Origin of the sequence: Psychromonas sp., from assembly GCF_041586535.1 — a bacterium.
Taxonomy (GTDB): Bacteria; Pseudomonadota; Gammaproteobacteria; order Enterobacterales; family Psychromonadaceae; genus Psychromonas.
Map to the genome: position 1 here is coordinate 1 of NZ_JBFGZY010000005.1, position 47,892 is coordinate 47,892.

General features: G+C 44.5%; 42 protein-coding genes and 2 pseudogenes. 28 read left to right on the forward strand and 16 right to left on the reverse strand.

The genetic code is table 11. The annotated features are described in order from the left end of the window. Window positions 1-609: 609 nt before the first annotated feature. Complete coding sequence (locus tag ABZA00_RS01250) at window positions 610-2,040, reverse strand: hypothetical protein (RefSeq protein WP_372880326.1); 1,431 nt, start codon at window positions 2,038-2,040, stop codon at window positions 610-612. 1,058 nt (window positions 2,041-3,098) lie between these two features. On the opposite strand from ABZA00_RS01250, the gene ABZA00_RS01255 reads away from it, so the two are divergent. Beyond that, the gene (locus ABZA00_RS01255) at window positions 3,099-5,156 is read left to right on the forward strand and encodes a hypothetical protein (protein WP_372880327.1); all 2,058 of its coding nucleotides are present in this window, start codon (window positions 3,099-3,101) and stop codon (window positions 5,154-5,156) included. A gap of 122 nt (window positions 5,157-5,278) precedes the next feature. Further along, window positions 5,279-5,746, forward strand: a complete 468-nt coding sequence (locus ABZA00_RS01260) for a DapH/DapD/GlmU-related protein (RefSeq protein WP_372880328.1) — start codon at window positions 5,279-5,281, stop codon at window positions 5,744-5,746. Window positions 5,747-5,998: 252 nt separating this feature from the next. On the opposite strand, the gene eat is transcribed toward ABZA00_RS01260, so the two are convergent. Genes eat through ABZA00_RS01275 form a run of 3 tightly spaced genes read right to left on the reverse strand, consistent with a single transcriptional unit; the run spans window position 5,999 to window position 9,647 of the window. Further along, on the reverse strand, window positions 5,999-7,390 hold the full coding sequence (gene eat / locus ABZA00_RS01265) for an ethanolamine permease (RefSeq protein WP_372880329.1): 1,392 nt from the start codon (window positions 7,388-7,390) through the stop codon (window positions 5,999-6,001). A gap of 23 nt (window positions 7,391-7,413) precedes the next feature. Beyond that, window positions 7,414-8,250, reverse strand: a complete 837-nt coding sequence (gene eutC, locus ABZA00_RS01270; RefSeq protein WP_372880330.1) for an ethanolamine ammonia-lyase subunit EutC — start codon at window positions 8,248-8,250, stop codon at window positions 7,414-7,416. Further along, window positions 8,247-9,647 carry an ethanolamine ammonia-lyase subunit EutB gene (locus tag ABZA00_RS01275; RefSeq protein WP_372880331.1) on the reverse strand — a complete coding sequence of 467 codons (1,401 nt, stop codon included), beginning with the start codon at window positions 9,645-9,647 and terminating at the stop codon, window positions 8,247-8,249. Before ABZA00_RS01275 ends, eutC begins: the two co-directional genes overlap by 4 nt. Before the next feature lie 189 nt (window positions 9,648-9,836). Here ABZA00_RS01275 and ABZA00_RS01280 point away from each other — a divergent pair, with 189 nt between their 5' ends. Further along, complete coding sequence (locus ABZA00_RS01280; RefSeq protein ID WP_372880332.1) at window positions 9,837-10,880, forward strand: helix-turn-helix domain-containing protein; 1,044 nt, start codon at window positions 9,837-9,839, stop codon at window positions 10,878-10,880. A gap of 487 nt (window positions 10,881-11,367) precedes the next feature. Here the strand turns inward: ABZA00_RS01280 and ABZA00_RS01285 are convergent, their stop codons facing one another. Continuing rightward, window positions 11,368-13,125, reverse strand: coding sequence for a bifunctional UDP-sugar hydrolase/5'-nucleotidase (locus tag ABZA00_RS01285; protein WP_372880333.1), 1,758 nt, complete (start codon window positions 13,123-13,125; stop codon window positions 11,368-11,370). A 263-nt stretch (window positions 13,126-13,388) separates the two neighbouring features. After that, window positions 13,389-14,444, reverse strand: coding sequence for a bifunctional transcriptional activator/DNA repair enzyme AdaA (locus ABZA00_RS01290; RefSeq protein ID WP_372880334.1), 1,056 nt, complete (start codon window positions 14,442-14,444; stop codon window positions 13,389-13,391). A 192-nt stretch (window positions 14,445-14,636) separates the two neighbouring features. Between ABZA00_RS01290 and ABZA00_RS01295 the strand changes: the two genes are divergently transcribed. From ABZA00_RS01295 to ABZA00_RS01310, 4 genes are all read left to right on the forward strand, one after another. Next, window positions 14,637-15,560 carry a DMT family transporter gene (locus ABZA00_RS01295; RefSeq protein WP_372880335.1) on the forward strand — a complete coding sequence of 308 codons (924 nt, stop codon included), beginning with the start codon at window positions 14,637-14,639 and terminating at the stop codon, window positions 15,558-15,560. A 29-nt stretch (window positions 15,561-15,589) separates the two neighbouring features. Continuing rightward, window positions 15,590-15,799 (forward strand): hypothetical protein, encoded by a 210-nt coding sequence (locus tag ABZA00_RS01300; RefSeq protein ID WP_372880336.1) that lies wholly within the window; start codon window positions 15,590-15,592, stop codon window positions 15,797-15,799. 158 nt (window positions 15,800-15,957) lie between these two features. Continuing rightward, window positions 15,958-16,362 carry a DNA-3-methyladenine glycosylase gene (locus ABZA00_RS01305; protein WP_372880366.1) on the forward strand — a complete coding sequence of 135 codons (405 nt, stop codon included), beginning with the start codon at window positions 15,958-15,960 and terminating at the stop codon, window positions 16,360-16,362. Window positions 16,363-16,543: 181 nt separating this feature from the next. Further along, the gene (locus tag ABZA00_RS01310; RefSeq protein ID WP_372880337.1) at window positions 16,544-16,645 is read left to right on the forward strand and encodes a diguanylate cyclase domain-containing protein; all 102 of its coding nucleotides are present in this window, start codon (window positions 16,544-16,546) and stop codon (window positions 16,643-16,645) included. Window positions 16,646-16,668: 23 nt separating this feature from the next. Here ABZA00_RS01310 and ABZA00_RS01315 read toward each other — a convergent pair whose 3' ends face one another. The 6 genes from ABZA00_RS01315 to ABZA00_RS01340 form a co-directional block, all read right to left on the reverse strand. Next, window positions 16,669-17,535, reverse strand: coding sequence for an NAD(+)--dinitrogen-reductase ADP-D-ribosyltransferase (locus tag ABZA00_RS01315; RefSeq protein ID WP_372880338.1), 867 nt, complete (start codon window positions 17,533-17,535; stop codon window positions 16,669-16,671). Next, on the reverse strand, window positions 17,528-18,466 hold the full coding sequence (locus ABZA00_RS01320; protein ID WP_372880339.1) for an ADP-ribosylglycohydrolase family protein: 939 nt from the start codon (window positions 18,464-18,466) through the stop codon (window positions 17,528-17,530). The genes ABZA00_RS01315 and ABZA00_RS01320 overlap by 8 nt, the downstream gene beginning before the upstream one ends. Window positions 18,467-18,676: 210 nt before the next feature. Continuing rightward, a complete protein-coding gene (locus ABZA00_RS01325) occupies window positions 18,677-19,570 on the reverse strand; it encodes a hypothetical protein (protein ID WP_372880340.1) in 894 nt (297 codons plus the stop codon). Beyond that, entirely contained in the window at window positions 19,563-20,591 is a 1,029-nt protein-coding gene (locus tag ABZA00_RS01330; RefSeq protein WP_372880341.1) for a 4Fe-4S dicluster domain-containing protein, read from the reverse strand. The genes ABZA00_RS01325 and ABZA00_RS01330 overlap by 8 nt, the downstream gene beginning before the upstream one ends. A gap of 6 nt (window positions 20,592-20,597) precedes the next feature. Beyond that, window positions 20,598-22,721, reverse strand: coding sequence for a formate dehydrogenase subunit alpha (gene fdhF / locus ABZA00_RS01335; RefSeq protein ID WP_372880342.1), 2,124 nt, complete (start codon window positions 22,719-22,721; stop codon window positions 20,598-20,600). Window positions 22,722-23,360: 639 nt separating this feature from the next. Next, window positions 23,361-24,308 carry a LysR family transcriptional regulator gene (locus tag ABZA00_RS01340; RefSeq protein WP_372880343.1) on the reverse strand — a complete coding sequence of 316 codons (948 nt, stop codon included), beginning with the start codon at window positions 24,306-24,308 and terminating at the stop codon, window positions 23,361-23,363. A 116-nt stretch (window positions 24,309-24,424) separates the two neighbouring features. On the opposite strand from ABZA00_RS01340, the gene ABZA00_RS01345 reads away from it, so the two are divergent. From ABZA00_RS01345 to ABZA00_RS01390, 10 genes and pseudogenes are all read left to right on the forward strand, one after another. Further along, window positions 24,425-25,594 (forward strand): efflux RND transporter periplasmic adaptor subunit, encoded by a 1,170-nt coding sequence (locus ABZA00_RS01345; RefSeq protein ID WP_372880344.1) that lies wholly within the window; start codon window positions 24,425-24,427, stop codon window positions 25,592-25,594. Window positions 25,595-25,603: 9 nt separating this feature from the next. Beyond that, window positions 25,604-28,759: an efflux RND transporter permease subunit gene (locus tag ABZA00_RS01350; protein WP_372880345.1), complete on the forward strand. Its 3,156-nt coding sequence runs from the start codon at window positions 25,604-25,606 to the stop codon at window positions 28,757-28,759. Further along, window positions 28,752-30,158 (forward strand): TolC family protein, encoded by a 1,407-nt coding sequence (locus ABZA00_RS01355; protein ID WP_372880346.1) that lies wholly within the window; start codon window positions 28,752-28,754, stop codon window positions 30,156-30,158. The genes ABZA00_RS01350 and ABZA00_RS01355 overlap by 8 nt, the downstream gene beginning before the upstream one ends. Window positions 30,159-30,172: 14 nt before the next feature. Then, on the forward strand, window positions 30,173-31,201 hold the full coding sequence (locus ABZA00_RS01360) for a zinc-binding dehydrogenase (RefSeq protein WP_372880347.1): 1,029 nt from the start codon (window positions 30,173-30,175) through the stop codon (window positions 31,199-31,201). A 106-nt stretch (window positions 31,202-31,307) separates the two neighbouring features. Next, window positions 31,308-31,511 carry a hypothetical protein gene (locus ABZA00_RS01365; RefSeq protein ID WP_372880348.1) on the forward strand — a complete coding sequence of 68 codons (204 nt, stop codon included), beginning with the start codon at window positions 31,308-31,310 and terminating at the stop codon, window positions 31,509-31,511. Window positions 31,512-32,052: 541 nt separating this feature from the next. Next, the gene (gene gloA, locus ABZA00_RS01370) at window positions 32,053-32,436 is read left to right on the forward strand and encodes a lactoylglutathione lyase (protein ID WP_372880349.1); all 384 of its coding nucleotides are present in this window, start codon (window positions 32,053-32,055) and stop codon (window positions 32,434-32,436) included. Window positions 32,437-32,455: 19 nt separating this feature from the next. Continuing rightward, entirely contained in the window at window positions 32,456-33,553 is a 1,098-nt protein-coding gene (locus tag ABZA00_RS01375) for an alkene reductase (protein ID WP_372880350.1), read from the forward strand. Between the two features lie 132 nt (window positions 33,554-33,685). Further along, window positions 33,686-34,000, forward strand: a pseudogene (locus tag ABZA00_RS01380) (EamA family transporter); the annotation flags it as partial. A gap of 108 nt (window positions 34,001-34,108) precedes the next feature. Then, window positions 34,109-34,507: pseudogene (locus ABZA00_RS01385) on the forward strand (EamA family transporter); the annotation flags it as partial. A 202-nt stretch (window positions 34,508-34,709) separates the two neighbouring features. Next, entirely contained in the window at window positions 34,710-35,078 is a 369-nt protein-coding gene (locus ABZA00_RS01390) for a DUF3316 domain-containing protein (RefSeq protein ID WP_372880351.1), read from the forward strand. A gap of 137 nt (window positions 35,079-35,215) precedes the next feature. Here ABZA00_RS01390 and ABZA00_RS01395 read toward each other — a convergent pair whose 3' ends face one another. After that, window positions 35,216-36,520, reverse strand: coding sequence for an inosine/guanosine kinase (locus tag ABZA00_RS01395; RefSeq protein ID WP_372880352.1), 1,305 nt, complete (start codon window positions 36,518-36,520; stop codon window positions 35,216-35,218). A gap of 471 nt (window positions 36,521-36,991) precedes the next feature. On the opposite strand from ABZA00_RS01395, the gene ABZA00_RS01400 reads away from it, so the two are divergent. The 6 genes from ABZA00_RS01400 to ABZA00_RS01425 are packed head-to-tail and all read left to right on the forward strand — an operon-like array spanning window position 36,992 to window position 42,767. After that, the gene (locus tag ABZA00_RS01400) at window positions 36,992-39,787 is read left to right on the forward strand and encodes a monovalent cation/H+ antiporter subunit A (protein WP_372880353.1); all 2,796 of its coding nucleotides are present in this window, start codon (window positions 36,992-36,994) and stop codon (window positions 39,785-39,787) included. A 2-nt stretch (window positions 39,788-39,789) separates the two neighbouring features. After that, complete coding sequence (locus ABZA00_RS01405) at window positions 39,790-40,143, forward strand: Na+/H+ antiporter subunit C (protein ID WP_372880354.1); 354 nt, start codon at window positions 39,790-39,792, stop codon at window positions 40,141-40,143. 3 nt (window positions 40,144-40,146) lie between these two features. Then, window positions 40,147-41,658 carry a monovalent cation/H+ antiporter subunit D gene (locus ABZA00_RS01410; protein WP_372880355.1) on the forward strand — a complete coding sequence of 504 codons (1,512 nt, stop codon included), beginning with the start codon at window positions 40,147-40,149 and terminating at the stop codon, window positions 41,656-41,658. Beyond that, window positions 41,659-42,144, forward strand: a complete 486-nt coding sequence (locus tag ABZA00_RS01415; RefSeq protein ID WP_372880356.1) for a Na+/H+ antiporter subunit E — start codon at window positions 41,659-41,661, stop codon at window positions 42,142-42,144. Beyond that, on the forward strand, window positions 42,138-42,407 hold the full coding sequence (locus ABZA00_RS01420) for a K+/H+ antiporter subunit F (RefSeq protein WP_372880357.1): 270 nt from the start codon (window positions 42,138-42,140) through the stop codon (window positions 42,405-42,407). The genes ABZA00_RS01415 and ABZA00_RS01420 overlap by 7 nt, the downstream gene beginning before the upstream one ends. Window positions 42,408-42,416: 9 nt before the next feature. Further along, window positions 42,417-42,767: a Na+/H+ antiporter subunit G gene (locus tag ABZA00_RS01425; protein ID WP_372880358.1), complete on the forward strand. Its 351-nt coding sequence runs from the start codon at window positions 42,417-42,419 to the stop codon at window positions 42,765-42,767. Window positions 42,768-43,089: 322 nt separating this feature from the next. Here the strand turns inward: ABZA00_RS01425 and ABZA00_RS01430 are convergent, their stop codons facing one another. Next, entirely contained in the window at window positions 43,090-43,401 is a 312-nt protein-coding gene (locus ABZA00_RS01430) for a cupin domain-containing protein (RefSeq protein WP_372880359.1), read from the reverse strand. A 12-nt stretch (window positions 43,402-43,413) separates the two neighbouring features. Further along, entirely contained in the window at window positions 43,414-44,886 is a 1,473-nt protein-coding gene (locus ABZA00_RS01435; RefSeq protein WP_372880360.1) for an ATP-binding cassette domain-containing protein, read from the reverse strand. Window positions 44,887-45,060: 174 nt separating this feature from the next. Here ABZA00_RS01435 and ABZA00_RS01440 point away from each other — a divergent pair, with 174 nt between their 5' ends. Together ABZA00_RS01440 and ABZA00_RS01445 are read left to right on the forward strand one after the other, a co-directional pair. Further along, window positions 45,061-45,726: an alpha/beta hydrolase gene (locus ABZA00_RS01440; protein ID WP_372880361.1), complete on the forward strand. Its 666-nt coding sequence runs from the start codon at window positions 45,061-45,063 to the stop codon at window positions 45,724-45,726. Window positions 45,727-45,761: 35 nt separating this feature from the next. Next, window positions 45,762-46,016, forward strand: coding sequence for a DUF2960 domain-containing protein (locus ABZA00_RS01445; protein WP_372880362.1), 255 nt, complete (start codon window positions 45,762-45,764; stop codon window positions 46,014-46,016). A gap of 98 nt (window positions 46,017-46,114) precedes the next feature. On the opposite strand, the gene ABZA00_RS01450 is transcribed toward ABZA00_RS01445, so the two are convergent. Continuing rightward, complete coding sequence (locus tag ABZA00_RS01450; RefSeq protein ID WP_372880363.1) at window positions 46,115-46,705, reverse strand: HD family hydrolase; 591 nt, start codon at window positions 46,703-46,705, stop codon at window positions 46,115-46,117. A 378-nt stretch (window positions 46,706-47,083) separates the two neighbouring features. Here ABZA00_RS01450 and rpmJ point away from each other — a divergent pair, with 378 nt between their 5' ends. The 3 genes from rpmJ to rpsK all read left to right on the forward strand — a co-directional run. Then, a complete protein-coding gene (gene rpmJ, locus ABZA00_RS01455; protein WP_005417265.1) occupies window positions 47,084-47,197 on the forward strand; it encodes a 50S ribosomal protein L36 in 114 nt (37 codons plus the stop codon). 124 nt (window positions 47,198-47,321) lie between these two features. Then, on the forward strand, window positions 47,322-47,678 hold the full coding sequence (gene rpsM / locus ABZA00_RS01460) for a 30S ribosomal protein S13 (protein ID WP_372880364.1): 357 nt from the start codon (window positions 47,322-47,324) through the stop codon (window positions 47,676-47,678). Between the two features lie 11 nt (window positions 47,679-47,689). Then, window positions 47,690-47,892: 30S ribosomal protein S11 (rpsK, locus tag ABZA00_RS01465; protein ID WP_372880365.1), on the forward strand; the 203-nt coding region annotated here is incomplete at its 3' end.

Consider the following 47,892-nt stretch of genomic DNA (forward strand, 5'->3'; position numbering starts at 1 on the left):
ATTGATTGCAGTAACTAGTTGTTCTAATTGCACAAAATCCTATGGAACGATTTTGAACAGCTTTAGCTGGCCACAAAGTGGTGAAGAACAGGACGTTCTGAATCAAATCAATAACAAAGACTAAAACGTAGTTTTATGTCTAACTAGCATTCATTTTAACAAGCATGAATGAGTAGATAATTATCGGATTTGGTATTACATATGTAAGCAGAATATTTTACAGATGGGTCCGCCGAACATCTTATCGGAGGAGATGAGGTAAATTTAGATTCTACCTTTATTGATTTAGATAAGCGTTATGACCATCATCATTAATAATGATTTTAACCGAAAAACTATTACCACTATTCTGGTTGGGCGCTGTTCCAGCGAGGTGATGTCTATACCTATAAATAAGCAGTTACACCATTTTCATCACGGTCTATTTTTTGGAAAAGCTTGTACTTTTCCTATTTCTAGCTTAATAAATGCGTATTTTTTCACTTCCACCCTATCTAACTTTCCATATTACTTCACAACGCGGAATCACCGAAGAGTGCTATTCATCAGTGCCGCAGATACAGATTCTTTTTTCTCGTAAATTTTTATCTTTAACTACGGATAGTTCGGTTATTCAATTGCATCGGTGTATGACTGCAGCCACTCAACTAAATTTGAAATATTATCGCCGTCATCATCATTCTGAGGATTTTCGGGCAGTGTCAAAACTCTCTTATTTTCTTCGACATAAACGTAACCGCCATTATCCATTTGAGAATCCAAATACTTTCCGGTATGCGTTCTCACCCCCTCAATGATTCGAGCATCAACAGCATCACGATGCAGTGGAAATGCGCCAACCCAGTCACTGATTGAGTTTTCAACTTCTGCTGTCGTTAGCGTCATTACATGATTTTCCCATACTCTGGGCACAGGTTGTAAAACGATCGGTAATCCATATGCACGAACTTCATGCAGCGGGCGATCTTCAAAGGATTTGTTATCAAGGAAATAAACCTTCGCTTCAGGGCTTCGGCTCGAAAAGAGTGCGCCCGCGCCCCCCTCGTAGCGATTTGCGGGATCTACTGGAAAATCCATTACATTGCCCACCATTGTTACATCTATTGGTAAATTCTGCACATGAACCGCGTATTCACCGGGATTGTAGATAAAGTTATTCACGTATTGCAACGTTCCGCCATCCATTCTCGGCGAACGCCTTTGGCAATGCCCGAATAAATTCCCGATAAGGGAAACCCTTTCACTATCTCGAATAAAGAGACAATACGCATGATCTCGTCCGTGAGCATTCAGACGTAGAGGCTCCGCAATAATAGAATCTCGAATTGTCAAATTTGACACTCCTCCAAAAACTGAGATAGCCTCATCGATAGACCAACTGACAGACATATTATCGAGTATAACGTTATACGTCCCCTCTGAATTGCGCCCACCGCGTACCACCATGGCATCCCCTTCTCGGGCGTCCTTCTTACTCATGATATTTAACTTATGATCGCGGTCGCCTAGACGAACGCGCATATGCTGTAAACAAACGTCGTGCGAATTAACTCTCAGTGCTTTGTGATAAAGTGAAATGCCTGGAGGCGGAGCCGTTTGTCCAGCAATCGTGACAAATGGCGAATTAATATCAAGCTTCGATTCTAATTTTATGGCACCGGAAACCTCAAAAACAATTGTTCTTGGCTCTTTCTGGTTTATTGCATCTCTTAATGATCCCACCCCACTATCATTGAGGTTAGTCACCTTAATGATTTTCCCTCTCAAACCACATACTGAATCAGTACCGAATCCTCCCTGATGAATAGGGCGTTTCGACTGCGTTCCAAAATTAGGTAAATATAAGCTGTTTGATGAAGTATAGGTTCCCTCGATAAGATCCTTATTGTTCCCAGTTACTTTCAATAAATCGAATTCCGATGCAGGCTCAATAACCGGCACTGTTACCCCCGACTTAGCAATTACCGGCAACTCTGCGCGGACTGTCAATGCAGCAAAGGAAATACAAGCAAAGATCGTTAACCATAACTGTTGTCTCAAAATAATTACTCTCTGTACAATTTCTGATAATTAAAGTTCGAGTTGCTTTCTCGCAACCAAGCCAGATAATGCGGAAAACACCTTATTTCAACTTCGCGTATTTTCTCGTCAATCCAACCTCAAAATGCTTAATTGACCAAGAATCTGCCGAACATGGTCAATTTTATCTATCAATTGATATTACCACTTATCAATCGGTTATGATTGAAGTTTATCATTTTAGCAATGTAAACATATGTCACTCCCAATAACTAAATAACACTGAATTAAATCTGATATGAGCCTCTAATTATAATTGCATTCAGGTACCTCATCCTCTAACAATGCAGCGGCGATATTATGAATACTCCAATCTATTAGATATCTACCCCCATGATACTTCAAGATGCAAAGTCAGCAAGGCAATTTGCACCGAGCTCCTGAAGCACCATATAGTTTAAAAAACGAACGCCAGAGCTGACTAAAAATCGCTCAGGCAAGGCGTGTTAGCGAAGGAATAGAGATCTCTGTCGAGCTGACACAACGCAGAATGAACGATTTTTAGGCGCTCCCGAATGGCGAGGCCCAAAGGGTTCGGCTAAAAGGGTTTTACGCTTTTTTGCGAGGTATTTTCTTAAATCAACAGGCGTCACACCTCTCACCACGGTAACAACGAGCCATATCGAACAAAAATCAACCTAAAGATATAAACAGCCTCCGAAACAAGAGACGCTACTTTAATTGTTGTAGTTTCAATAATTGGGTCTAAGCTAATAACAGAGTAGCTAATTAATATAAAAACATTTGTAGTTAAATTTATGTTTGCAAGTAATTATTCGCCCCCCTAGCACATAGCATTCAGCCAGTTCGGGAAATAATTACTTATGTTCTCTGGTTTATTTTGTCAGCTTTATTTGCAGGTAGCGAGGAAGGTACTGATCTCGATAATCGAGTTGAAATGGTAATGAATATTTCAGCGGGAGGCCTTCAATATTTAAGTGATGATAAGTTATTTATTTCCAGATAAAAAACAACGGCCGTTTATTGATACATTAATGGAATAATGGAGTGAAATGATTGTGAGTCAACTAATTAGCGATTTCCTCATTCAAGTAAATGAGCAAAAAGTACCTTATGTCCATTGCAAAAACAATGCGAATATAGAGCGCGCGCTATCAGGCGACAGTGATCTTCATTTACTGTTTGAACATGGTCGAAAAGAAGAAGTTAAGTCAATTTTTGCTCTGTTAAATATCGTTGCAGTCGACTCATATAAAGATAATTGCCAGTCTGAAATAAAAAATTATATAGGATTTGATACCGCATTAAATAAACTTATTCATTTCCATGTATATTTTAAATTATCAGTTGGGTACGACTTCGATAACAATTATCTGTTACCCATTGAAAATAGCTATTTAAAGTCCAGATATAAATATAAAAATATTTACCTCCCTCGTATTGAGAATGAATATATATTATCAGTGGTTAGATTAATTTTAAGAAATGGTCTTTTACCCTTCTCTCTATATACTCTTAGCAATAAAATAAAAATGTGGAAACACTCAAAAAAAACAGGGGTTATAATTGGCCCTGATTATAAAGAATTCCAATTTCTTGAAAAGAAAATCAATAGAGATCAAGTTAAAAAATTACTTGAATGCGATTTTTGTTTTATAAATCAGGAGTTATTTGCAGACTGTGAGCGAGTCGTCAAAAATAATAATAGCCTTAAGTCATATTTTAAAGCTAGCTTAGCATTGAAAGCAGCGTTCAAATCAATGCGGGACAATGGCATAACTAAATCCTATCTTTTGTCACTAATAAGAATAAGCCAATCCCGTTATAAGAACCTTCTAAGGAAAATTTTCAAATATAACTCTTTTACTTACGTCCCCAGGAATGGAGGACGAGCTTTTGCCTTTGTTGGTGCAGATGAAGCTGAAAAAAGTACTACTATAGATCTCTTAAAAGATACGCTATCAAAGTATTTTAAGGTTCAAGTTATTCATATAGAAAGACCAAATAGGAGCTTTTTAGGGACGATACTAAAAATACCAATCAAAATATCCAACAGAGTTATGCCAAATGATATGAACCTTGCTTTGAGCTACCTTGCACTTGCTGTTGATAGGCTCAGCGAATTTAGAAGAGCCTGCAAGTTAAGAGAAAATGGATATATTGTTTTACTCGATAGGATTCCGTTAAAAGGAATTACAGGGGTGGATTCTCCAGGAATAAGAGTCAATATCGGCACTAAATTTGAATTTTTATCTCACCTTGAAGAGGCTATTTATCAAAAAATAAATGGAGTAGATGAGCTGTTTATTCTGAAGTCAGCTCATGATATTGCACTTTTTCGCCAGCCTGAAAGTGAAGCAAATGAACTGCGTTTTAGTTCAGAACAAATATCGAATAATGATTGGCAACCTCCTTATGCAAAAGTAATTGACACAGGAATTACAAATGTAAAAGAGCTTCAGGGAGAAATACTTAACTTTATTAACAAAAGCTTATGCAAAAAATATGATTTTATTGAAATTATTGGTTTAAATGGCACTGGTAAATCAACATTAACAAATGAAATAAAAAATAAACATGCCAATGTAACTTCTGCAATTCCTCTTAAGAAATATAAATTATTTTTATTTTTATCTGCTTTAATCTCAATACCCTGGTTTTTTAAGGCTTATCTGAAAACAAAAAGCCTTGAAGTGTCTAAGAATGTTATGCGCTTATTTACATCCATAATGATCATTGAGTACTGGAAGTTTACTAGCTATAACCCGGCATCTAATTTTATTTTGGATCAAGGTCCATTTTTTCAGATTGCAGTGTTGAGAAAAGAAAATATTTTAAAAAGCGATTTGTGCGAGAAGTTAGTCAATTCTTATATCAAGAATATTATCTATTTAAGTGCTGAACATGAGATTCTCTGGCAACGGGTGAAAAATAGAAAGAATCAACCTTGCAGATCCCAAAAGATGAATAAAATAGAATTTATAGATTTTTGCTCTCGTTATAGCCGAGCATTTAATTCGTTATCTAGCCACAATATAAAAAGAGTAGATACTACAAATATTTCCACTTTAGAGTTGTTGAATGTACTGAAAGGAGAAGGAATTATATGCAAGTAATACGGAAATTATACGAATTTTATTATCGGAAACAGTATCCGATCGAATATGCGAAAAAAATTGGGGTAAATATCGGAAACAATTGTCGTTTAATCGACGTTTCCTTTAGTAGTGAGCCCTACTTGATAACGCTAGGCGATCATGTTTCTGCAACAGCAGTTCGTTTTGAAACACATGATGGAGGAGTATGGGTTTTCAGGGAGGAAGATCCTAAAATCGATAAAGTAAATACAATTACAGTAGGTAATAATGTTTTTCTGGGCTACAAATCAATCATTTTACCTGGGGTTACCATCGGTGATAATGTTGTTATTGGTGCTTACTCGGTGGTCAGTAAATCGATTCCTTCAAATTGCGTTGCTGTCGGCGCCCCTGCAAGGCCAATTAAAGATATTAATACTTATAAGAAAAATATATTACTGGATTGTGATAGCACAAAAGAATTATCCAAGGAAGATAAGAAACAATATTATTTGAAAAAATATATGAATAAAAATAATATATCAATGAATTATGATAATTCAGAAGAATTATCCAATGAAGATGAGAAACTATATTATTTGGAAAAATATATGGGTAAAAATGATTAAAGCTGTGATAAAAAAGCTACAACTGCTTATTTATAATTTTATTATTTGAAAAGATAAGCAGTTATGGTTTAGAAACCGTTTACTCAATGCTTACGCTCTCAAGGGGCTAAGGTAAGCGCCCAAGGAGCGCTACATTTGAAGCTTTAATTGATCGCGGTGTTCATAGTCTTTCGGTTACGCATATAACCTTTTTTATATTAGTCCGCCTCATTCAAGGCGGATTAATCTTTAAGACGACATTAATATCCCGCATTAAGCAGATGCAAGCTCATCTTCTGCCTGAGATAATAATGCAAACTCTTCTTCAGCTGTTGTTGCAACCAGGTTGTTACGACCAATTAAGAAGTAATAGGCCATACCGACCACAAATAGCGCCAATGTGAACAGGAATGCACGAACGTCATAGGCATATACCCCGGTAAGTGCAACCAGAGACAGTACAAATGAGATCCCTGAAGTCACAATACCACCCGGTGTTTTATATGGACGTTGCAATTCAGGCTGTTTGATGCGCAGCAGAATGTGGCTACCGGACATCATAGCATATGATACTGTCGCGCCGACAACCGCCATTGACAAGATCAGGTCACCTTCACCCGTTAGCGAAATCACGAATCCTAAAATAGCAGGATAGACTAGTGCACGTACTGGTACTTTACGCTTGCTGGTTAATGACAGGTTTTGCGGTAAATAACCTGCGCGTGACAATGCAAATACCAAACGGCTATAACCGTAAATGATAGAGAAAAATGATGCGATTAATCCCGCCAGACCCAATATGTTAACCATAGTTGCAACATTATTGTGTCCCGTCATTTTCAGTGCATCCACAAGTGGGACCGCACTATTTCCGATAACTTCAGCACCGGAAGCACCTGTTACCAGTACAACAACCAGAACCGCAGTAAACAGAAGAAAAATCATTGCAGCAATAATCCCTTTCGGCACATCTTTGGCCGGATTTTTTGCTTCTTCAGCCGCTAAAGGCACCCCTTCCACAGCAAGGAACAACCACATCGCAAATGGCAGCGCTGCCCATACACCGTAATAACCCATTGGCAGGAACTCTGTTCCGCTGGCTACAGGTGCGATATCAAATAGACGTGTCGCATCAAATTCCGGCAATAATACAACGCCGGTTGCAATAATAGCTAACACAGCAAGCCCACTGATCACCATCATCACTTTCAGAGCTTCACCGGCGCCAAAGATATGAATACCCACAAAAGCGAGGTAGAACAATGCGTAGACCATAGGCCCATCAATTCCGAGCAATTCATTAACGGCTGATCCGATGAAAATAACAATCGCAGCGGGAGCAAGTGAATATTCGATTAAAACGGCAAGCCCGGTAAGGTAGCCACCAACAGGTCCCATCGCCTGACGGGCAAAACTGTAACCACCGCCAGCAGCTGGAATCGCCGCCGACATTTCAGCAAGCGACAAGACCAAGGTTAAGTACATGATGCCCATCAGTACTGCAGCAACTGCAAAGCCACCCCAACCAGCCTGCGCAATACCAAAATTCCATCCCGCAAAATCACCCGAGATAACATAGGAAACCCCAAGACCGGCAAGTAAAATCCACCCTGCGGCCCCTTTTTTCAACTGCCTTTGAGCTAGATACTCTTGATTATTTGACATAATATTTTCCTCTTAAGTAACGATTAATTTGTTAAACAAAATTGTTGTGTAGTGGTGCTTTCAAGCGGTAAATCTTCACTGCGATCTTTCAATTTGACGCCTGATAATTTAATCCGCTGCGACTCATTGAGTAAGTAACTACACTTATGTGCCGCTGCCGGGTATGGCAATCCCTCCGGCCTGATATTAGAAATACAGTTGCGCAGCGAATCTTCAGTACCACGTTTAGCACTCCATGTAAGGTACAGCCCCATACTATCCGGGGAACTTAGCCCCGGACGTTCACCAATCAGTAGTATCACTTGCTTCGCATTAAGCCCTTCACAGACATCATCGCCGACCGCCACCCGGCCTTGTTCGACAACGTAAATAGGTGCAATTTTCCACTTCTTATTTGCCTCCTTATGCAGACTAGTAATTAATATTTCTAAGAATGGTTTGGCATGATTAGCAATCGCGTAGGAAGACAGACCGTCAGCAATCACAAAAACCAGATCATAGGGCTCACCTACGCACTGTTGCTGCACTTTATAGATAGATGCTTCGTCGAGCCGCCGGCCAAGATCCGGGCGCTGCAGATACTCCATTCGATCCCGCGCTTTACTGTGCAGTTTTTGTACCGGTAAATAAGGTTGTAAAACATCAGCCTGTGCAAATTTCGCGCACAACTGCTCAACATCCAGCGGCACATGAACAGCATCGATTGCTTGAGCATGCGAAAGTTGAAAACGCAGCAGCTCCTCGGTAGGGATACTGGTCCCTACCCTGCCGAGTCCTATTCGGGCTTTGGTAAACTGGCGTAACTTTTCCCAGGGATCTTTATGGACAATCTCCTGATTGATTGACACTACATTATTCATGATGCCTCCTTAATCATTTTTAATGGCCGAGAAAAGCAATCAGGTAAATCATTGTTTAACTGAGAACTGCTATCTTGTGGTGATATATCCATCTTTTTCAACCAGTTATCAAACTCTGGTGCCGGGCGAAGGCCCAATGCCTGGCGGGCATAAAGCGCATCATGGAAAGAGGTCGTCTGGTAATTAAGCATGATGTCATCGGATCCCGGAATCCCCATAATAAAAGAGCATTCCGCCACCCCTAACAGGGTCAGCAGGTTATCCATATCATTCTGATCGGCATAGGCATGATTGGTGTAGCAGATATCACATCCCATCGGCAGACCGAGCAGTTTGCCGCAAAAATGATCTTCTAATCCGGCACGGATGATCTGTTTACCATCAAAGAGATATTCAGGCCCAATAAAGCCGACCACGGTATTAACCAGTAGTGGATTGAACTTACGTGCCAGCGCATAAGCACGCGTTTCGCAAGTCTGCTGGTCAACGCCATGATGACCATTGGCTGACAGCGCACTGCCCTGCCCGGTCTCAAAATACATGACGTTATTGCCCACGCTGCCGCGTTTTAATTCCAATGCTGCCTGATACGCTTCATCAAGCACATTGAGATTGACGCCAAAGCCTGTATTTGTCGCTTCAGTACCACCAATAGACTGGAAAACCAGGTCGACCGGCGCACCTAACTCAATTGCTTCGATGGTATTGGTGACGTGGGTGAGCACGCAGGATTGGGTCGGGATTTGATAATGCTGAATCACATCATCCATCAGCTTCATCAGCTTAACCGCCTGCGATACGCTATCCGTTGCCGGGTTAATACCGATCACCGCATCACCACTGCCGTACATCAAGCCGTCGAAAATAGAAGCTGCGATGCCATTAACATCGTCTGTCGGATGATTAGGCTGCAGGCGTGTAGATAAATGCCCGGATAAACCAATCGTATTACGGAATTGGGTGATAATGCGGCACTTCTTGGCAACCAGAATCAAATCCTGATTACGCATGATTTTGCTCACCGCGGCGACCATTTCCGGGGTGATCCCCGCGCGGATTTTTGCCAGCTCCAGTTCAGTGGTGGTTTCTTGTAACAGCCAGTTACGGAAATCACCTACAGTGAAATGGGCAATCTCGGCAAAGGCAGCAGGATCATGCTCATCAATAATCAATCGGGTAATTTCATCACTTTCATAGGGAATAAGGGTTTCCTGCAGAAAAACCGTCAGGGGTAAATCTGCGAGCAGCATTTGCGCCACCGCGCGCTGCTCCGCGGAGAGTGCGGCAACCCCGGCAAGCTGGTCTCCGGATCTTAAAGGAGAGGCCTTTGCCATCAGATCGGCAAGACTGTCAAATTGATAGACATGGCCGCCGAGTTGATAACGATATTTGGACATAGTAAATACCTCGAGTCTTAATTAGGCGCAAACTTTGCACGTAAACTTTGTAATAGAATCTAAGTAAGTCGAAGCGAATATTGTTCCAAACTAATAACGCAATTGTGCAAAATTGGAAAACACCTTCAAAACAAACGCTTAGTTAAAGCAAGCATCAAAGCGGTGCATCAACCCGGGAGGGCGCAAATAATGGCTATTTCACAACCGCTTCATAACAGGTCATCAATTGCACTACAAAGGTGCAAATCATTCACTTTTGATGTCAACCAGCAGGCTGAAAGTCTGGTGCAATGGCAGCAGCACTATAACCAGCACAGTAGCGGCACATTTAATGGTTACCTGGATGAATTGAAGTTAGGGGGAATACATCTATTTGAAGAGTTTACTAACCAGACGCTGCTGCAACAGTGTTGCGTAAATGAAAACAGTGTATGGCTGGGCTTCTCACTGCAGAGCCAAAGACCGAAAATAAACAACAATGAGATTGGTGACGGGCAATTAATGATTCGCCCGTCCGGGGTAGAGTTTGAGCTGATCACCCCGCAGAACTTCCATATTTTTGGTCTGGTGTTGGACCGAGAAGCCATATTGCATGAAATGAGCGGACTCGATGCAGAGCTGTGGCTGAACCATTCCAATAAGATGTTAGTCTCTGAGGCGAATAACCACGTCAGTTACGAACTGGCCAAATTGATTCAGCTATTGCTCAATGACAATATTAATAGCGCGGGACAAAACGCTCTGTTAGATGCCAACAACCCATCCAGATTAAAGAGATTAAAACCACTGATTGCATCAAAGCTTGCCGATCTGCTGGCACAAACAGAATCGGGTTTAAAAGAGGTACAGGTACAACGGCCAACAAAACAGAGAGTCATAACGGCAATAAGTCGTTATATTGAGCAAACCGGCGACTATCCGCTGACCATTACAGAGCTGTGTAAAATTGCGCATGTCAGCAGGAGAACGCTGCATTATTGTTTCGAACAGGAACTCGGTGTTTCACCAGTGCAGTATATTAGAGACTGCCGGCTCAACGAGATAAGACGCATTTTATTAAAAAATGAAACTGAGGTGCGGATCTCTGATCTGGCTGTTGATTTTGGATTTTTCCATATCAGTACCTTCAATGCGCATTACAAGCAGTTATTCGGCGAAACACCTGGACAGACTATACAGCGGGCGGCAAACTACCAAAACATCACAACGCAAAGCCTGATTATCAGTGCATAACCATTGTGTCAGCAACACAAGATCACCGCAGCCAATATTCACAGGGCAAGGTATCATACCAAATCCGATAACTATCTACTCATTTATACTTGCTAAAATGAATAGATAATTATCGGATTTGGTATAAGTCATCTTAGAATATATTAATTAGCTCTAACCGAATTGATTTAAATCTCACTTTTGATTTAATCTGCGCTTTATATACTGAAATTTCAGCGATAGGATTTCAACTGATTAAATATCTATCTTTGAGGGCTGGGAAAACAGGAAAAGACAAAGAGAAATAACTATTATTCAATGGGATAAAACTGTTTACAAAAAATCCGCAGTAACGTTTTGGTTAGACTGCTAATGGTAAAGGTGAGATTGATATACGCGTTACACAAGCACCCAATTACAAGTTGCAGATGTTGTCCAATATAAAAAAGAAATAGTTCTGCTCACCCTTTTGAAATCCTATTTTGCTGCACTGAAAATAGAACAGCAATCAGAACATTATATTGATTGTTTTTGAATCGGCAGCGCTATCTGTTTGTTCATTACCGGATAATCTTTCAGGATATCTTTGGATAAAATCAATAAAACAGTCAGCCATTGATGCCACGGTTACCGTTCCTAATCCTCTCATCTTGGTTAGCGCGTCATACCCCTCTTTCCCTTTCATGGTATACGCTGAAGAGGTGCCAAGGTAATATTTCTCAGGCTCTACAGCAACCCAGTCACCTGCACCGGTAAAGAGTTTCAGATTAATAACTCTGCTGCCCATCAGGTTTTCCGGCTTATATATATAGTCGAGATTATGTGCGTAAGGATAACTTCCCGAACCCGTTCCTATCACGCCATTGCTAGTCGCATTGTTGATTGCCCCCTCAAGTGCCAGCGCAATATTTTTTCCTTTCAGCTCATAGACTCCTATCGGAACGGCAAAAGGAAGCAGTTTACCTGCAATATCTGCAATAGTAATATCTCCTGCATTCAAAGAGGTGCGGATCCCACCGGCGTTATGAATAGCGAAATCAACGGCGAAACCTTTTTCTTTCATCATATGCGCAAAGGATTCGGCAACCAGCGGAGCGATTTCGCTTGCCCCCTGATCGTCTGGTATGCGCACATGGCGTAACGCCTGAGAGGCAGTGCCGATTTTGGTGTTCTGTAATTCACGGACTCTGGGAATATATTTGTCCTGCAGAAGACTATGCAGTTTTGGATCTTTTTTACAGAACACCACATTTTCATGTTCCCGAAGATACTTATCTGCCTTCTGGTGTAAGTCATCCTGAAAAGTTTCCTGCAAACTTGGGTCGTTCCATAAACGGCTGCCAAACAGCAACTCATTTTTACCCGAAAAATGGGTAACCTTTCCCCCGGCATCAAAATCAATATGGCAATGCCCTATGCTCTGAGCATGCCAGCCAGCGTGTACAATATGTGTCCCATTTACCTTAGTGCCATACTCCTCTTCCTTAGCAAAGCCAAGTGAAGAGAAGTCCCCCTGCAGAGTATGCGTGTGCCCGCCGATGATAAGTCCAATTCCCTGCGTTGCGGCGGCCAGCTCTTTATCGGCCTGGTAACCGAGATGGCTGATAAGAATAATCTTATTGATTCCCTGCGCGTGAATGGCAGCGATGGTGTTCTCCGCTGTTTCCAGAGCATTAACAAAAGGGGTATCGGGATCCACATTGGCGATTTCAGACATTTTATCCAGAGATAAGCCAAAGATTGCCACCGGCTCACCCTCTGCCCTATTTAAGATCCAGTTAGCCGTTTTATTTTCGGCATTGTAAGATTTTAGCTTTGCCTTGCCGGTTAACTTTTTAGCTTTGTTTGACAGTTCATTACTGATATCCCAGTTTCCCGCCAGTAAAGGAAAATTAATACGATCGAGAAACTCAGCGACCGGTTCGTTACCCATATCGAGCTCGTGATTTCCTATCGCCATTGCATCTATTGCCAGTGCGTTGAGCATATCAGCATTGGCCTCCCCCTTAAAAAGAGAGAAATAAAGGGTGCCCTGAAAACAATCTCCGGCATGGAAAAACATAAACTCGCGGCTATTGATTCTGGCTTCTTCTTTAATCTGACCCGCGCGGGTTGCTATGCGTGCAAAACCCCCATTGCTGACGTAGGGCGACACCTTACGTCCGTCAAACTCTAAATCAATCTGCAGAGACTGAGGTTCAAAATAGGAGTGGGTATCATTAATATGCGCCAGTGTCATTCTGACTGGCTGATGTGTTTTTTTCATATTTCTTCTTTTGTTTTTTATTCCCTCATATACTAAGCCATTCATTATTACAATGTAATGAAAATATTGATTTTACTGAATCTATTGTTGATCTGCTATTTGACACGGGAACAAACCATAACCGGCAGCTAACTCTTCTGAGTGAAAATTGATCAGGCAAATCCCTCTCTCCCAAAACCGGGCAGAAAAACTATTTTTTCAACGTTAAAGTGATTTAAACAGGACGTTGCCGCAAATTGACCTTCGTTTTATCCTGCGCCTAATCACTTGCTTCTTTCTTTATCTAACAAGGTTCGTTTGCGCTCAAGCCCCCATCGATACCCCCCCAGTGCACCATCACTCCTCAGGACGCGATGACAAGGGATAAGCACGCCAATTGGATTTTTGCCGCAAGCCGTTCCTACCGCACGTACAGCCTTTGGATTGTCAATTTGCTCAGCAACTTCAGCATAGCTCACCACATCTCCCTCTTTGATGCTCAGTAAGAACTGCCACACCTTAACCTGGAATGCTGTCCCCCTCATGTCCAGGGGAACATCGGGTCTGGGAGCTCCTTGGCTGAGGTGTTTGTCTAAGGCCTCCATCCAGTTATCCAGTTCAGATGCATTCTGTGCTGCAGAAAGGACAAGTTCGGCTTTGGGAAACTCTTTAGACAACAGGGAGAATAAAGAGCTTTCATTGTCACCGAACTGCACCGAGCAGATCCCTTTACCGGTAGCGGCCATTATCATCAGTCCGAGCGCGGTCATGCGGCAGGCATAATGAATGACCTCACCATCGCCCCCGGCACGGTAAGCCTTAGGCGTCATCCCTATATTTCGCGAAGCTTCCCCGTACACTCTACTGATAGAGCCAAATCCTGACGAGTAAATGGCATCTGTAACACTATCACCTCCTTTTAATAAACGCTTGAAATGACGCATTCGAATTGCATCTTGGTAATGTTTGGGGGAGATACCAAATATCTCTTTGAATACTCTTTGTAATCTGGAGGGAGAAAGCCCGGCAATCCCCGCTAGTTGCAACAGCGTTATTTTCTCTTCGATGTGCTCTTCAATATAATCAGCCACTTCAATAATTTTTTCTATTCGTGCATTTTTTCCCGCAGGGCAGCAGCGTTTGCAGGGGCGAAATCCAGCTTGCAGAGCAGATTCAACAGCAGAAAAAAATCTGATATTTTCCGGCTTAGCGGCTTTAGTGGGGCAAGAAGGCTGGCAGAAAACACCCGTCGTAATAACGCCGTAGTAAAACAGCCCATCAAAGGACGCATCTCTGCTCTCTACCGCCTTTCTCATTGCCTTTTCAGATGGCATTGGCATCAATTGCATTCTCCTTTTAGTCGCTGTTGCTGATACAGTGATCTCACCATAAATCTACCTGCCCTGCTATCCGATTCTTGCTGAATAATTCTAAATAGCCCAAAGTGGAATAGCACGCAATATTCAGATGTTTTGGAAAGCGGATTAACGCTAATATGAACTCATATCAAAATAGAGAAAACGGAACTTATTATGAAATCTCCTATCAGCAACGCTATCAACTCAAAAGTATGGTTCATGCTTATTCTACTTTCTATATTATGGGGAGGCTCATTTTTCTTTGTCGGTATCGCGGTTAATGACCTTCCTCCGTTAACTATTGTCGCGCTGAGAGTAAGCATTGCTGCCCTGGTATTATGGGCTATCGCATTTATGATTGGTCTTCGTCCGCCAAAAAGCCTGAAAATATGGGGTGCTTTTGTTGCTATGGGATTACTCAATAATGTTATCCCGTTTGTCCTTATTGTATGGGGGCAAACACAAATCGCATCTGGATTGGCAGCGATTCTTAACGCAGCTACGCCTATATTTACAGTCGTCGTAGCAGGTCTTTTACTGCCTGACGAACGGCCGACACCACTCAAATTAATGGGAGTGGTGATCGGCTTTGTCGGCGTGGTCGTGATGATAGGTATGCCAGCTTTAGGTGGTGATAGCAAACTCTTTGCTCAACTTGCCATCGTTGCCGCTACAATAGCCTATGCCTTTGCAGGGGTCTATGGCCGCCGCTTTAAGGCTCTTGATATCAACCCGGTGGTCACAGCAGCAGGACAAGTAACGGCTTCAACCCTTGTCTTATTACCCATTGCCTTTATGGTGGATGGTACAATTGATATAAGTGCAACAAGTAAAAATACCTGGATGGCCATTACGGGACTCGCTGTTATGTCGACGGCAGTTGCCTACGTGCTCTATTTCAAAATACTTGAACTGGCGGGCGCAACTAATGTATTACTGGTAACACTCCTGGTTCCTGTTTCGGCGGTTTTTCTTGGTTCGCTGTTTCTAAACGAATCATTGCAGCTTATTCACTTTCTGGGAATGTTATTGATTGCACTGGGCTTATCAGCTATTGATGGGCGACTATGGCTGCGTTTGATAACTGCTTTAGCTTAACCGCTAATCAACACCTTAAGGGTACGAACATGGATAAAGAAACGATACGCCGTGGAATGCAAGCGCTTAGCCTTGTAGATCAAGATGTTAAGCATGCCCTTATAGAATTTGGGCTGCCAGCAGTACGGATGAGAGCAAGCGGCTTTGAAGCTTTTCTTGTCATTATTGTTAGCCAACAGTTGTCGACTAAAGTGGCAACGATAATTATGCAGCACCTGATTGCCTTAATGCAGGAGTAATACCAAATCCGATAATTATCTATTCATTTTTGTTTGTTAAAATGAATGCTAGCTTCGTTATTTATTTTGTAATTAGAACAACTAGTTACTGCAATCAATGCCTTGCTTTCATCCATTTTTCCTGCGCCTAAATAGATCATCTAATTAACGGAATTGGTATAACACCTGAGCGGCTTATGGAAATCAGCGAGCAAAGTCTTCGCGAGGCAGGTTTGTCTTTTCGAAAAATTGAGTATGCCAAGGGTCTGGCTGAGGCAGTGCTCAATGGCAGTTTGGATATTGACGGCTTGGCTACATTAAGCAACGAAGAGGCTATCCAAGCCATCACCAACCTCAGAGGGTTTGGCCGTTGGAGCGCCGAAATCTATCTGCTGTTTTCCATGGGCAGGAAAGATGTTTTTCCGGCAGATGATCTGGGGGTATTAGTTGGTTTAAAGCAATTAAAGGGGCTTGCAGAAAAACCGACGGCAAAGCAGGCGCGTGAAATAGTAAACCACTGGGCGCCATGGAGAAGTATCGGAGCATTGTTTCTGTGGCACTATTATCATCAGCATACTGAATAGTCACGGAATCAACAGCAGCACAAATGTGCGGTAGTTAAAGTTTTTTGGCAAATAGATGCTCAGACGCAGTGGCTCAGAAACTCCCGGCTGCTGCCTCGGGTTTGGCAAAACCTATTATCCACGCCCTTTACCAGCCTGTACCGATAGAAGGGCTACAACTGGTGTTGCCCCCTTGTTTTGAGTGACGCCCTACCCAAAGGGTGGTCACGAATTTACCACGCTGTTGGGTAATGCCGATGCGGCACTCTACCAGGCCAAAGAGAAAGGCAGGAACAAGTTATAATTTATGTGCAAACTTATCTTTACCTAAAACTTTACCTGCTCAACTTTATAAAGCCCACCCAGCACCATAAACTCCTGCTCCCCTTCCAGACTGCGCGGCAGTAGCGACTCGAAACAGGCGATTTTGCACAGCGGTACCCGGACGGAAAAAACCTTAGAGCCGAAACGCAGTGCCGACTCCGGATCCGAGGTAAAGGAACTGAGGTTATTGAACAGCTTAACCGGATAACCGTCAATCAGATACTCTGAGGGCTCGGTGCAGCCCCTGTAGAGTGTGAGATGTTCAGTATCCGGGTAACGCAGACGCAGCTCCTGCTGGCAAAAGCAATAAAGTAGATCCAGCTGTTCAAAAAGTTCATTGGTATTATAAGTTGCTCTGCTGCACTTTTGCCGAAAGCGCAGGTATTGCGGGCTGTCCGGCCCCGGCAGCAGCTCCTGATGAAAACAGGTGAGCAGACCGAAACGCGATTCCACCCAGCTACGCCAAGCAGCACCCTGATCGTTATCCGAGTCAAATAACCAGCCCAGCAGCAGACGACGATAGTTTATCTTAGGTCGGGGGGGAGGATCGGCTGCCTCTTGTGCTCCGGAACTGCCCTTTAACAAATGAAAACGCGATGTCATAAACCCTCGAAAATGGTTAGCGCGGATCTCAGCAGTGTCTGCGCTCTTCAGCATATTGAATAAATTTGGATAGAGGATGGCAATACCGTCGATCTCCACCGGAATCGGCTGCTCCTGGTAGGCCAGGCTGGCCAGAAGCCTGGAGGGAACATTACAATGGTTAAGCGGCAGTGAGATCTGTTTCAACAGACTGACTTCGCTTTCGCTGAGGGAATAGATAGGCGCGTCCATAGAGGCAACCTTAGATACCGGCTGCAGATCAGACATTGCGCAGCGCTTGTACATAGAGGCGATCTGACAGTGCGACAATTTGCTCATGCTGATGCAGCGCCGCCAGCCAGTCCTGACGGATCTGCATATGGCCGTAGTATGCCCCGGCCATTTGACCGGCAATCGCAGCCGTGGTATCGGCATCATTGCCTAAATTAGCAGCCGCCAGCACACAGGACTCGAAAGAATCTGTCTTGAGGAAGCACCACAGAGCAGACTCTAAACTCTCAATAACAAAGCCGCTACCGGTAAGCCCCTGATAGGGTTTATCGAGAAAAGCACCGGACTTTATGGAGCGGATCTCATCAGTTTGCGGAGTATATTCGATACAACTAAAGGCTTGTTTCTCGCTGCCATTTATCAGGCTCACCAGAAACAGCGATAAATAACGGCAGGCATCGACACAAAGTGGCGATCCATGGGTTGTCCGGGAGCTTTCTCCGGCATAATGGACGGCCTGCAGCGGTTGCTGCTGATAGAAAATAGGCACGGGTGCCAGGCGCATAATCGAGCCGTTGCCGGAACTCCAGCGTCCCTTGGCTCCGGCAAAGGGATCGCCGGTTTTCTGAAAACGGCGCAGCGCAGAAGACACACTGACACCGACATCGAAACAGGTCCCGATGCTGCTCATATAACCGTGATCCAGCCAGTTACAATAACGCTGCATCTGATCCAGGGCGTTAAAACCAATGGATTCAACCAGACTATGACCAAGGCATAAGGCCATTGAGGTATCATCTGTCCAGTAGCCCTTTTTCAGGCAAAAATGTCCGCCCCCGACCATATCGGTAAGAGGTTTAAAGGTGCCCGGAGGTCGAAACTCCAGTGTTGTACCGACAGCATCCCCCACGGCCAGTCCAACCAGGCAGCCCCTGGATTTATCCTGAAGATACATACTGTGATCTGCTAACTCAGAGAAAACCGTCATAACCACTCTTAATTCAAAATAATTGCAATATGACTAACAGTAGCAAATATCATTCCATATTTAACTTATTGGTTTTTAATATAAAAAGGTAAAAATCATCATTAATGAATGCAGCAGTCGAACTGGATTGTTGCAACTCTGACAAATTAAATACAACAGAGCCGCAATAATGCGGCCCTTTTTAAACTTGCAGTTAATCGCAAAAATAACTCAACCTTTGCAGCATGTTCTGGTCTTAACTACCATATCTAAAGGCTCTGCCGGCGGCTTGATCGCTTTTTCTTTTACCACCAGCTCTCCGAGCTGATCCCAGCGGTAAGTGGGACCGTCCATACACACCAGATCATCGGCAACATAGCAGTGGCCACAAAGGCCGACGCCACAATGCATTCGGCGCTCCAGTGAAAGCCACAGCCGGTCGGCAGGGTGACCATGGTCTATGACAATTTTACAAACAGCTTCCATCATCCCCTCCGGACCACAAGTCATCACATGCTCAAAAGGTCCGTGCTCTGATTCGATGTAATGCAGGTTATCCACCAGTTTGCGTCCATGCATATACTCGCCGTCGGCATTTTCAAGATCGTCAACAGCCTGATAAAGCGTACACTGATCCTGCCAGCGGGAACGCTCCTCCTTCATTACCAGCATGGCTATATTTCGGGCACTGAAATAAACAACAGGATCTGAGCCGGCAGCAATCAAAGCATCAATTTTGGCGGCAACCGGTGCCAGCCCACATCCCCCGGCAATCACCAGAACCTTTGTGCCGCTCAGATCCGGCCAGCCTTTACCAAAAGGACCACGCGCGCCAAACAGAGCACCTTCCTGATGTTCAAACAGTGCCTTTGTCAAAGAGCCGATGCAGCGAATGAGCGCCACAAACCGCCCATCCTCGTCCGGCATCCCCGCATAGGTAAAAGCCGCCTCTCCATATCCGGGAATAGACAACATAAAAAACTGACCGGGTTGTACCTTTTTAGGGTCCGCAAACTCAGGCAGCCCTTTGCTTTTATCTGCCGGTTCAAAGGTAAAATGAACAATATCCTGCCCGTCCGCATAACGCCTGACCAGACGGATCGATTGAGGGGTTAAATTAAGCATTAGAAATCTTCTCCATAATAGAATGAACGCCTACCGAGCCCGGACAGACGGTTTCACAGCGACCGCAGCCCGTGCAGCCAAAACGCCCCATCTTTAAGGCGATATCTTCAGAAAATTTGTGGTACCAAAAACGATACATACGACGACCCGCTTCCGCTGATGGATTCGCTCCGCTGGCCTCTTTCTGAAAGCCTTCCAGCTGGCAGGAGTCCCATACGCGCTGGCGTCGATACTTGTCATCTTCTTGAAGATCCCGGGTTGTGTAACAGCTGCAGGTCGGACAGATCTGACTGCACCCTGAGCAGCTGATACACTGATGCGCAAACTGCTGCCAGTGCTCGTCGGGAACGGCGCGGGCATTGATTCTTTGAATACCGTTGATAATGTGGGTATCACTTTTAAACCCCGCTTCGCTATGGCGGCGGTTCATTTCACGCCAGGATTTCCAGCTGCTGTCGGCGGGGCGCAAATCCATTCCGGATACCGCGGCGCGACCATTATTACTGCTGCAGATCAGCCACCAGCCCTGCATATCACCGCCGATCGTCGGCATTGGCGTAAGAATCAAATCCGCGATATTTTCATTCACTTGCGGACCGGCATTAACACTGCGGCAAAAACCGTTCTCACAGGGGGCGGAACAGTCGATACCCACCAGCAGGGTTTTCTGCCTGCGCGCCTGATAATAGGGATCCTGCTGAAAATGTTTGTCCTGATAAGAAATCGCCACTAAATCACAGGCTTTTACACCGAACAGCACTTGTGAACCATGCTTGGGTTTTGTCGTTGCAAAGGTCTCACTATCAAAAACAAACAGTGATTCCTGCTCTGAGAAAAACATGCTTTTAGGCGACACCAGCGGGCGCAGTTGTGGATCAAAATGCGCCACTTCACCATGGGCAATAGCTTCCCAACTACCGTTACCCAGGCCGTTATCCACCGGCTGAAATACATCATTCCGCAAAGCCAGCCAGTCTCTCAAATGCTCTACCCTATCCAATTCGTATACATACATAGTCATCTATTCCTACACTACAGTTCTGAATATTTCAGCGGTGGCCCTGGCTTCACCGGCTTCCCGAAGAAGATGGATGGACCGAGGCTCGCTATCACGTGCCAGTGGCTCAACCCGTATCGCGCAGGCTTTTAGTTCCGGCATGCGGGTCACGGGATCCTGCGCATCGTTGGTCAACTGGTTGGATGGCACATCGTTAAAATGATAAGGAATACTCACCAGTCCCGGGGGAACCTGATCAGTGACAATAACACGCGTTTCCAGATACCCACGGCGTGAGCGAACGCCAACCGGGGCATGATTAAATAATCCCTGATTAGTTGCATCCCTTGGATTCATAAACAATAACCCTTTCGGTGATTCACGCTCCAGCAATGGTGATTTTCGGGTCATCGATCCGCAACCATAATGAAAGTGCAATCTGATGGTGGTCAGATAATAGGGGTAATCACTATCAGGCTGCTCGGCAGTCGGCAGGTAGTGCACCGGCATAAGTCGGGCCTTGCCATTAGGGAAGCTGCGTTCATGCAGGACAGCAGAGCCATCGGGATGGTGAATGTCACAGGGCCATTGCAGTCCCTGCGCGTTATTCAGTCTCGGATAGCTCATCTGAGAGTATATTGGTGTCAGTGATACTATCTCTTCAAAGATCTGTTCGGCGTTTTCCCAGGCAAAGCCGTCAGCGCCAAAATACGCAGCCAGTTTGCTCATCATCTGCCAGTCACTAAGGCACTCTCCCGGCGGGTTGACTGCTTTACGCACCCGCTGAACGCGGCGCTCACAGTTGCTAAAAGTACCGTCTTTTTCAGCAAAACTCGCCGCTGGCAGCACCACATCGGCCAACTGGGCAGTCTCGGTCATCACCATCTCGACAACAACCAGGCAGTCTAATTTTTTCAGTGATTTAGTAACCTGATTCTGATCCGGGTCGGTAACCACAGGATCTTCGCCAAAGATCATCATCGCGTGAAACTGCTCCTGCAGCGCAGCTTCATTCATCCCCAAAGAGGTCATTCCCGGCCCTTTTGCCACCGACGTTCCCCAGGCGGTGCTGAACTTATGCCGTACCGCTTCATCATCAGTGGACTGGTAACCGGGAAATACCCCTGGAAGGCAGCCCATATCACAAGCCCCCTGAACATTATTTTGACCGCGCAACGGGTTAATACCGGCACCCGGTTTGCCTACCTGACCACACACCAAGGCCAGGTTTGACACGGCAATCACGTTATTGGTACCGCTGACATACTGGGTTACTCCCATACCATAAGCGAGGAAAGCCGCCCTTGCATGGCTATAGAGACGGGCGAACTGGATCTGCTGATCAACCGGAACACCGGTGATTTCAAGCACTTTCTCAGGGGTGTACTCGGCAACGGATTTACGCAGCAGATCCAGATGGTCACAACGTTTACTCAGAAACGCCTGATTTTCCCAGCCTTTTTCAAGAATAATGTTGACCAGACCGTTGAGCAGAGCAACATTAGTGCCCAGCCTTAACTGCAGATGAACATCAGCCATCTCTGCCAGGCGCGTACGGCGAGGATCTACGACCATCAGCAATGCACCGGCTTCTTTGGCTTTGATAATATCACTGCCGATGATGGAATGACTTTCAGTGGGGTCGCAGCCGAAAACCACGATCACATCCGCCTTGCCGACATCGCCAATACTGTTGGTCATGGCGCCGGAGCCCAGAGTCTGCTGCAGGCCGGCAACGGACGGACTGTGGCATATTCGCGCGCAATGATCGATATTGTTGGTTTTCAGTACCGCACGGGCAAATTTCTGGATCGCATAATTATCTTCATTGGTGGCGCGGGCACAACTGATCATCCCCACAGACTGCGGGCCGTGGTGATCGCGGAAATAACTGAACTGCTCATGGATTAATGTCAGCGCTTCATCCCAGCTCGCTTTGCGAAAGCCCTTGCCATCCCTTATCATCGGGCTGGTAATACGGTTTTCGTGGCCAGTCGCAAAGGCTGAACTCCACCCCTTTGAGCAGAGTCGCCCCTTGCTGATGGGATGATTAATAATAGGCTCAACGCCTATCACCTTGTCACCGTCACTCCTCAAGCCAATACCGCAACCTGTGCCGCAATATGGGCAAACAGAAGGTGTGGTCTTTATCATAAAGTTATCCTTAATTACTAAATCTCTAAACGAAGTGATCCCTCGTAAGCAGTTAATTCGCAGGCGTGAATGAAAGAAACTCATTTAACCCTTTTTAAAATACGCTAAAAAAACCGGATAAAAAGTGAAGTAAATCACAACACTCTTATTTGTATTATAAAATAACATTAAATAGTATTTTTAATTTAACTGGATGGATAGATAAAGTTGTTTACAGTGTATATTTTAACACCCTTTAGCTTTTAAATTGTTTAAAAACCAATGAAAACCGGTGTTCATAGAAATTTGCGATACTCAAAAAGTACCTTTACAAATAAGTACCCCAATAAAAACAACGCCTTTAAATACTACAAATACATCAGGATAATTGCTCGTTCTGGCAACAATAAACAGTAAAACTCCCTACTGTTCGTCTTGATGAATAAAAGGAAAAAAGGAAGGATAAACAACCCGGATTTTTACTGAGGAGCAGATAAACCATGCTGATGGGCAAAACGAGAAAAAATTAACCGAACGGGAGAGGCAGTAATCCTTGCACGTCAACAAGCTTCAGTAAAAGCGCCTGATTCATACTTAAAATAAATATCTGGCAAGGTTGCCGGTTAAATGAAAAATAACAGGGCTTGACCTCTGCTGCGGTCAAGCCCCCTGATACAATCGCTCGAAGTCGGGAATAGCCTCCTCCCAAAGCGGCTTTTCTTTACCCAGGTACTCTCGCACAGCATCAAAAAACAACCTGGTTCTGACCGGCAGATCCCGGTGCGGGTAGATTGCATACATGGGATTCAAGTCGATTAATTTTACATGCGTCAGTAAAGGGATTAAACGCCCCTCTTTGACCTCGTCTGCAACAAGAAAAGCAGGAGCGGCAAAATAAGTAGTGCCCGAAAGGGTTTTGGATATCAAACTTTCCGGATCATTCGTTCTAAATACGCTCTTGGTTTTTTGCTCTTTAAGCTCCCCCTGATCATTCAAATAAGGGATGCTCTCCACTTTCAACTGTGAACTTGAGTAACTGACCGCGGGTAAATCAGCCAGTTCCTCAATCCTTTCGGGCATACCGTAGGTCTTGATAAAATCAGGAGAGGCTATAATGATACGGCGATTACGCGCTATCTTTCGCGCAATCAGGGTGGAATCTTTCGGCTCACCGATGCGAAATGCCAAATCTATCCCTTCAGATACAATATCAACATAAATATCACTGCTTAACAGTTCAATTTCAACTTGCGGAAAGCGTTTTTGAAAATTATTGATAACGGGTAGTAAGTAGCGTCTGGCAATAAAACCTGATGCCGTAATTTTTAATACACCGCGTGGCTCCTGATGATAATTTTCAGCCAGCCTGACAGTTTCTCCCAGTAATTCCCGTAATTCACCCGCTTTTTTTATCATCTCCGCGCCAGCGGCTGTCAGAGAAAAAGAGCGGGTGGTTCTATTTAACAGCCTGACCCCCAGTTCATCCTCCAGCCGGGTGATCTGCTTGGAAATAACAGAACGATCGATATTGCGGTTGGCCGCGGCCTTGGCAAAAGAGCCGCGCTCGATCACTTCCAGAAACATTAAAAGTCGACTTGTTGTATCCATTATCTGCCCTAAATTTTTGATTGGTGCAATTTTGGCACTAATGTTGTTAAAAATATATCCTTTTTGTCGTCATGTTTGTTCCGTATCATCCGCAAATATTAAAAAGGAGTCATACCATGAAAAAACATTTGATTGCTGCAGCTATTACAGCAGCGAGTTTTACCTTGATCGGCTGCGCCGAAGAGCCAAAACAACCAGCCGGCCAGCAACAATTACAAGCAATAGATGTCGCACAAGTGTTAGTGAAACCGGTACAAAACTGGCGTACCTATACCACGCGTTTAGAGTCTCCTGAAGAGGTGGCATTAATGCCGCGTATCTCTGGTGTGATCGAGCAGATTGCTTTTAATGAAGGCGATAAAGTAAAGCAGGGAGATCTGTTATTTAAACTGGACGATCGTCCATTCGCAGCAGTGGTTGCCAGCCTGCAGGCACAAGTTGTCAGCGCCCAGGCAGCGTTAGATCAAGCGAAAAATGAAGCGCAACGTGCTGTACGATTAACTGAGCGTAAAGCAATTTCAACCGAGCAGGCTGAATCGCGTACTTCAACGTTACGCCAGCGTGAAGCAGAGCTTGCTGCATTACAGGCACAATTGAAAGCCGCGCAGCTCGATTTGGAATTTACCGCTGTCCGCTCACCCATTGACGGTGTTATCTCCCGTGCCAATATTACCCGCGGAAATAACGTCCTGGCAGGGCAAAGTATATTGACCTCGATTGTCTCCAATAAAGCGATGTACGCTTATTTTGATGTTGATGAGCGCACCTGGAACAGCTCATTTTCCGATGTCACTGCTGAGAGTGAACAGCAGGTGGTGATGCAGAAACTTGGTCAGAATGATTTTGCCTATCAAGGTCATATCAATTTTATCGATAATCAAATCAACCCTGCTACCGGTACATTACGTGTTCGTGCAGTGTTTAATGAAGCTGATCAGCAACTACGGGCCGGTTCATTTGCGCGTATCAAGTTAGCAGCCAATGCAGTCACAGAGCAGGTCATTATCCCTGAACGCGCTATTGGTACCGACTTAAAAAATCGTTTTGTATTAACCGTCGGTGAAGATAACGTATTGCAGTATAAGCTCGTTGAAATCGGTGAACGCTACGGAAAATTACGTGCTATTACTAACGGGTTACAAGCCGGTGATATTATCGCTGTTAACGGCCCGGCGCGGGTCGGCCCCGGCATGCCAATTGCTCCTAATACGGTCAATATTGATAGTGATGGTGTGGCGTTTACATTGACATCTTCAGATAATGCCAATCTGATGGCTAAGCAGTAAGGGGTTATCGTGAAATTTTCTCATTTTTTTATTGAGCGGCCTATTTTTGCGGCAATGCTGTCACTGGTAATCTTAATTGCCGGCAGTATCTCATTATTTCAATTACCGGTAAGTGAATACCCTGAAGTAGCACCGCCAACGGTAGTAGTCACGGCAAATTACCCGGGCGCAAACCCGACGGTTATCGGCGAGACGGTAGCCACTCCCCTGGAGCAGGAAATTAACGGTACAGAAAACATGCTGTATATGTCCTCTCAGGCAACCAGCGATGGCCGTATGACCTTAACCGTGACCTTTGCCCTGGGCACTGATCTGGACCGTGCTCAAGTGCAGGTACAAAACAGTGTTAATAGTGCTTTGCCGCGTCTGCCTCAGGAAGTACAACGTTTAGGGGTTGTTGCTAAGAAAGCCTCTGCCGATTTAACTCTGGTGGTACATCTCTATTCACCGCAAAAAACCCATGATACAACTTATCTGTCCAACTATGCCGATCTCTATGTTAAAGATGAGATTGCCCGTCTAAGTGGCGCAGGTGAAGTAAGACTGTTCGGCGGTGGTCAATATTCGATGCGTGTATGGTTAAATCCCGACGCTCTGGCGGCAAGAGATCTCACTGCAACGGATGTTGTCAATGCACTGAGTGCGCAAAACCAGCAGGTTGCGGCGGGCAGCTTAGGTGCACAACCGGCATCAAAAAATAGTGAGTTCCAAATCCTGCTCAACGTAAAAGGTCGTCTTGAGAGTATTGAAGAATTTGAACAGGTTATTATTAAAGTAGGTGAGGAAGGACAATTAACACGCTTAAATGATGTCGCCCGCCTGGAGCTCGGTCAAGATAGCTATTCCTTAAGAGCAATGCTGGACAGCCAGCCTGCGTTGGCAATCCCTGTTTTTCAACGCCCCGGCTCTAATGCCATTGAACTCTCTGATCAGGTACGCGCAACAATGGCGCGCTTAGCGTTGGATTTCCCTGCAGGGGTTGAATACGATATTGTTTATGATCCCACTGTTTTTGTGCGTGACTCTATCGATGCGGTTATTGATACCTTACTTGAAGCCATTATTTTAGTTGTGCTGGTTGTTATTATCTTCCTGCAGACATGGCGTGCGTCGATTATTCCATTAATTGCCGTGCCTATTTCACTGATCGGTACCTTTGCGGTAATGCAGTGGCTGGGTGTATCAATTAATACCCTGTCATTATTTGGACTGGTACTGGCGATCGGTATTGTGGTGGATGATGCCATTGTCGTGGTTGAAAACGTTGAGCGTAATATTGAACTGGGCTTATCGCCTTTAGAAGCAACACGTGTTGCTATGAGTGAAGTGACCGGACCGATTATAGCTATTGCACTGGTATTGTGTGCGGTATTTATTCCAACTGCATTCATATCCGGTTTGTCAGGCCAGTTTTACAAGCAGTTTGCCCTGACCATTACCATTTCAACGGTGATCTCTGCCTTTAACTCATTGACCTTATCGCCGGCATTGTCTGCGTTATTGCTGAAATCTCATGACAGTAAACCGGATCTGTTGACCCGTTTATTGAACCGATTATTTGGACGCTGGTTATTTGTGCCATTTAATCGCCTCTTTGATCGTGGTGCGCAAGGTTATCAGAAACTGGTACAAAAATTGATCCGTATGAGTGTGATTGTCTTAGTGGCTTATTTCGCTTTAGTGGGCGGCACGGTTAAACTCTTTGAGACCGTACCGGGTGGTTTTATACCTTCTCAAGATAAACAATACCTTGTTGCGATGGCGCAACTGCCAGATGCTGCAAGCCTGGATCGTACTCAGGCTGTCGTTCAGGAAATGGAAAAAATCGCTCTGCAAATTCCAGGTGTCGCGCATACGGTTGCTTTCCCGGGTCTTTCCGTTAACGGCATGACCAACAGTCCGAACAGCGCCATTGTATTTACACCATTGGAAAGCTTTGCTGATCGTAACGATCCGAGCAAATCGGCAATGGCGATTGCCGCTCAGTTAAATCAGCGGTTTGCCGTAATAGATGAAGCCTTTGTGGCGGTTTTCCCACCACCACCGATTCAAGGTCTAGGGACAACGGGCGGGTTTAAGTTACAGATAGAAGATCGTGCTAATAAAGGCTTCGAAAGCCTGTTTAACAGTCTGCAAAGCGTACTTGCAGCAGCGCGTAAAGATCCGGCATTGATGGGCTTATACTCAAGCTTCCGTATTCAGGTTCCGCAGATGAATATTGATATTGACCGCGAGCAGGCCTTAATTCAGGGAATACCGCTGGATCAAGTGTTCGATGCTCTGCAGATTTATCTTGGCTCAGTCTATGTTAACGACTTTAACCTGTTCGGCCGAACCTATCAGGTAAATGCGCAGGCAGACGCTGATTTCCGTCAGGATCCTGAGCAGATTCTGAACCTGAAAGTACGTAACGCTCAGGGTAATATGGTGCCGTTAGGCTCGGTATTAACCGTTACGCCAACCACCGGGCCGGATCGCGTCATGCATTATAACGGTTACCCGAGTGCAGAATTAAATGGCAGCCCTGCCCCGGGTTACAGCTCGGGTCAAGCGCAGCAGGCAATTGAACTGATTTTAGCTGACACCTTGCCGAGCGGCATCGCTTATGAATGGACTGATGTTACCTTCCAGCAGATACTTGCCGGTAATACCATGGTTTACATCTTTCCATTGGTCGTATTGTTAGTCTTTATGGTACTGGCAGCACAGTATGAAAGCCTGCGTCTACCGCTGGCGATTATTCTTATTGTACCAATGACCATCTTTTCAGCTTTGTTCGGTGTCTGGCTGGTAGGCTCTGATAATAATATTTTTACCCAGATAGCATTGATCGTACTGGTTGCCCTGGCCTCTAAAAATGCCATTTTAATGGTCGAATTTGCCAGAGATAAAAACCGCCAGGGAATGTCACACTTTAATGCCATTATCGAAGCATGCCGATTACGTTTACGTCCAATATTGATGACTTCAATTGCCTTTACGGCAGGTGTCGTACCGTTAATACTGGCTACGGGGGCCGGCTCAGAAATGCGTCATGCCATGGGTAATGCGGTATTCTCCGGCATGATAGGTGTAACGCTATTTGGCCTATTGTTCACCCCGGTATTCTATATTCTGCTGACCAGTGATAAGAAACAAAACAGTGAGGAGCAAGCAAATGGTTAAGTTAGCAACATTGTCTGTAAAGACTAAATTAACCGGCACTGCTATGCTGCTCACAACATTGTTGTCCGGGTGTGCCAGTACAATAGATCAGTCCCAGCATCAACAGGAGCTGCAACGCCTTATAAATGAAGCTCAAATAGCACCGCAGCTGGCCGGTCAGGATGAAGTAAACTGGTGGCAGAAACTTCATTCAAGCCAGTTAAATCAATTGGTTAATGATGCACTTGCAAATAACCATAATCTGCACAGCAGCCAGCTGCAGCTGCAGAGTGCGTTAGCACGCCTCGGTTCACAAAAAGCGCAATTTTTACCACAGGGTGGCACAGAAATTAATGCCTCACGTAATGACATCGTGGATAATAACAGCCGTCAATTAAGTGCAAATCTAGCGCTGGACTGGCAGCTGGATCTGTTTGGCCGTATCAGTGCGCTGGTTGATGCAGCGAATGCTTCGGCCATGAGCCGGGCTGAGCAGCTGCGTTTATTACAGATTGAAGTGGTTTCTTCTGTGGTAAAGGGTTTTGTCAGTTATCAGGGAAATAAACAAAAGCAGCAGATTGTTGAACTGCAGGTCGAGGCTTTGCAGCAAAGCATTGAGGTGTTGCAGGCGCGTGTTGATGAGGGGATAGCCAATGAGCTGGATCTTAACCGTACCCGTGCCCAACTCAGTCAGCAGCAGGCACTACTGCCGGAGATCGCTTATGCGCAATACAGTGACTTGACAGCACTGGCGGTGTTAACGGGGCGTTTAAGCAGCGCTCTGGTCTTACAGGACGAACAAAAGGTATTTGACCTGCCTTTTAATCTAACCTTAGCTCAGCCTGCTAATGCCATTGCCCTGCGTCCTGATATCAGTCAGGCACTGTTTGATTTTAGTGAAGCCAATTCATTGAGTGTGTCTGCGAGTAAAGCACTACTGCCGGAAGTAAGTTTAAGTGCTTTTGCCGGCGTATTAAGTCTGGGCAGTTATGGCCTCGCGGATACTCAGGGGCAATGGGAGGTTGCACCGCAAATTAAGTGGTCACTGTTAAGCTACCCTGCCCTGCTTGCGCAGCGTGATGCGCAGCAATATTTGAGTGAAGCGGCTTATAGCGATTATCAGCAAGTTGTGCTTAATGCGATCAGTGAAAGTGAGCTTGCACTGCAATTATTGGTCAAAGAAAATGAGCAGCAGCAGTATGCACAGCAGCGCTATAAATACGCCAATAATGCCTTCCTGCAGGCCGAAGCAATGTACCAGGAGGGGCAAATCCCCTACCTGGAGCTGTTAAACGCCAGGCAGGATATTTTAATTGCGCAGGAAAACAGTGTTGACTCTACGATTTCAACGTTACTTGCAAAAGTAAATGCTTATCAGGCATTTAACGGTCGCTGGAGTTACGCCTTGGCAAACCTTTAACATAGAGTTTAAAAATGTCTTACACGGAGATAACACAACCCTACGGTGTACCGCAGACCATGCGGGCCATTGTACTCACTCAGCCTAATCCGCAAATCAGCTTGTCTGATGTTGAATTATCTGTGCCGCAATGCGCTGAGAATGAGCTGCTGGTCAAAATTGAATATGTCGGCCTGAACCCGGCCGATGGTCATTTTGCAAAAGCGGGTTTTTGTCAGTGGCAGTATCCTCACGTATTGGGCTTGGATGCGGTCGGCATTGTGGTAAAAGCAGATAAAGGTGTGTTCCCCAATGTGGGTGAACGGGTAATGTGGCATGCCCGTGTAGACGATCAAGGTGTGCTGAGTGAATATGCTAAAGTGCCCAACTATGCAGTTACCGTGGTGCCGCAGGGCATCAGCGCAAGCGAAGCGGCTACTTTGCCTTGCGCCGGCATGGCGGCAATGATTGCAATGGCTAAAGTACATCTGATCGAGGGTGATACTATTTTAATTGACGCGGGCGCAGGTGCTGTCGGACAGTTTGCTACCCAGTTTGCCAAGCAGCGCGGAGCCGTTGTATTTACCACTGCTTGTAAAAAAAATCATAAACTGGTCAAAAAACTTGGCGCCGATATCGTATTTGATTACCAGGATAAAAATCTCACTGAGAAAATTCGTCGAGAGCTCGGTGCGCGCGGTTTCGATGCAGTGCTTGACTCCGTTGGTGGCGAATCGACAATACGCAATATCGAACTGATGCGTTTTTGCGGCCATATCGCCTGTTTAAAACCATTACCTGCTTTGGAGCATAACCTGCTGTATAAGAAAGCTCCTAATATCAGCATTGTTTCTCTGGATGGAGCATGGCTTTCCAATAGCCTGTGCGCACAACAGAAAATGAGCTTTATGGGTAAGTCGCTGCTTGATAGTGTTGCTAGCGGTGAGATTAACGTACCGGAGATCAGCGAGATTGACTTTACTGCAGACAAAGTTTCGGCAGCATTACATAGACAGCTTGATGGCGGTTTTACGGGTAAACAAGTGGTAAAAGTTAGCCCTTAAGCGCCATTGTTATTAAAGAAAATGAAAACAGTTAAAAATGCATTATTAGCATCAGCAATGGTTATCTTAAGCGCAAATGCTTTTGCAGGCTTACGGTGATTACAGTGTGCACCACAGCAACAAAACCATTAAAACAGTGCCGGTGGAAAGCAAACAAGCCGCTTATGAAGTTGGTTTTGCAAAACTGAATGAGCTGAAAGGCGATTCAGCCGCGCAGTTAAGCGCTGAACTAGCATTACCATTAAGCTCTTATCAAAAAAAAACAGTGTTAGCCTGGATGACGGCGCTTACATCACACTGCAGGAGATGATGAATGACCAGGGTCAGATTGCTTACACTGGCCTGGTAAATGTTACCTACAGCTACTCTCAAGTAAACTAAGTAACCTCAATTCTGGATAAGCAAATCGATACAGCACCGTTATTTTTGCATATTTCTGCGTTAAATCATCTCCCAATAGCCAGCTATTGCTTCGATGATTTTCCCTGAACTGCACAAAACTAAAAGCACTGTATAATAGAACAATTCAATGTGTTGATATTAAAGGAAATTACGATTCCATTATTCAGAACTGAGGTTAATTAAGCGCTTTTATTAGCCTAATTTATTGAGTTAATAATCCCCACAACAACCCGGCTTAAGCATAAGCCGGGTTGTGTGTTTTACGGCAAACAACAGAACTCGCAACGCTTTTTCGTAAAATTGAACCTCTCGCTCCCTTAAAAACGCCGCAGTCGGTAATCAAGAGCAAACCCATAACAAAAAATTATCATTTAAATAATAATTGATAATTTTTATTTTCCTATATTCCACGTAACATACACTTCATTATGTTTTTAACAGGATTAACGATGAAATTTTTACACACTATGATCCGGGTGATAGACCTTGAACAATCAATCGAATTTTACACCGGGGTGCTTGGTATGAGCGTATTAAATCGAAGTGAAAATAGTGAATATCGCTATACATTAGTGTTTGTCGGTTACGCAGACCAAGCGGATGGTACAACCATAGAGTTGACCTACAACTGGGATACAAAACAATACGATATGGGCAACGCTTTTGGTCATATCGCACTTGGCGTAGACGATATTTATGCGGCATGCGACAAGATAAAAGCATCAGGCGGTAAAGTTACGCGTGAACCGGGGCCTGTTAAAGGTGGAACCACGCATATTGCTTTTATTACCGATCCGGACGGATACCAAATTGAGCTTATCCAGGCTGACTAACTTTTAAAGGAAAAAGATAATGACAGACTCACTATTTCAAACAATACAATTAGGCAATATCACGCTTAAAAATCGTATCGTAATGCCGCCTATGACCCGCTCTCGAGCGAGTCAACCCGGGAATGTAACTAATCAAATGATGGCTGACTATTATGCACAGCGCGCGACTGCAGGGCTGATTGTGGCTGAAGGTACGCAAATATCTGCTTTGGGCCAGGGATACGCCTGGACACCGGGTATTTATACTGCCGAGCAAATTGATGGCTGGAAGAAAGTCACTAATGCGGTACGCAATAAAGGCGGCGTAATATTCGCTCAACTTTGGCATGTTGGACGTGTTACTCACCCTGATAATATTGGCGGAGAGCAGCCAATATCTTCTTCGGCAATTAAAGCTGAGAATGTAAAAGTGTTTATCGACAATGGCAAACAAGAGCCGGGTTTTGTTGACGTCGTACAACCAAGAGAGATGACCAAAGCAGACATCAAAGCTGTTGTGCAGGAGTACCGACAGGCAGCGCTTAATGCGATCGAAGCCGGATTTAATGGTATCGAACTGCATGCCGCAAACGGCTATTTAATCAATCAGTTTATTGATTCAGAAGCCAATAAGCGCAGCGATGAATACGGCGGCTCTATTGAAAATCGCTTACGCTTCCTGGGAGAAGTTGTTGCGGCTATGGTTGATGCAATCGGCGCCGAGCGTGTTGGTGTACGTCTGGCTCCTTTTACATCTTTAAATGGTACGGTTGATGCGACGCCGGTTGAAACCTACACAGCTGCCGCGGCACTACTGGATAAATACAATATTGTCTACTTACATATTGCTGAAGTTGACTGGGATGATGCACCTGACACTCCGCTATCATTTAAACAGGCGGTACGTGATGCTTATCATGGTGTACTTATTTATGCTGGTCGTTATGATGCACGGAAAGCAGAGCAAACGCTTAATAATGGTTTGGCGGATATGATCGGTTTTGGACGTCCATTTGTGGCTAACCCGGATCTGCCAAATCGTATTAAAAAAGGTTACCCATTAGCGGATCACGATGCAAAGACACTGTTTGGTGGTGCTGAAAAAGGCCTGACGGATTACCCCGAATATACCGAGTAACCTTTAAGCGCAACACACTGACCAAAATCAACAGCAACCCTGCAGAAAATGCGGTGTTGCTGTTTTTCTACTGTCTACAGGATTAAATTGATTGGGAAAGAAAAAATTATGCGCGGTGAGTTTTATCTACTAATGGCAACATTGCTCGCTGCTGTCGGCTGGATTGCATCCAAATTAGTCATTACCGCTGTTCCCGGAGAAGTTTTTATTGCGGCCAGATTTTTGCTTGCCAGTATCATTTTGTTTCCCTTTTGCTATCGCCATGCTTTGTCATTAAACCCCAGACAAGTGATTTCCGCATGCGCTGTGGGTCTTATTTTAGCCCTGTCAATTCAGGTCTGGGTGTACGCCGTTTCCATTACTAACAGCCTTTCTGAAGGGGCTTTTATCATGAGCTTAGCGATGATAATTGCACCATTTACTTCCTGGGTATTTTTTCAAAAAAGACCAAACAAGGCGTTTTGGTTAGCATTGCCGGTTGCCATGATAGGAATGATGCTGCTGACCTTGTCTAATGGCTGGCAGATAGAGAAAAGTCAGTGGTGTTTTTTGCTCTCTTCAGCCCTGCTTTCGATACATTTTGTATTTAATAAAAAAGTGACAGCAAGCGTCAAACCATTGCTATCAATCTTTTTACAGCTATTCACCGTGGGTCTGTGCAGTGCAATTTTTGTCGTTTTGACCGAGCAGGCGCACTACGAATTAAACGGCAGTGTGATATTTTGGTTTATTGTTTCTACCGTTGTCGCAACCAGTATTCGTTATCTGCTCCAAGCCGTTGGACAATTTTCGGTAAACCTCGAAAGTGCTTCATTGATTATGATTTTAGAGCCTATTTGGACATTAATACTCAGTATAACCGTATTGGGTGAGGCACTGGCACTACAAAAACTGATCGGAGCCGGGGTTATTTTCTTATCGTTATTTGTTTATATAAAACTTTCAAGAAGATAGTTCATTTTGCTTGTTTTTAGTGCAACGATAGCCCCTGCAACTGATAACACCTGTAAATATGTGCATTCAAGTAAAACAAACAGGTATTTTGCAATGATGACAAACATGTCATTTTAGCGTTGCTTTCTGGTCATCAACCAGGGTGTATTCTTATCTCATCGAAACAAACATAACAGCTAACTTATTAGAGAAGGATACAAACATGAAAACAGTTAAAAATACATTATTAGCATCAGCAATGGTTATCTTAAGCGCAAGTGCTTTTGCAGGCTCAGCGGTTTACGGTAATTACAGTGTACATCACAGCAACAAAACCATTAAAACAGCGCCGGCGGAAACTAAACAAGCGGCTTATGAACTTGGTTTTGCAAAACTGAATGAGCTGAAAAACGATTCAGCCGCGCAATTAAGCGATGAATTAGCATTACCATTAGGCTCTTATCAAGAAAAAAACAGTGTTAGCCTGGATGATGGCGCTTATATTACCCTGCAGGAGATGATGAATGACCAGGGGCAGGTTGTTTACACCGGTCTGGTAAATGTCACTTACAGCTATTCCCAAGCTAACTAAGTAACAGCTTGATTAAATAGCTCTTTTTTAGACCAATAATCCAGCCTGATTAGTAAGATCAGGCTGGATTATTGTTATTATTTCCGATTTGCCATGGAAACCCACTTTGCAGTGTTTTCCTTAAACAAGCCGTCGGCTTATCTCTCCCAATATGCCTCTTCCAAACTATCTTCCCGCTCAGGCAAACCGCGGGAAAGGCGTGCGTTATGCTGTACCAGCACCTCATAAGCGACGCGATTGGCATATTTACATATTTGCGAAAAAGAGGAATAGCAGAGCGCATCGAGATTATGTTTGCTGGAATTTGGCACATTCATTTTATGGAAGGTATTTGAGGCGAGATCGTGTAACAAAGCAGCCAGCGCGGCGTCTCCTGCACCATTGGTATTGCTGATTTTCTCAGGACCGCCCATATAAGGTGGAATATGCGAAAACACTTTAATGGGTGTAAAGCAGCTGCTTTTCAATTTTGGCAGCGAAAATTCAAAGCGGTTAAATTCAGGAATAGCGGCAGAAGCTAATGGAAGCTTGGTTTCTCTTTTATTAGAGTCTTCGGTGTAACCGGCGGTAAATAAACCCAAGCGCCCTGCTGTTGTTAAGACCATATCACACAGTTCAAGCGCCGCTTCGCTGGCAAGCAGAGGATCTTTAAACCCGGTTAATGCTTCACCCTCTTCTTCATTCATCGCCAATATGGTTACATGTTCTTTAATAAATGTTCGCCACCAGCTTGGATCTTCCTCAATTAAAGAGCGGGTCCCCAGTGTTAATACAACCGGTACCTTTGCCTGCCTGGCGTATTCGATCGCCTGCAATGCAGCGTCGCTGATTTGGTCTCCATTACTGGCACGCATCAAATAGGCACTCATAACAAATGCCGATGACTCCTGGATAACCGCCTTATCAATATGCTGTGGTGTTAATTTATCCATGTGACCTTTACTGATTGCAAAGGTACGCTCACCACATGCCGAAACCAGGGTAAAACAACGGCCAATCGGCCCGTCCACAGGCTGCAGGAAGTTTAAATCTACTTTTGATGAAGTATCACAGAGGTAACGGTAAGCGTAATTTCCCACTTGAATATCATTACTCATCACACCAAAGAGAACCGATTTATCATCGGTTAGGGTCGAGTAGTTATGTATGGTATTACCAATACTGCCGCCGGCAAACTCACCTTTTATCAATTTTTGCTCTTTCAACTCTGTATATAAAGCGTGGGCCTGCTGATCATCAATCAGTGTCGAATTACCCTTAGGCAACCGGTATTTTTCCAGAAGCTCATCCCCGACCGCGGCTTCGATATCCACCATGATCTGATCAATTCCCGTTATGTAAGTACGAATAAAGGGGGTTAAAAGCGTGAAGTTAGCCAATAATGGAGCACGATTTTCGACTGGAAAATAATGCGTTGACTTACGCTGACCTGGAAATTTCATTTTTTATCTCACTGTATAGCAACACCGGATCAACTTAATTGAGAATCCGCGCTAGGATCTGTTTTTAATAAATGGGCGGCGGACTTTAGCACAGCCGCTAAATGAGCTCAAACATCCACGCTCAATCACTGATAAAAACTTAACCAGAATCAATCCCGGGGAAAAGAGCTCATAGTAAAACAAGAATTGACATCGAGACAGGCAACTATAAGCACAGGAGGAAGTTAAGCTAGCGCACCTAAAAACCGCTCTGGCGTTCGTTTTTTAAACTATATGGTGTTCTAGGGTTATTCATCGGCAGATTATCACATTTATTGATGCGAGGCAGTTAAGTTGACGGTGTCATCAGCGCTATTGGTCTGGATCGCCTAAAAATCACCCTAGTAGTACGAATTAATCCGATAATTCTAGCTTTATGTATTATAAATAATTAAGATTCTAGTATTGTTTAGTAATCGAACTATAAACTTTATGAAATTGTTTCTACTGTGTTTTCTTCCCATTATTGGGGTGATCGTACCAATTTTAGCAAAAGGATTTGGCCGGAGCCAAATAGCCTTTTTTACCGCGTTATTGCCTTCGGTCAGCTTGGCGCTGTTGTTCAGCGAGATGTTTGCGGTTTTTGACGGCGCGGTAATTTCCCATCAGATAGCCTGGGTAAGCTCACTCGGATTAAACCTAAGTTTGCGTTTAGATGGCTTAGCATTTCTATTTGCTACGCTAATCCTCGGTATTGGTTTACTGGTAATTCTGTATGCACGTTACTACCTGAGTGAACGCGATAATATGTCGCGTTTCTACAGCTATTTGATCTTGTTTATGGCGGCAATGTTAGGCGTAGTACTCAGCGGTAACTTAATACAAATGTGGTTTTTCTGGGAAATGACCAGTATTTCCAGTTTCTTGCTGATTAGCTTTTGGAACCACAAAAGCGAAGCGCGTAAAGGTGCTCGTTTAGCGTTAACAGTTACTGGTTTTGGAGGGCTTTGCCTGTTAGCCGGGGTAATACTCATTGGTGAAACTGTCGGCAGTTACGAGCTAGACGTCGTGCTCAATGCTGGCGATCTGATTCGGACAAGCTCGTACTACCCACAAATTCTGATTTTGGTTTTACTCGGTGCTTTCACCAAGTCTGCGCAGTTCCCATTTCATTTTTGGCTGCCCCACGCGATGGCAGCGCCAACGCCAGTAAGTGCCTATCTGCACTCTGCAACTATGGTCAAAGCTGGTGTATTTTTATTAGCACGTTTATACCCGGCACTTTCTGGTACCGATATGTGGTTTGTATTGGTCACTACTACCGGTTTAATGACGCTACTTTACGGCGCATATACCGCGGTTTTTCAGCATGATTTAAAAGGACTACTGGCCTATTCTACCATTAGCCACCTGGGATTGATCACGCTGTTGTTCGGCCTCAACCGTGACATGGCGGCAGTGGCGGCAGTTTTTCACATTATTAACCACGCAACTTTTAAAGCTTCGCTATTTATGGGTGCCGGTATTATTGACCATGAGTCGGGCTCACGGGATATGCGAAAACTAAATGGCCTTTATCGCTACATGCCTATCACCGCCACTCTGGCAATGGTTGCGGCTGCTGCAATGGCGGGTGTACCCTTACTTAACGGTTTTTTATCCAAAGAAATGTTTTTTGCTGAAGTGCTTGAACAACGCACTATTGGTGCTATTTCCTGGCTAATTCCCGTATTGGCCACCGTTGGTGCAGCCCTTTCGGTTGCGTATTCGTTGCGCTTTATCCACGACGTCTTCTTTAATGGCGAGCCTCGTGATTTACCCAAAACCCCGCACGAGCCGCCGCGCTACATGCGCGTGCCGGTTGAAGTACTGGTAGCGATCTGTCTTTTGGTTGGTGCATTCCCGGCCTTTACCATTGGCGCGCTACTTAATTCTGCAGGACAAGCTACCATTAATAATGCGGTACCAGAATTTAGCCTTGCGATATGGCATGGTTTTAACATTCCACTACTGATGAGCTTTATAGCGATCGTCGGCGGAGTGCTTATTTATATGAGCCGTAAACATTTGTTCCGCTTCCAGGCCAGCTTTCAGACAATAAACGCCAGTGAAATATTCGACAAAGTCATCCATCAAATACAGTGCGGCGCGCAAAAGGTAATTGGCTGGATTGACAACGGTAGCTATCAACGCAGTGCATTTATTCTCGCGGCATTTGCATTATTAATGTTGGCAATACCGATTTCTAAAATCAGTGAGCCCTTGGAACGCCTTGCACATACCAATGTTGAAATACCGGTCATAGTCGGCTGCATATTGTTAATATTGGGCTCAATAGCAACCGTACTGGTCAGTCACCAGCGGATTATTGCCCTGGCAATGCTCTCCCTGGTCGGCCTGGTGGTCTCAATTGCCTTTAACTACTACTCAGCACCCGACTTAGCCTTAACGCAAGTGTTGGTTGAGGTTGTGGCGGTTATTTTATTATTGCTGACTCTGTACTTTTTCCCGCAAACCACACCAAGTAGCACAACCGGTCCTGCAGGCTTTGCTCGTGACATTTTGTTAGCCTCAACTATCGGAGCGGTTATAGGTACGGTGTGTTTATTGATGCTGACTTATCACAGCGAATCGGTCTCGCAATTTTATATTGATAACGCAAAAACCGGCGGTGGAGGCACCAATGTAGTTAACGTTATTCTGGTCGATTTCCGTGGTTTCGATACCATGGGAGAAATTCTGGTGCTTGGCATCGCAGCGCTAGGCATATACAAGTTGATTGCCCGCATGCGTTTATCGATTCGTACTCGGGATGCTCAAGGCCGTCTTTGGAGCGAAGACAAACACCCGATGATTCTGTCGGTGGTGTCTCAGAGTTTGCTGCCTTTAGCATTGCTGATTTCTGCTTATATCTTTCTTCGCGGTCACAATTTACCTGGCGGCGGTTTTATTGCAGGCTTGATAACCGCAGTGGCCATGATTCTGCAGTATTTCGCCCACGGGGTTAGCTGGGTAATAGCGCGCAATAAAATTGTCTATCAAAGCTTGATTGTAAGTGGATTAATGATTGCATTGCTAACGGGTATGGCACCGCTGTTCTGGGGCTATCCATTCTTAACCACTTGGTTTGACTACTTCACCTTACCGGTTATTGGTAAATTCGAACTTACCTCTGCTTTGGTATTCGACTTAGGCGTTTACTTAACCGTGGTCGGCTCGACCATGCTCATTTTGTCGAATCTGGGTAAACTTACCACCAACCAACGTTTAAAAGTTAAGGAGCGGTAATAATGGAAATTTGGTTTTCAGTTGCAGTGGGTGTTGCAACTGCATGCGGCGTATTTTTGATGCTTCGCGCTCATACATTTACCTTAGTACTCGGCTTAACACTATTGTCTTACGCCGTGAATCTGTTTCTGTTTGCCAGTGGTGGTTTGACCACTGACAGTGCAGCCATCCTGGGCGACAAAGCTATCAATAGTGACCCTCTGCCACAAGCATTGGTGCTAACAGCAATCGTGATTGGCTTTGCCATGACTGCTTTTGCCTGTATTCAAGCAATGCGAGCTCGCTCTGAAAGTGGTCATGATCATGTCGATGGTAAAGAGCAACGAGACATCTCAACTAAAACGGAGACACCGTAGTTTATGCTTCTAGATCATTTAGCGATACTACCAATAATAACGCCGATGCTACTCGGGATTGTTTTGTTATTCGCACGCTTACACGAAAATATGAATAGCCAACGCGTCATCGCAATCTGTGGGCAAGCCATCGGCTTGCTAATTGCAATCGTTCTGCTGCGCACTGTTATTATGCAGGGACCAATTGTTTATCAGTTGGGTAATTGGCAGCAACCATACGGCATTGCTCTCTATGTTGACCAGGTAAGCGCATTATTGGTGCTGTTAACCAGTCTGGTTGCTTTTTGTGCGCAGATATATAGCTGTGCAGGCGATGATAAACAAGGGATATTTTTTCACCCTTTAATGATGTTTCAGGTCGCCGGTATTTGTGGCGCATTTTTAACAGCTGATATCTTCAATTTATTCGTATTTTTCGAAATCCTGCTTATGGCATCGTATTCATTGATGATCCATGGCGGCGGTAAAAACCGTGTGTTGGCAAACTCCCACTATCTATTCCTTAACTTGTTGGGTTCGTCAATATTTCTGATTGCACTCGGGACCATTTACGCAGCCTTTGGCACCCTAAGTTATGCCGATCTATTACTTAAAGCGCAGAACATTGAAGGCACTCAGTTATTACTCGCCCAAGCCGGTATATTTTTGTTATTTGTTGTGTTCGCACTCAAATCAGCAATGTTACCTTTGCATTTATGGCTGGCCAAAACCTATAGCGCAACCAGCGCGCCGGTCGCAGCGCTGTTTGCTATATTGACCAAAGTTGGTTTGTACTGCTTATGGCGTATTCATGGCGTGGTATTTGGCAGCGGTACAGAGCCATTATCAGCGCCAATCATGGAATGGTTAAGCCCACTGGCATTGCTAACCATTGCCCTTGCGGTGGTGGGTATACTGGGTAGTAAAACTCTACGTCAGCTCGCAAGTTATTTAATCATCGCTTCAGTTGGCAGTTTACTGCTTATTATCGCCCAACATAATGCACAGGCTAGCGCAGCAGGGTTCTACTACCTTATCCACAGCACGCTAGCCGGCTGCGCCATGTTCTTGTTTGCAGGTATTGTTGTTCGCCTAAGACCTAAGGCGCAAGACCGATTTGTAAGTACACGCGCCCTGCCATCTGCAGGATTGTTAAGCTTTATCTTCCTGGTGATGGCGATAGCAATGATTGGTTTACCGCCTTTATCCGGCTTTATTGGCAAAGCCTTATTGCTTAAAGCAACATTTGGCAGTTCGTGGATGATGACCAGCTGGGCTCTTATTTTGCTTAGCTCTTTGGTAACTCTGATTGCAGCATCGCGCACTACCAGCCATCTATTTTGGAAAGCAAGCGGCGACGCTGCCGAAACAGACAAAGTGCATAATCTGGAGCTTATACCTCTATACGTCATCGCATTCTTATTGCTCTGCCTGGTGGTTTTTGCCAACGATGTCGAAGGCTTTACCCAATCAGCTGCCCAGCAACTGCATCAATTTCCACTGCCACAAATGCTTAACCTTAAGGGGGGTCAGTAAATGTCTCGTTTATTTCCGATGCCTTATCACAGCTTGATGTTATTCACGGTTTGGATACTGCTTAATGGTTTTGCTGCAGGCAATCTTTTACTCGCTGTTTTTTTTGCAATAGGCATACCGGTGCTGGTCGCGCCTTTGTGCCCGAAAGAACCCGTTGCCAATCAGCCGCTAAAAGTTATCATCTATTTTTTACGCTTATTGGTTGATATCGTTAAGAGTAACTTTGATGTTGCGCTTAGAATACTGCAAAGCAACCGCACACTAAAGCCGGGTATGATTGCGTATCACCTTGAATTACAGGGCGATCTCCCCCTTACCATCTTGAGTAGCACAATCTCCCTAACACCGGGTACCCTCAGTGCTGATTTTTCTAAGAATAAGAGCATTTTATACGTGCATGTTCTTCACCTAGACGATGAACAAGCTATTATCGATAACATCAAGAACCGTTACGAACTACCGCTTAAGGAGATTTTCAAATGCTAGCGCTAAGTCTACAATTTGCCATGGTTTGTATTTTTGTTTCACTACTATTAAACGCCTGGCGCCTAATCATAGGCCCGGAAACTACGGATCGCATATTGGCGGTTGACACCATGTACGTAAATAGTGTCGCACTCATTATTTTGTTCGGTATCTACACCCAAAGCGACGTTTACTTTGAGGCGGCAGCGTTGATTGCCCTGCTCGGTTTCATTAGTACGGCAGCATTTTGTAAGTTTTTGTTGCGCGGCGACATCATTGAATAGGCCATATAAATGTTAGAAATCATCTGTAGTATCTTACTTATTATTGGCGGTATATTTATATTGCTTGGCTCGTATAGCATGGTTAAATTACCAGATTTCTATACGCGTTTGCACGGTCCAACGAAAGCTTCAACACTGGGGGTTGGCTCTGTAATTATTGCTGCGATAGTATTTTCAGCCAGCAATGGTGGTGTGTCACTTAAAGAGCTAATTATTTTGTTATTTTTATTTATTACTGCGCCGGTGGCCGCGCATATGCTGGCAAAAGCAGCACTGCACATTCAGGTCAAACAGCGTAAAGACAGTGTAAACGACAAACTATTTGAGCAGGCCAAACAGCAAAAAGACCGCCAAGAGTGATATACCCAAGCTACCCCAAGATGCAAAAATCAGCAAGTCGATAAATGATGAGGTTCTAGGCAGAAGGATGATGAACTAATCATTCTAAATCAAAACCTTTAACACCGAAGATTATCGTTTATTGTCTTGCCCTTTGGGAGTTCCGCCCGAAAGCCAGCACTGCGTTGCAACACTTGAAAAGGGAGTAACCATTCTCATCATGTTACGTCTTGTTCTGGCACCCGGGCGAAGCTCTGAATTTGCATCTTGAGGTAGTTTGGGTATAAGTGGATACCCTAATGATCTACCTTGGCTGGCGGAATTGCGTGGCAGGCAAATTATCTTAATAGTGCACAGCCAGCCACACAGTTTCAACATCTGGATCTGTCCAACTGACTTTGTGTTTCTGCAAAGCCGGTATCTCGATATAATCCCCGGCTTTTAAATGTACCTCCTGCTGATCAGCAAAAACTAACATCGCCTGCCCCTGTAACACTATCACCCATTCATTGCGCGGCTGCTCATACCAGCCATCGAGCGGTGAGCTATGCCCTTTTGATACTATCCTCTCGATTTCAACCCCATTATTCCGGACGATATCTTCAAAGAGCTCTGCGGGTAACTCTTTGGGGATATTGGCAAATATATTGGCCATTAAATCTGTTCCTTACAGTTTTTTTACGCAGGCAGCATAAGCATCTCCCTGCGGCAAAAATTCAAGCTGATGGGTTAAACATAGCAGTTTATCGCGCGGATCATGGCTGACAAAAAGGATATGCGTCGCACTATTGGCTGCAATATAATCGATCAATGCAAGTACTTTCACACGATTATAATTATCCAACCCCTGACAGGGCTCATCCAATATCAGGATCAGCGGTAATTTCACCACCGCACGGGCAATTAAAGCCAAACGCTGTTCACCGTAGGATAATGCATTGAAGGAGGTGTTCTCTTTATCTGCCAGACCTAATAATAGCAACCATTGTCTGGCTATCTCTATTTGACTCTGTTTTGGAGTCTCATATAAACCAATGCTGTCAAAAAAACCGGAGAGAACGGTGTGCAGCAGGTTAGTTGATACGCGGTAATCGCGATGCAACTGCGCGCCAACCACCCCATAATGACGTTTTATATCCCAGATAGACTCGCCGCTGCCGCGTTTAACCCCGAAAAGGGTAATATCCTGACCATAAGCTTTACTGCTGTCACCGGAGATCATCGCTAATAAGGTCGATTTTCCAGAGCCGTTCGGCCCTGCAATCTGCCAATGCTCCCCCTGGTTAAACTGCCAGTTAAGATCTTTAAAAACGGAGTTTTCCGCAAAAGAAACGGATACATTAACAAGATCCACCAGCGGAAGAGTTTTATTGATATGATCATAGCTTATACAGTCAGGCAGATGGTGAGGCAGAGTGTAATGGGATTGCGTCAGGGTTTTCCACTGCGGCGACGCAATGATCTCCTCTCGATTACCGGAAAGTTTTATTTCCCCCTCCCGCAGGTAAACCAGTTTTTTTATTTCACCGGGTAAACTGCTATGGTAAAAATCAAACAATATAATACTAAGCCCTTCTGCAATCAGCTGATTGAGAACCTTAGTTAACTGCGCCTGCGAACCGATATCCAAACCGGCATAGGGTTCATCCAAAATTAATAATTGCGGTTTGCATAGCAAAGCCCTTGCCATCAGCACCTTGCGCGTCTCGCCCGTGGATAATATTTTAAAAGGTTTATCAAGCAGGTTTTCGATTGCCAGCAGGCTAATGATTTTGTCAAAATCATCCGTTACAACAATATTGTCGCTGTTATCCTGACAAATCACCTGCCGCGCAGAGCGTCCCCAGTCCACCCCACCCTCGAGATATTCACTGTCGTCATGCAGACGATCATATTCCAGTGTGACAGCTTCTAGTTCAAAACTTAAGCTGCTATGTTTTTCAGTTAAGCGCACACTGCCCGAATAATCTTTGATGCAGCCCAGTAAAATCTGTGCCAATAAAGATTTTCCACTGGCATTATCCCCTACCACTAACAGTGACTCACCTCTTTGCAGAGTTAACTCTTCTACATTCAATGTCAGGTTATTATCGGATTGTTTATGGTTAAACTGATAAGAAAGGTTTGAAATAGTCAGCATAAAACCTCGCAGTTAGATTGTGTTAAAAGATCATTGCACTTTTTAAAGGGCATAAACAGATATTGGTAACGAAGTATTTTAAAAAAACCTCAGCACAGAGCATAAATCAGCATACCGGTTAAGGTAAAGATCCAGTAAACTTCAAACAACCATTTATCTCTCAGAGCCAATCTTATGAATTATCTATCCTGTGTTGAAGTTCAGCCGCAAACAAAAGCAGATGCAGCCGTTATCTGGTTGCATGGTTTAGGTGCCGACGGACACGATTTTGAAGGCGTTGTCCCGCAGCTGAAGTTACCGGAAAATAGTGCTATTCGTTTTGTGTTTCCGCATGCCCCCTCTATTCCGGTAACTATTAATGGCGGTTATATCATGCCTGCCTGGTACGACATTATGGACCAGAGCATTGAGCGTAAGGTTGATTTATCCCATTTAAACGATTCTGCTGTGAAAATCCAGGCTTTGATTGATCGCGAAATTGAGCGCGGTATCTCTTCGGATCGGATTGTCATTGCCGGATTTTCTCAAGGTGGCGCAGTTGCACTCCAGGCGGCATTGACCTATCCGAAACCACTGGCAGGCTTGCTGGTGATGTCGAGCTACTTTGCCAGCAAAGAGAGTATTCAGATTAACCCTGCCAATAGTGCTATTAAGCTTGCCATCATGCATGGCAGTTTGGACCCTATCGTCAACCCGATCCTCGGGAAACGGGCATTGCAATCGCTTGCTGAAATGGGATTTCACCCCGACTATAAAAGTTATACAATGGGGCATAATGTTTGCGCTGAACAAATTAATGATATCTCGGCCTGGTTGCTTGGATGTTTAGCTGATAAATAACAACTACTTTCATATAACAAGATTAAGGTAAAAAAATGGCCAGACAAGTGACATATGTTTTTAAAGGTAAGCGCAAGACTATTCAGTTTTCCTATAACCAGTTCCACGATATCTATGAAGCAGCCGCAGATGCTGAAGGGGTTGATTTACAACACTTTCTGAACATGGAGAAACAGCTGGAAATGAGTTGCCGGGGTCAGGGAATAGTGAAAAATTTCCGCCAGACGGAATTTGCCAAGATGGGGTTTGAGGAGATTAAATTTTTGCGTGATGAACCCCTGAGTAAATAATTTTCCTTCCTTAACGCAGAACATAAACACGGGAAGATGATTAATCCGGTATTGCCGAGCTGCGAGCTGAAAATACCGGATAATTCTTTAATGTGTGATTAGTGGCTCAACCAGCCCTTCTCAACTGCCAAGTCAATTTCGGAGCAAGCATAACTCCATAATTTAGGGGCTAGATCCTGCAGATATTGGTTGCGTTTAAGCACTTGGTGCTTTTTAACCTCATGTTTAGCCCAACTACCGCCCTGGTTAGCCATATTCTGAATCAGCGGCAGGATACAATCCATCGCTTTAGCAAATCGGGCATCAGCGCTTTCCGCCTGTTCAAACTCCAGCCATAATGTTTGAAATAACTGAAATTGCGTTTCCGGTAATAAACCGAATAAACGATTGGCAGCCCTTAGCTCTTTTTCCTCCTGGGCATCGAGATCCTGCTGCGCCGCAAAGGCAAAAGTATCGCCTACATCAATTTCGACAATATCATGAATAAGCAGCATGCTGACAACCCGATTTATATTCACCGGCTCCTGTGCATATTGATGAAAAACAGTCGCCACCATGGAAATATGCCAACTGTGCTCGGCACTGTTTTCCTGACGATTATCATCGGATTGCACCATTGTTTTACGGTAAACCGCCTTTAAACGATCTAGCTCCATTATAAAGTTTAGCTGCTGTTTTAATTCTTTCATTATCAATCCAAAATTGCTCAAACCAATGGCCGGAAACTTTATCATATAACCCTTAAACAGATCTCTTAGAACTTTCATGCGGGAAGAAATTTTTTAGGCATTTACCCTGCAAAGGGCAATCAATAACCCGATTATCAGTGAGATATCTAAGCGCTTAGTACTTATTTCCTCGAATCTGACTTATATTAAGCATCTTGAAGCAATTATTACTCGTATAAATATTTAATATTTGCTATATTATTGCGCCATGATCACTGGTTACACTTTTTTGTTTTATACAAATTGGGCAGTAAGTTAGGGTTATGGTTATCTTAATAAATTTAATTCTGTGTTTATGACCTAATAAAATCATAAGCATATTAATTTCGGAGTGTTGCAATGAAAGTTCGTGCATCCGTTAAAAAAATCTGTCGTAACTGTAAAGTTATCAAGCGCAACGGTGTTGTGCGTGTTATCTGTGTAGAGCCAAAACATAAACAACGTCAAGGCTAAGACCGATTTTGGATCCATTAGTTTAAGCTTCATTAACAGCTGAACTAGATTTTCTTTTTTTTCATTTGCCGAGTATCCTACCGGGCTTTTCGCAAATGATTCATTTACTTTTAAGGAGTGCATAGTGGCCCGTATCGCTGGCATTAACGTTCCTGATCATAAGCATGCTGTGATTGCATTAACTGCAATTTTCGGTATCGGCAAAACTCGCTCACAGAAAATCTGTGCAGCAGCCGGCATCGCAGAATCAGCTAAACTGAAAGATCTGGACGAATCACAAATTGAAGCTCTTCGTACTGAAGTAGCTACGTTCACCGTTGAAGGTGATTTACGTCGTGAAGTATCTATGAACATCAAGCGTCTAATGGACCTTGGTTGTTACCGTGGACTTCGTCATCGTCGCAGCCTGCCTGTACGTGGACAGCGTTCTAAAACGAATGCTCGTACCCGTAAAGGTCCGCGCAAAGCAATTAAAAAATAGGGTAAGAGATCATGGCTAAAACTCCAACTCGTGCTCGCAAGCGCGTTAAAAAGCAAGTTGCTGATGGTATGGCTCATATCCATGCTTCTTTCAACAACACAATCGTAACTATTACAGACCGTCAAGGTAATGCGCTTTCCTGGGCAACTGCCGGTGGTTCTGGTTTCCGTGGTTCTCGTAAATCTACTCCGTTCGCTGCACAGGTTGCTGCTGA

What these genes read in the sequence shown, in the direction of transcription:
- eat (WP_372880329.1), bottom strand. Translation starts at nt 7,390, where the DNA reads ATGTCAAATAATCAAGAGTATCTAGCTCAAAGGCAGTTGAAAAAAGGG.
- eutC (WP_372880330.1), bottom strand. Translation starts at nt 8,250, where the DNA reads ATGAATAATGTAGTGTCAATCAATCAGGAGATTGTCCATAAAGATCCC.
- ABZA00_RS01275 (WP_372880331.1), bottom strand. Translation starts at nt 9,647, where the DNA reads ATGTCCAAATATCGTTATCAACTCGGCGGCCATGTCTATCAATTTGAC.
- ABZA00_RS01280 (WP_372880332.1), top strand. Translation starts at nt 9,837, where the DNA reads ATGGCTATTTCACAACCGCTTCATAACAGGTCATCAATTGCACTACAA.
- ABZA00_RS01285 (WP_372880333.1), bottom strand. Translation starts at nt 13,125, where the DNA reads ATGAAAAAAACACATCAGCCAGTCAGAATGACACTGGCGCATATTAAT.
- ABZA00_RS01290 (WP_372880334.1), bottom strand. Translation starts at nt 14,444, where the DNA reads ATGCCAATGCCATCTGAAAAGGCAATGAGAAAGGCGGTAGAGAGCAGA.
- ABZA00_RS01295 (WP_372880335.1), top strand. Translation starts at nt 14,637, where the DNA reads ATGAAATCTCCTATCAGCAACGCTATCAACTCAAAAGTATGGTTCATG.
- ABZA00_RS01300 (WP_372880336.1), top strand. Translation starts at nt 15,590, where the DNA reads ATGGATAAAGAAACGATACGCCGTGGAATGCAAGCGCTTAGCCTTGTA.
- ABZA00_RS01315 (WP_372880338.1), bottom strand. Translation starts at nt 17,535, where the DNA reads ATGTCTGATCTGCAGCCGGTATCTAAGGTTGCCTCTATGGACGCGCCT.
- ABZA00_RS01320 (WP_372880339.1), bottom strand. Translation starts at nt 18,466, where the DNA reads ATGACGGTTTTCTCTGAGTTAGCAGATCACAGTATGTATCTTCAGGAT.
- ABZA00_RS01325 (WP_372880340.1), bottom strand. Translation starts at nt 19,570, where the DNA reads ATGCTTAATTTAACCCCTCAATCGATCCGTCTGGTCAGGCGTTATGCG.
- ABZA00_RS01330 (WP_372880341.1), bottom strand. Translation starts at nt 20,591, where the DNA reads ATGACTATGTATGTATACGAATTGGATAGGGTAGAGCATTTGAGAGAC.
- fdhF (WP_372880342.1), bottom strand. Translation starts at nt 22,721, where the DNA reads ATGATAAAGACCACACCTTCTGTTTGCCCATATTGCGGCACAGGTTGC.
- ABZA00_RS01340 (WP_372880343.1), bottom strand. Translation starts at nt 24,308, where the DNA reads ATGGATACAACAAGTCGACTTTTAATGTTTCTGGAAGTGATCGAGCGC.
- ABZA00_RS01345 (WP_372880344.1), top strand. Translation starts at nt 24,425, where the DNA reads ATGAAAAAACATTTGATTGCTGCAGCTATTACAGCAGCGAGTTTTACC.
- ABZA00_RS01355 (WP_372880346.1), top strand. Translation starts at nt 28,752, where the DNA reads ATGGTTAAGTTAGCAACATTGTCTGTAAAGACTAAATTAACCGGCACT.
- ABZA00_RS01360 (WP_372880347.1), top strand. Translation starts at nt 30,173, where the DNA reads ATGTCTTACACGGAGATAACACAACCCTACGGTGTACCGCAGACCATG.
- gloA (WP_372880349.1), top strand. Translation starts at nt 32,053, where the DNA reads ATGAAATTTTTACACACTATGATCCGGGTGATAGACCTTGAACAATCA.
- ABZA00_RS01375 (WP_372880350.1), top strand. Translation starts at nt 32,456, where the DNA reads ATGACAGACTCACTATTTCAAACAATACAATTAGGCAATATCACGCTT.
- ABZA00_RS01390 (WP_372880351.1), top strand. Translation starts at nt 34,710, where the DNA reads ATGAAAACAGTTAAAAATACATTATTAGCATCAGCAATGGTTATCTTA.
- ABZA00_RS01395 (WP_372880352.1), bottom strand. Translation starts at nt 36,520, where the DNA reads ATGAAATTTCCAGGTCAGCGTAAGTCAACGCATTATTTTCCAGTCGAA.
- ABZA00_RS01400 (WP_372880353.1), top strand. Translation starts at nt 36,992, where the DNA reads ATGAAATTGTTTCTACTGTGTTTTCTTCCCATTATTGGGGTGATCGTA.
- ABZA00_RS01405 (WP_372880354.1), top strand. Translation starts at nt 39,790, where the DNA reads ATGGAAATTTGGTTTTCAGTTGCAGTGGGTGTTGCAACTGCATGCGGC.
- ABZA00_RS01410 (WP_372880355.1), top strand. Translation starts at nt 40,147, where the DNA reads ATGCTTCTAGATCATTTAGCGATACTACCAATAATAACGCCGATGCTA.
- ABZA00_RS01415 (WP_372880356.1), top strand. Translation starts at nt 41,659, where the DNA reads ATGTCTCGTTTATTTCCGATGCCTTATCACAGCTTGATGTTATTCACG.
- ABZA00_RS01420 (WP_372880357.1), top strand. Translation starts at nt 42,138, where the DNA reads ATGCTAGCGCTAAGTCTACAATTTGCCATGGTTTGTATTTTTGTTTCA.
- ABZA00_RS01425 (WP_372880358.1), top strand. Translation starts at nt 42,417, where the DNA reads ATGTTAGAAATCATCTGTAGTATCTTACTTATTATTGGCGGTATATTT.
- ABZA00_RS01430 (WP_372880359.1), bottom strand. Translation starts at nt 43,401, where the DNA reads ATGGCCAATATATTTGCCAATATCCCCAAAGAGTTACCCGCAGAGCTC.
- ABZA00_RS01435 (WP_372880360.1), bottom strand. Translation starts at nt 44,886, where the DNA reads ATGCTGACTATTTCAAACCTTTCTTATCAGTTTAACCATAAACAATCC.
- ABZA00_RS01440 (WP_372880361.1), top strand. Translation starts at nt 45,061, where the DNA reads ATGAATTATCTATCCTGTGTTGAAGTTCAGCCGCAAACAAAAGCAGAT.
- ABZA00_RS01445 (WP_372880362.1), top strand. Translation starts at nt 45,762, where the DNA reads ATGGCCAGACAAGTGACATATGTTTTTAAAGGTAAGCGCAAGACTATT.
- ABZA00_RS01450 (WP_372880363.1), bottom strand. Translation starts at nt 46,705, where the DNA reads ATGAAAGAATTAAAACAGCAGCTAAACTTTATAATGGAGCTAGATCGT.
- rpmJ (WP_005417265.1), top strand. Translation starts at nt 47,084, where the DNA reads ATGAAAGTTCGTGCATCCGTTAAAAAAATCTGTCGTAACTGTAAAGTT.